General features: G+C 46.2%; 39 protein-coding genes (1 of these 39 running past the window's edge). 23 read left to right on the top strand and 16 right to left on the bottom strand.

The window, feature by feature from the left end:
- Positions 1-9, bottom strand: the 5' end (the start) of a protein-coding gene (locus Q0577_RS00655) for a SusC/RagA family TonB-linked outer membrane protein (protein WP_298731764.1). 3,471 nt of this gene lie to the left of the window's left edge; 9 of the gene's 3,480 nt are visible here — the first part of the coding sequence; its start codon is at positions 7-9; its stop codon lies off the left edge, out of view.
- Positions 10-228: 219 nt separating this feature from the next.
- On the opposite strand from Q0577_RS00655, the gene Q0577_RS00650 reads away from it, so the two are divergent.
- The 3 genes from Q0577_RS00650 to Q0577_RS00640 are packed head-to-tail and all read left to right on the top strand — an operon-like array spanning position 229 to position 3,480.
- A complete protein-coding gene (locus tag Q0577_RS00650; protein ID WP_298731761.1) occupies positions 229-780 on the top strand; it encodes a sigma-70 family RNA polymerase sigma factor in 552 nt (183 codons plus the stop codon).
- Positions 767-1,894 carry a FecR family protein gene (locus tag Q0577_RS00645; RefSeq protein ID WP_298731760.1) on the top strand — a complete coding sequence of 376 codons (1,128 nt, stop codon included), beginning with the start codon at positions 767-769 and terminating at the stop codon, positions 1,892-1,894. The genes Q0577_RS00650 and Q0577_RS00645 overlap by 14 nt, the downstream gene beginning before the upstream one ends.
- Before the next feature lie 44 nt (positions 1,895-1,938).
- Positions 1,939-3,480: a YifB family Mg chelatase-like AAA ATPase gene (locus tag Q0577_RS00640; protein ID WP_298731759.1), complete on the top strand. Its 1,542-nt coding sequence runs from the start codon at positions 1,939-1,941 to the stop codon at positions 3,478-3,480.
- Positions 3,481-3,492: 12 nt separating this feature from the next.
- On the opposite strand, the gene Q0577_RS00635 is transcribed toward Q0577_RS00640, so the two are convergent.
- From Q0577_RS00635 to Q0577_RS00615, 5 genes are all read right to left on the bottom strand, one after another.
- A complete protein-coding gene (locus Q0577_RS00635; RefSeq protein ID WP_298731757.1) occupies positions 3,493-4,743 on the bottom strand; it encodes an MFS transporter in 1,251 nt (416 codons plus the stop codon).
- A gap of 86 nt (positions 4,744-4,829) precedes the next feature.
- On the bottom strand, positions 4,830-5,774 hold the full coding sequence (locus Q0577_RS00630) for an AraC family transcriptional regulator (protein ID WP_298731755.1): 945 nt from the start codon (positions 5,772-5,774) through the stop codon (positions 4,830-4,832).
- A 562-nt stretch (positions 5,775-6,336) separates the two neighbouring features.
- Positions 6,337-10,740, bottom strand: a complete 4,404-nt coding sequence (locus Q0577_RS00625; protein ID WP_298731753.1) for a DUF6443 domain-containing protein — start codon at positions 10,738-10,740, stop codon at positions 6,337-6,339.
- Between the two features lie 109 nt (positions 10,741-10,849).
- On the bottom strand, positions 10,850-14,491 hold the full coding sequence (locus Q0577_RS00620; RefSeq protein WP_298731751.1) for an RHS repeat domain-containing protein: 3,642 nt from the start codon (positions 14,489-14,491) through the stop codon (positions 10,850-10,852).
- A gap of 508 nt (positions 14,492-14,999) precedes the next feature.
- Positions 15,000-17,129 (bottom strand): elongation factor G, encoded by a 2,130-nt coding sequence (locus Q0577_RS00615; RefSeq protein WP_298731749.1) that lies wholly within the window; start codon positions 17,127-17,129, stop codon positions 15,000-15,002.
- 321 nt (positions 17,130-17,450) lie between these two features.
- On the opposite strand from Q0577_RS00615, the gene Q0577_RS00610 reads away from it, so the two are divergent.
- Both Q0577_RS00610 and Q0577_RS00605 read left to right on the top strand, forming a co-directional pair.
- Entirely contained in the window at positions 17,451-19,196 is a 1,746-nt protein-coding gene (locus tag Q0577_RS00610; protein WP_366883629.1) for an ABC transporter ATP-binding protein, read from the top strand.
- Between the two features lie 173 nt (positions 19,197-19,369).
- Complete coding sequence (locus Q0577_RS00605) at positions 19,370-19,744, top strand: DUF983 domain-containing protein (protein WP_298731745.1); 375 nt, start codon at positions 19,370-19,372, stop codon at positions 19,742-19,744.
- A gap of 62 nt (positions 19,745-19,806) precedes the next feature.
- Here Q0577_RS00605 and Q0577_RS00600 read toward each other — a convergent pair whose 3' ends face one another.
- The 6 genes from Q0577_RS00600 to Q0577_RS27180 all read right to left on the bottom strand — a co-directional run bounded on the left by Q0577_RS00600 (position 19,807) and on the right by Q0577_RS27180 (position 29,001).
- Positions 19,807-21,696 carry a family 20 glycosylhydrolase gene (locus Q0577_RS00600; protein ID WP_298731743.1) on the bottom strand — a complete coding sequence of 630 codons (1,890 nt, stop codon included), beginning with the start codon at positions 21,694-21,696 and terminating at the stop codon, positions 19,807-19,809.
- A 267-nt stretch (positions 21,697-21,963) separates the two neighbouring features.
- Complete coding sequence (locus tag Q0577_RS00595; RefSeq protein WP_298731741.1) at positions 21,964-24,414, bottom strand: TonB-dependent receptor; 2,451 nt, start codon at positions 24,412-24,414, stop codon at positions 21,964-21,966.
- Between the two features lie 91 nt (positions 24,415-24,505).
- Complete coding sequence (locus tag Q0577_RS00590) at positions 24,506-24,844, bottom strand: hypothetical protein (RefSeq protein WP_298731739.1); 339 nt, start codon at positions 24,842-24,844, stop codon at positions 24,506-24,508.
- Positions 24,845-24,993: 149 nt separating this feature from the next.
- Positions 24,994-26,580 carry a DUF1501 domain-containing protein gene (locus Q0577_RS00585; RefSeq protein WP_298731737.1) on the bottom strand — a complete coding sequence of 529 codons (1,587 nt, stop codon included), beginning with the start codon at positions 26,578-26,580 and terminating at the stop codon, positions 24,994-24,996.
- 22 nt (positions 26,581-26,602) lie between these two features.
- Positions 26,603-28,264 carry a DUF1800 domain-containing protein gene (locus tag Q0577_RS00580; protein WP_298731735.1) on the bottom strand — a complete coding sequence of 554 codons (1,662 nt, stop codon included), beginning with the start codon at positions 28,262-28,264 and terminating at the stop codon, positions 26,603-26,605.
- Between the two features lie 452 nt (positions 28,265-28,716).
- Entirely contained in the window at positions 28,717-29,001 is a 285-nt protein-coding gene (locus Q0577_RS27180; RefSeq protein ID WP_366883625.1) for a helix-turn-helix domain-containing protein, read from the bottom strand.
- 627 nt (positions 29,002-29,628) lie between these two features.
- Here Q0577_RS27180 and Q0577_RS00575 point away from each other — a divergent pair.
- The 4 genes from Q0577_RS00575 to Q0577_RS00560 are packed head-to-tail and all read left to right on the top strand — an operon-like array spanning position 29,629 to position 39,375.
- Positions 29,629-30,495, top strand: a complete 867-nt coding sequence (locus tag Q0577_RS00575; RefSeq protein ID WP_298731733.1) for a hypothetical protein — start codon at positions 29,629-29,631, stop codon at positions 30,493-30,495.
- A gap of 8 nt (positions 30,496-30,503) precedes the next feature.
- Positions 30,504-34,280 carry a hypothetical protein gene (locus Q0577_RS00570; RefSeq protein ID WP_298731732.1) on the top strand — a complete coding sequence of 1,259 codons (3,777 nt, stop codon included), beginning with the start codon at positions 30,504-30,506 and terminating at the stop codon, positions 34,278-34,280.
- Between the two features lie 53 nt (positions 34,281-34,333).
- The gene (locus Q0577_RS00565; protein ID WP_298731730.1) at positions 34,334-38,731 is read left to right on the top strand and encodes a DUF6443 domain-containing protein; all 4,398 of its coding nucleotides are present in this window, start codon (positions 34,334-34,336) and stop codon (positions 38,729-38,731) included.
- Positions 38,728-39,375 (top strand): SMI1/KNR4 family protein, encoded by a 648-nt coding sequence (locus Q0577_RS00560; protein ID WP_298731728.1) that lies wholly within the window; start codon positions 38,728-38,730, stop codon positions 39,373-39,375. Before Q0577_RS00565 ends, Q0577_RS00560 begins: the two co-directional genes overlap by 4 nt.
- A 53-nt stretch (positions 39,376-39,428) precedes the next feature.
- On the opposite strand, the gene Q0577_RS00555 is transcribed toward Q0577_RS00560, so the two are convergent.
- Complete coding sequence (locus Q0577_RS00555; RefSeq protein WP_298731727.1) at positions 39,429-39,764, bottom strand: helix-turn-helix transcriptional regulator; 336 nt, start codon at positions 39,762-39,764, stop codon at positions 39,429-39,431.
- A 148-nt stretch (positions 39,765-39,912) separates the two neighbouring features.
- Here Q0577_RS00555 and Q0577_RS00550 point away from each other — a divergent pair, with 148 nt between their 5' ends.
- The 4 genes from Q0577_RS00550 to Q0577_RS00535 all read left to right on the top strand — a co-directional run bounded on the left by Q0577_RS00550 (position 39,913) and on the right by Q0577_RS00535 (position 44,666).
- The gene (locus Q0577_RS00550) at positions 39,913-40,125 is read left to right on the top strand and encodes a SymE family type I addiction module toxin (RefSeq protein WP_298731715.1); all 213 of its coding nucleotides are present in this window, start codon (positions 39,913-39,915) and stop codon (positions 40,123-40,125) included.
- Positions 40,106-42,787: a CHC2 zinc finger domain-containing protein gene (locus Q0577_RS00545; protein ID WP_298731725.1), complete on the top strand. Its 2,682-nt coding sequence runs from the start codon at positions 40,106-40,108 to the stop codon at positions 42,785-42,787. The genes Q0577_RS00550 and Q0577_RS00545 overlap by 20 nt, the downstream gene beginning before the upstream one ends.
- Before the next feature lie 125 nt (positions 42,788-42,912).
- Positions 42,913-43,812 (top strand): tyrosine-type recombinase/integrase, encoded by a 900-nt coding sequence (locus Q0577_RS00540; protein WP_298731723.1) that lies wholly within the window; start codon positions 42,913-42,915, stop codon positions 43,810-43,812.
- Positions 43,809-44,666 carry a site-specific integrase gene (locus tag Q0577_RS00535; RefSeq protein WP_298731721.1) on the top strand — a complete coding sequence of 286 codons (858 nt, stop codon included), beginning with the start codon at positions 43,809-43,811 and terminating at the stop codon, positions 44,664-44,666. The genes Q0577_RS00540 and Q0577_RS00535 overlap by 4 nt, the downstream gene beginning before the upstream one ends.
- Positions 44,667-45,560: 894 nt before the next feature.
- Here Q0577_RS00535 and Q0577_RS00530 read toward each other — a convergent pair.
- Entirely contained in the window at positions 45,561-45,746 is a 186-nt protein-coding gene (locus Q0577_RS00530) for a hypothetical protein (protein WP_298731707.1), read from the bottom strand.
- A 233-nt stretch (positions 45,747-45,979) separates the two neighbouring features.
- Here Q0577_RS00530 and Q0577_RS00525 point away from each other — a divergent pair, with 233 nt between their 5' ends.
- Entirely contained in the window at positions 45,980-46,831 is an 852-nt protein-coding gene (locus tag Q0577_RS00525; RefSeq protein ID WP_298732218.1) for an RHS repeat-associated core domain-containing protein, read from the top strand.
- 2 nt (positions 46,832-46,833) lie between these two features.
- Complete coding sequence (locus tag Q0577_RS00520) at positions 46,834-47,271, top strand: DUF4265 domain-containing protein (protein ID WP_298731719.1); 438 nt, start codon at positions 46,834-46,836, stop codon at positions 47,269-47,271.
- A gap of 47 nt (positions 47,272-47,318) precedes the next feature.
- Here Q0577_RS00520 and Q0577_RS00515 read toward each other — a convergent pair whose 3' ends face one another.
- Complete coding sequence (locus Q0577_RS00515; protein WP_298731727.1) at positions 47,319-47,654, bottom strand: helix-turn-helix transcriptional regulator; 336 nt, start codon at positions 47,652-47,654, stop codon at positions 47,319-47,321.
- 148 nt (positions 47,655-47,802) lie between these two features.
- Between Q0577_RS00515 and Q0577_RS00510 the strand changes: the two genes are divergently transcribed.
- The 4 genes from Q0577_RS00510 to Q0577_RS00495 all read left to right on the top strand — a co-directional run bounded on the left by Q0577_RS00510 (position 47,803) and on the right by Q0577_RS00495 (position 52,551).
- On the top strand, positions 47,803-48,015 hold the full coding sequence (locus Q0577_RS00510) for a SymE family type I addiction module toxin (protein ID WP_298731715.1): 213 nt from the start codon (positions 47,803-47,805) through the stop codon (positions 48,013-48,015).
- Complete coding sequence (locus Q0577_RS00505) at positions 47,996-50,665, top strand: CHC2 zinc finger domain-containing protein (protein ID WP_298731713.1); 2,670 nt, start codon at positions 47,996-47,998, stop codon at positions 50,663-50,665. Before Q0577_RS00510 ends, Q0577_RS00505 begins: the two co-directional genes overlap by 20 nt.
- Before the next feature lie 132 nt (positions 50,666-50,797).
- Entirely contained in the window at positions 50,798-51,697 is a 900-nt protein-coding gene (locus Q0577_RS00500; RefSeq protein WP_298731711.1) for a tyrosine-type recombinase/integrase, read from the top strand.
- Complete coding sequence (locus Q0577_RS00495; RefSeq protein WP_298731709.1) at positions 51,694-52,551, top strand: tyrosine-type recombinase/integrase; 858 nt, start codon at positions 51,694-51,696, stop codon at positions 52,549-52,551. Before Q0577_RS00500 ends, Q0577_RS00495 begins: the two co-directional genes overlap by 4 nt.
- Positions 52,552-53,184: 633 nt before the next feature.
- Here the strand turns inward: Q0577_RS00495 and Q0577_RS00490 are convergent.
- A complete protein-coding gene (locus Q0577_RS00490) occupies positions 53,185-53,370 on the bottom strand; it encodes a hypothetical protein (protein ID WP_298731707.1) in 186 nt (61 codons plus the stop codon).
- Between the two features lie 233 nt (positions 53,371-53,603).
- Between Q0577_RS00490 and Q0577_RS00485 the strand changes: the two genes are divergently transcribed.
- The 4 genes from Q0577_RS00485 (at position 53,604) to Q0577_RS00470 (ending at position 57,597) form a co-directional block, all read left to right on the top strand.
- On the top strand, positions 53,604-54,638 hold the full coding sequence (locus Q0577_RS00485) for an RHS repeat-associated core domain-containing protein (RefSeq protein WP_298732216.1): 1,035 nt from the start codon (positions 53,604-53,606) through the stop codon (positions 54,636-54,638).
- Between the two features lie 13 nt (positions 54,639-54,651).
- The gene (locus Q0577_RS00480; RefSeq protein WP_298731705.1) at positions 54,652-54,951 is read left to right on the top strand and encodes an immunity 53 family protein; all 300 of its coding nucleotides are present in this window, start codon (positions 54,652-54,654) and stop codon (positions 54,949-54,951) included.
- 827 nt (positions 54,952-55,778) lie between these two features.
- Positions 55,779-56,783: an RHS repeat-associated core domain-containing protein gene (locus Q0577_RS00475; protein ID WP_298731703.1), complete on the top strand. Its 1,005-nt coding sequence runs from the start codon at positions 55,779-55,781 to the stop codon at positions 56,781-56,783.
- Positions 56,784-56,811: 28 nt separating this feature from the next.
- Complete coding sequence (locus Q0577_RS00470; protein ID WP_298731702.1) at positions 56,812-57,597, top strand: hypothetical protein; 786 nt, start codon at positions 56,812-56,814, stop codon at positions 57,595-57,597.
- Positions 57,598-57,671: the final 74 nt, after the last annotated feature.

The following is a 57,671-nucleotide window of genomic DNA, read 5'->3' as shown; positions in this document are numbered from 1 at the left end:
TTTCTTCACAGGATATTTATGAGACGGTTGACTTCACAAAAAGGGTGTAAGGAACCCCGGACTTTTTTTCAATCAACCGGAAGATTATGTAAATATTTTACATTATAGTTAATTACTTGTTAATACTAGAAAATTACGGGATTTTTCAATCAGTTGGGCCTCTATATAAAACCACCGTGATCAAAAGCGCGTACATATTATCCGGAGAGAGGTTAAAATCATCTGATCATGGTAGCAGATAATGACCAGGTACTTTTTCAGCAAATGAAAAACAACCAGGAAGCAGGGTTCCGTGCGCTTTTCCTGAAGTACAGTATGCCGCTGCGGACGGCAGCCTATTTCCGGCTGAAAGACCTTCAGCTGGCGGAGGATGTGGTACAGGAGTTCTTCCTGGCGTTATGGGAAAAACGGCACCGGATCAATATTGACCGGTCTGTTAAATATTTCTTCTACCAGTCTGTCCGTAACCGTTGTAACGATGTGCTGGACAAACGGGAGGTGTATAGCCGCAAAACAAGGGAATATGCGGCCGCCGGGGAAGCATATATCCATCCGCTGCTGCCGGAGTACCTGCAGGCCCCTTTATATAAAAACGTCAGCTATTACATGAGCGCACTGCCGCCGCAGGCGTCCAGGGTGTTCCATATGATCGTTATAGAAAATAAAAAGAAAAGTGAAGTAGCCGCACAGATGGCCGTGAGTATAAATACCGTCAAATCGCAGCTAACCCGTGCGATCAGCATTTTAAGAAAACGTTTTGGTGGAGATGGAATACAATAGTGAAGACATACACATCCTCTTAATTGAAAAAATATCCGGCGATATCAACCCTGCTGACGAAGCACTGGTAGACAGGCTTATCAGGGATGACCCTTCCATTGCCGAAGCCTGGACTGCCCTGCAGGCCACCTTTTCCACACCGGAAGGCCGGGAGGCGCTTGATCCTGCGCGGCATGAAGCGTTTGCAGAAAAGGTGCTCACCACCCTGGAGCAACGGCAGCGAAAGCAGCGGCGCCGGTATTACGACATTGGATGGGCCGCCGCAATATTATTACTGTTGGTTGCCAGTTTGCAGTGGCCCGGTGCACAGCGGCCGCCATCTGCCCCTGCCCCGATGCCGGCGGCCAGGCAGGAAGTTTGCCTGCAGCTGGGCAATGGGCGGCTGATCAGCCTGGGTGATAACAGTCCGCAGCACATCCCCCTGAAAGATGCCTACCTGCGGCGATTTCATGATACGCTGACCTTTACCGCCGCGGGCAACAAAATGGTGAATACACTGATCGTTCCACCCGGGAAAGACTATACGCTCTTATTATCCGATGGTACCGAGATCAGGCTGAACGCCGGTACTACCTTGAGTTTCCCGTTCTCGTTCCCGGACAATAAAAGAGAGGTCAGCATAAATGGCGAAGCATACTTCAGGGTGGCAAAGAAAGCTGGCCAGCCGTTTATTGTGTACACGCCGCAATCAGTGATAGAAGTGCTGGGCACCAGCTTTAATGTAAATACCTACCAACGGCAACGTACCACCGTTTCCCTGCTGGAGGGCGTCGTAAAGATAAAAGCCGGTAATGATGTGCAGCTGCTGCAACCAGGCACCCAGGCGGTTTGTCTTTCACACCAGGGCATGGAAATACGGCCGTTCAATAAAACCGAAACGTTTTCCTGGCTGAAGGGGGAATATCTTTTTCACGATACGCCGCTACAGGAGATTGCTCGGGTAATACCCTGCTGGTACGGTGTGGATGTAGTGCTGGATCATCCCGGTATTGTTAACAAACGTTTCTCCGGCGTTATCCATAAAAACAAACCGCTGGCTGTTTTTATTGAGCATCTGCAACGCACATCCGGGCTGCGTTTCGAGTACAAAGGCAGCGTGCTGCACATAAAATAGCTTACTTAATTTAATTTCATTACCAACCAACCATATCATCATCCATGATTGTTAAGACCTTTGGCAGCGCGGTACAGGGCGTTGCCGCCATTACCATCACCATCGAAGTGAATGTTTTCCCGAGAGGCACGCGTTTCTTTATTGTAGGGCTGCCAGACAACGCTGTAAAAGAAAGCGAGAAACGGATTGAGTCTGCCATCGTCAGCCTGGGCTACCGCTTTCCGCGTTTCCGTACCGTAGTGAACATGGCCCCGGCAGATATCAGGAAGGCCGGATCTGCCTACGACCTGCCCATCACTCTTGGCATTATTGCCGCATCCGGACAGATGCCCGGCGAAATGTTATCGCAGTATACCATCATGGGAGAGCTGTCGCTTGACGGTACCATTCAGCCTGTCAAGGGCGCTTTGCCAATTGCCATACAGGCAAGGCGGGAAGGATTCAAAGGACTGATCGTTCCTTTGCAGAATGCCCGTGAGGCCGCTATGGTGAATGAACTGGAAGTATACGGCGTATCGCACATCCGTGAGGTGATCGGTTTTTTGCAGAACCCCGGCTCACTGCAACAAGTACACGTAGATACGCGGCAGGAGTTCATGATGGCGCAAAGAGATTTTGACGTAGACTTCAGCGATGTTAAAGGGCAGTACACGGTGAAACGGGCCATGGAAATAGCGGCCGCCGGCGGACATAATGCCCTCATGATCGGGCCGCCGGGTGCTGGTAAAACAATGCTGGCAAAGAGACTCGCCACTATCCTCCCACCCTTAAGCCTGCACGAAGCGCTGGAAACCACCAAGATCCATTCTGTTGCGGGCAAGCTGCCGGAGCATGCTTCGCTGATAGCCCGGCGCCCCTTCCGTGATCCGCATCATACCATCAGTGATACCGCGTTGGTGGGCGGAGGCTCCATTCCACAACCAGGGGAAATCTCACTGGCGCACAACGGCGTACTGTTCCTGGATGAACTGCCGGAGTTTAAACGAAAAGCGCTGGAAGTAATGCGGCAGCCTATTGAAGAACGGAAGGTGACCATCTCACGCGCGAGGATAGCGGTTGAATTCCCAGCAAGTTTTACCCTGATTGCTGCTATGAATCCATGTCCTTGTGGCTTCTACAATCATCCATCGAGGGAGTGCTCCTGTGCACCGGGCATGGTGCAGAAATACCTGAACCGGGTATCCGGCCCGCTGTTAGATCGTATAGACCTTCACGTTCAGGTAACGCCGGTATCTTTTACCGCCCTGCATTCACAGGAGCAGCCAGAATCCAGCGATGTGGTGAGACAGCGGGTGATGCGGGCCAGGGAAATACAGGCACAACGGTTTGCAGTATACGAAGGAATTTACTGTAATGCGCAGATGAACAGCAAGCTGCTAAAACAAATGTGCCGGCTGGACAACCAGTGCGGCACATTGCTGAAGAACGCCATCAGTAAGCTGAAACTGTCTGCCAGGGCTTATGACCGGATACTGAAGGTAAGCCGCACCATTGCAGACCTGGAAGGCAGTGAGCATATCCAGCAGGAGAATATCGCGGAGGCCATACAGTTCAGAAGCCTGGACCGCGAGAGCTGGGGAAGATGATATGAGGAGCTGTTAGCTGTTAGTTGTTGGCGATTTGTGATTAGTGTTTGTTTGAAGGGCAGGGTTAAAGGCGGGGCGTTCTGCACCTTTCCATTTTGTTTTTACCAGTAACAGTAATATCAGGATAGCTAATACGGTGTAAGCAATCCCCAGCATGGCCTGGTTGGTGATGTTCACGGTATTTACCAGCAGCGAGCTGAAAACAGATGTTATAATGCCAAATCCGCCGCCAACCAGTCCGCTGGCCTTTCCTGCATATTGCGGAAAGCGGATGAGGCAATAGGACATCAGGTTATTGAAAATAAATCCGCCTGCGCTGTGCAGCAGGAATACATACAACAGCAGTGTCCATAAGCTGTGATAATAGATTGTCAGCGGTATCAATACTGCCACGGTTACCAGCTGCAGACCGCAGGCCAGTAACAGTTTCCTGAGGAAAGGCCGTTGTATCATCATCCTTGACAGGGAGCTGCCAATCATCACTGACACACCCGAGAAGAGTGAACAATATCCTGTTACCGTTGCATCCAGGTGCAGCTGGTTTTCGATGAGGAAGGGGCTGCACATTCCATATAACAATACCATGGCATAAGTGAGTCCGAGTATGATCATGCCTGAAGTAAAATCCGGTGTTCTGACCATACTGCCATACGTGTTCAGGATCACACGTGCATTGAATGGCTGTGCTTCCTTCAGGGATTCTCCGCCTATCAGCAGCTCAATGAAGAAGAAGCACAGACCAAAACAACCCAGGAAGATAAAGTTGGAGGACCAGCCCCAGCTTGTTTGAAAAAATCCTCCCAGGAAAGGCGCCACAATAGGCGCAATGGCCCATATAACAGAAAACAGGCTGGTATATTTTTTCAATCGTTCTCCGGTGAACATGTCAATAAAAAAGGAGCGCTTACTCACTACGATGACGGCAACCGTCAAACCGTGCACGATCCTCATGGCATAAATAACCTGCAGATCAGACGAATAGGCAATCACGAAACTGGCCGCGCTGAATACCAGCAATGATACCAGGTTGGGCCAATAACGGCCAAAGGTATCGATCAATCCGCCCACGAGCAGTTGTGAGATGCCGTAACTGATAATGAATAGCGAAAGGGTGAGTTGGATAGCTGATGGCGCAGCCTGTAGTTTTTCCGCCATATCCGGTAATGATGGAATAAATATATCCATGGCAAACCCGGAAAGGGGGATCAAACCCAAAGCAACAATTGTGTTTGTTCCGATCATGGATGTCCTGATTCTTTTCATCTGTCAAACGCTTAGTTGGTGAAGCTGCAAAGATATCCAAGCCCGCGCCGGGAGAATTATACGGTTCAAAGGTATGCTTATACAAATCAAAGGCGGTAGGCCGGATCACCGGCCAGCCTGAATTCCATGGGTGCAAGCCCGGTAAATTGTTTAAAGAACTTGTTGAAGTGTGACGGGTATTCAAACCCAAGCGCATAGGCAATCTCCGCGATATTCCAGTCTGTGTTTCTCAGCAGGGCTTTTGCCTCTGAAATGATACGTTCCTGGATGATAGCGCGCGTTGTTTTACCGGTATACTTTTTTATTACGCTGTTAAGATGGTTTACATGCACATGCAGCTGGTCTGCAAAATGAGAAGGCATCAGTAGTTTCAGTGCATTGCGGGGAGAATCGACCGGGAATTGTTTGTTCAGCAAAGTGAAAAAGGAATTCACCAGGCGATCCTGGATGACAGGCGGCTTTGACAGCTGCTGTTGTTGCAGGCGGATGGCTTCATGGATCAGGAGCTGCAACATATTGCGGATCATATCCCATTTAAAAGGATAAGTTGAATCCTGCAGCGTCTGCATTTCCTTAAAGTATCTGCTCAGGCGTTCACTTTCTTCCGGAGATAAATTTATGACAGGATGCACGGCAGGATTAAACAGGGAGCAGGCATATTGTATGTCTGGAGAAATATGCCCTTCAATGAAGGGTTTATTGAAAAAGCAATAGTGACGGTACACCGGGCCGGCGGTAATCTCAATGGATGCCGGTACGTTGGGATGCGTTAACACCAGGCTGGGCCGATCTAAATGTATTTCGCGGTCATTGTATACCAGGATACCGCTGGTATTATCAATACCGGTACTGCTGAGGCAGATCCTGTAATAGTCCCTGCGGTTAAAGGGTGATTTAGGCAAGGGACACTGCGCCGTTTTGGCGTTAAAATGACCTTTGCCTTGCCCGCCCTGCAGCAGGTCCTGCGGGATGTGCATCCCTGTTCTTTCGTAGTACTGCAGCAGGCTTTCCGTGGGTATGCTCTTATTCATATGCACCTGGTTTACCGTTGAACTTCTCAGATAAGCTTATACAATTCAAAGGTAGTGCATTTTGGGATAAGCACGAGCCGCAAACTTAAAGGGCTTTCTCTAAATAAACCAAGCCCCGGCGATCGACGAGGCTTGCTTTACTTATAACCTTGTTGTCAGTTCTCTATTATTTATCGGCACTTTTCAAGAAGGTTCCGGGTATAAATAGGCCCCCAGAAAAGCCAGGAGATAATTGCTAACGAGCTTACCAGAACAATTGTCATACTAAGCCGATGACTCCCAAAAAAAAGAGGCTTCTCCGAAACAATTTTCCTCCCTTTACCATACTTGACACATAACAAATAACTCGTAATCAACGACAAAACTGCGATCCCTACCATTGGGTATAAACCTATTCCCTGACAGAATAATAAAATACTTATAACATCAACAATACCATTTACTAAAAATGATAGCAATACCCCAAAAACAAATACAGCTGTTGAATATGGCGTCAGATCAGGAATTACCCGGCTGTATAACAGATAGTAACAATAATAATAAACTTTAAATATCATTTTTATTAATCTTCAGTATGAACTCCAAAAAACTTTTGTAACGGAACACGAACGTTTTCATGATATCCGGGTATCTGCGTGATCACACGCCCGATTTCCCAGCCTACTCCCCAAGCAGCGCCTGGCACACCTCCAAAGGTCGAATAAGCATTGGAGGCCTGTTCGATCACATGCTGTGCTGTTGTGATCTCACCATTTTGTGCTTGCTGATAAATCATAAAAGCATTGTAAGCTCCTAATGTTCGGCCAAGCCAAGTAAGGCCAATATTAGCATATTTAGTATTGTATGTTTTGATCTGACCTGCGCTTCCTCCCTTCCATCCGCTTTTATAAAGTTTTGGGCTAAAGTTGGTGCCTTTCTTATTGAAAAGCCGGAAAGTGGCCCCTTTGAGATATTGATCAGTACTGGACACTAATAATCCTGCCGATGATAATGCCACCCCGGTAGGATCAATCGCTTTGGCCGCCCATGTCGGAACTTTGTCTCCTTCGTTAGCGCTCAGCTCTACACCATACTCTTGTATCCAATATTCATTAGTTGCCTGACTGTTTTGAGCATCCGTATTGTTATTAAGAGAATTAAACTCTTGAACAAACTTATCTTTATTCTCATTCGCAATTGTAACGGTAGCATCATTACCATCATTGGTTTCTCCCAACAAAACACCGTCTTCATCCTCGTATCTCGTATCTAACTCCCCGGTTGGATCAAGCCTGCTTATCGGGTCATTTTGTACGAAATTATATGGAGAAAGCCACGACCTTTTATCAGTCATAGGATCTTGCATATTCCATCGTCCTATTTGCCCATCATACATCCTCGCTCCATAATCATACCATTCCAGGCCTGAGCCATCTCCGAATTCCTTACTTTGTAGCTCCTTCCCATTATATTTGAACCTATTCTCGCGATAATTCGTCCCTTTCAGCACATTATTACTAATGCCCACCATTGTAAGGCCGTATGGATAATAATGTGTCTCCTCCAACAAAGGCCCACTTGCCGACAGTACCGTAACATTATCAAAGAGCACATCCTGTTCTGTTTCATTGCTGGTATACACATAGAGAAAACCACTCTTCTCCATCACCATCTTATCCACCGCCAATGTCTGCAACTCATCCGGTTCTCCTTTTACCTGTCTTACACCACTGTTCTCCTCCACTAAGTTAAACTGATCATCGAATAATACAAAATTCAGATATGCCTTCGGTTTATCCTGCTGATTCTGGTCTGCATCCCTTTCCTTTAAGCGCTGGTAATCATTAGAATTAAAGTTGCCAAAAGGTGATACGCGATCTGCTACCCGATTGGTATGTGAGCCACTGGATGCTGCTTCGCCGCCAAACGCCTGCAGCAAACCTGCCACCATATCCTCGGGAGTTACGGACTTACTATCTTTGGGACCGGCTGACTTATAAAAAGCCCGGGCGCCAATCTGTATGGTGTCACCCGCCATTACCTTCAACACCAGTGAAGGACCTATCTTCTTACCGCCGTCTTTGGCATTCAGTTTGGCCACATACTGGTTCTGCGGGTTTGTCTCATCCTGCGGATAGCCTACCGGTTTGACGGCCCTGGTTTCATCAATATTACTGAACAGCGCCGTTTCGGTAGCTGCCTGCTGCGTTTCCATCGTGGCGGTATAAATACTCAGATCCTGTTGATCCGTCAATACAACACGTACATTACCCAGGTGATCTTTAAGAAAATAGTCATATACATAGTCGGTCAGCTGACCATTGCTAATTACCGGGCGCATGCGGCCCTCCTCATGTCCCACCAGTTCCTGCACATTTTCACGGTATACAAAGCCTGACATATAATCTGTTACAGTGGTTTTAGATGGAGTGACGGTGTTATCAATTACCGTCTTCTTCACCTTATTGCCGATCGCGTCGTACAGGTATTGAATGCTACCTTTTCCGCTAATGGTGATGCTTTGCGGCAGGTTCAGATGGTTATAGGTTATAGCCGTGATGTTCTTATTCAGGTCTTTGATAAGATTGCCATTCAGATCATAGTCATAATCATCGCCGCTGTTCGTGCCGTTGATGAAATCACCCAGTTTGGCACTAGTGGTATTAATGGGATCCCCTACTGCTGCCAGTTGATTACTATTGGCACGGTAGGAATAGGTGAGCTGATCTATCGTGGTGGCGACGGTACCTACCATTCCTTTTTGTGTCATGGCACCGATGTTCCCGTTAGGATCATAAGAAATGCCACTCACCGAAAAGTCTTTTTGGTCTTTTGTCCAGTTGGTACTGCCGCCGTTCTGCTGCGTAAAGTCGGCAGCCGTTAAGCGGTTAGCATTATCATAGATGTAACCATAGGCCCGCGAGATCTTATCTCCGCCACTTTTCCATTTACTTCCGGCAATATTGCCATTGTATTGCTTCACATTAAAGCCATAGTCATAACTAAGCTCCTGGCCAAACCAGTTACTGCTATTGCCGGCGGCATTTACATAGCTTTTGTTTATAGATTTCTGCCAGCCGCGGATGTTGTACTCAAAATTCTGCGTTTCCAGGGGTGCGCCGGTTCCCTTTATACCAAGGCGTTTGCTCTGCAGCCGTCCTAACTCGTCATAGGTGTTGTCTGCAATAGTTCTTTCCCAGGCAGGATTGTCATTCAGCCGCTTCCTGACAGTCTTCACCCGGCCAGCAGCATCGTAGGATATCATAGTTAGCAGGGTAGTCTGAGGTGTAATCCCACTACGCGGATTCTTTTGCCTCAGGTAGGTACTAAGCAATTTCCCTTTAAAGTCATAGAGGCTAGTGGTGATGTCCTGTCCGCCGCTAATATTATCAGCAATAGCCTGTATCACCCTGCCTTTATCATTGTAATAGATAGTAGTAGTAAGCCATCGGTCTGTAGTCCCCAGCACTTTTGCTTTTGTACCTGTTATAAGGCCCTTGGTCATGCTGCTGATTCCAGATACCGTTTCCGCATAAGGGTTACTGTCTGCTTGAGGCTTAGTAAAGTCGGTTGTTTGCGCAGCTTGCACACCGGGAAAACTGTAATTGTCATAAAAAGCATAACTTAATGGCGTTAGGGCGCTTGAAGGTATGTTGGGCAAGGGATTAGTCGCTGTTATTGTGGCGGTTCCCTGGTTGGCGCTGGTATTGATCTCTACCTCAAATTCAGCGTTCGTAAACGAATCAAATCCATCTTCGAATGTTATAGAATTGGTGGCCTGGTAATTTTGTGTTACACCGTCATAATTTGCCACCACAAGGTCTGCGACTCCGGGGAAGGTATAGGCAATGTTCTGGGTATTGGATGTGGCGCTGTTCATACTGTTTTGCAGGGAAACCCGATCAGTAGTACTGTTATAAAGCGCTGTCATTACCGGACGATTGAAACCATCGTAAAAAGTCGTCAGCCACTGGTTTTTTGCCCTCAGATTGCCGTCCTGTGTAAACACAAGCCTGTCACGTACGTCATAAACCATATCTGTATAGCCAGCTCCCGGCAGCTGTTTCCGGATCATTCGTTTACGACCGTCATATTCATACAGATAACAGAGCCCTGCAGCTGTTGCAGCATCAATCACCCAAGTGTTTTTGATCAGGTCTACTGCTTTGGGAGGAATTACACAGCGCAGGTTGGCCAGATCATCATACACATAATAAGTGCATAGCCATCCACTATGCCCATCAGCTGCGCCGGTATTCAACTCGACCCTTCTGAGCACCGTCTGCTTATCTTTATTCTTGAATTCTACCAGCCGCATTCCGTGTTCATCTTTGGTTACATTCTTGAATAAAGTTCCATCTTCATATACGCGGCTGCTCGTGGGTATGTTGCTATTTGGAGGCAATTCCCATACACGCACGGCATCAGCAGCCACATTTATCAGGTATTGCTGCTCTACAGGTTTATTGCCGCCTCTTTCTACTCCGGCCGGATCATTCTTTGCCCATGTATTTCCAGGGGCATAGGTTTTTATTGAGCGGTCCAGGGGTGAAGCTTCGTACTCTGTTTGTGCATAGTAAACACTCTCTCCTGCTGCCCCTGGGTTCAACGTATTGTTTTCGTAAAAGGCTTTTTGATCGTTGAAGGGATTTGTTTTGAATTTGCCGTCATTTGTATTCCCCGTTTGCGATACATAGGGAAGGTACCTGAATTGTTCACGCCCAAGAGCATTAAATATTACGGGTTCTACCAGGTCTTTGCCCGATGGAGAAAACCCTTTGCTTACTTTTTGTAAAGGCCTCCCTAATCCGTCAACATATTCAGTAACCTGTTTAACTGCATTTATATCTGTTGAGGCGGCAACGACAGCAGGGTCTGATGTAGACATATTGGGCTCCCAGGTACGAATAAAGCTGACAGTAGTATTGGGATAAACGGAACGGGGAGGAGCGGCTATAGCAGCCGGGCGGGCACTTCCATCTGGCACATTTTGAGCATACAAAGCGGCGGAGCCGGGTATAAACATCAGACTGCAAATGATCCGTCTTATATATAAAGAAATGTTTCGCATTTGGCTTTATTTCAAAGAATTCTAACTATTGATTAATGGGCACCATGTATTTATAATCGTACTGTTTAAGGATCTTACCATCCTGGTCTTTAACCAGCTTCAGACGGCCGAGATTATCGTACTCGTAGTAGGTTGTTTTACCGGAAGGGTCGGTTTCTGACGTTATCCCGGCCAGAGGGGAGTAGGTGTATGTTGATACCTGCGCGTTTGGTAAATTGGTTCTCAACTTATTAAGCTCCGTTTTGATCTGCGATTCCGTGTACTGTCCACTTGCATTATCCAGAATGGCGGGATTAATGATACCTTTGGCTGTATTATAATCGCTTCCCTCTATCTTAGCCACAGGATATCTTGAGTTATACCCCCATAAATAGACGTTATTTATATCATTCACTTTCTTCTTCTCTACAATGTTTCCGTTAGCGAACAGGTAGGACAGCTGGTCATTGTACCTGGGATCTTTGGTAAGGGCAGTATTACCAGCTACAGCTGATGTTGCAAAATTGCCTAGCGGTGCAGCTATATCTATCCATTGTAATTTGCTCAAACTTGGAATGGTGGCCGGGGTACTCAAAAAATCAAATTTATAAAATTCTGCGGCAGTCAATTTACCACCCCTCCATTCCGTCTTTTCAATGATTGGATTAAAACGACGGATCTGTAATTCCAATATAGGCTTGAGATCGCCATTAGCATTGGCCTTACCGGCAGCCATGCAAGATTGAAATGCATTTGTGAGGCCAGTAAAATTGTTCTTTCGCAATAAAGCAAAATTTTTTCTTGCCTCAGCACGACATATCCTGTTATCTACACGGGCAATAAACCTGTAATCCCGCGTCAGGCTGGTATTGCTTAATGTTGCATTCATAGCTGCATCGCATGCGTTGCAGGCGCTGATATATTGCGCTATGCCATCAGATATGCCATCACAATCAGGTAGCCGGTAATCAAGTGCGTATTTCATTTTTGCCTCCACGCTTTCTCCCTTTGAACCAGTTGTAACAACTCGCGTAACCTGTCGGTGATAGGGGCTTTCAAAGTATTCTTTTTTTGTTATTTGAAGACAGGCACCACCGGGAATACATGTAGATTCAATCTTCTGAATTTCCTTTTTCCAATATCCTCTTATTTCGTATAAGGTGCCCAGCATAGACGCCCCGTTGCCGCTTTTCACAATATAGGAAGGAGTTGCCACCCTGCTACTGTCAAAAATATAATTGTACTGGATGTCTTTAATCCTTTGGCCACTCTCATTAAAATGTCCTTCATATTTCAATAATCCCCTCTTATATTCAAAGGGGACGGGCGCCGAGGGATAATTGGGTATCGAAAAATCACATTGATAAGGATCTATATCCCTGTAAGCGACGTCATCATGGTTTAAGTCCCATAAATTTGAGCCGTAATAACGGTATATACTGTAACCGTTACTATTCTGGCTCACCTTTACTTCATTGTATCCTATATGATTACCTTGTGTAGTAGCCATAGGTATTATTCCACAAGGAGATTTATAATAGCTCTGCCTGGCCCCTTCCACTGCAAGGCAGCCATGAGGAGCATAGTTGGTGTGGGTAATATTCCCCGGCCATCCCTCCTGGGCAAGTATATCGTTCCTTACCACTTGCACATATACCGGTCTGCTATATAGTATTCCTGAAGACTGTCCATTCACATCATATGTATAGTTGGTTACTTCGTTATTCAGGCCGGTTCCGTTATCCCTGGTAATGGATTTGATCCGCAGACCTCCTACTGTTACATTGTTCTGTATATGTGTGGGAACAATTTCATAAAAGGTCACCTGGGCACCACTCGTTCCACTTCTTGCATCTGACCTGGACATATTAAGGGTATAAGTTCCTGCAGGAATCTGTACGATCTGGGAGGAAGACTCACCCCCGCCTGCTCCTACCCCCAAAACAGTTGTTCCATTAGCCGCTATCAGCTGGGCCGAAGCACCACATGGCGAGGTACCCGGACACGAAGCATTGGACAATACCACCCTATAATAGTTACTGTTAAAAGAAAGATTACTCCAGGAGGCGAATCCATTACCATCATACCCAACAGTGTAAGCTGCTTTGTATTGCTCGTCATACCGGGTATCTGTTACCCAGGTAGTATTGGGTTCAAACTCAAAGATGTCGCTACCACCCGTAGGGTATGTTATTTTTGTGAGCGCCCCGCATTGCATCTGCGGCCATTTAGCATCGCGATCTGCACCGTGGACAAACGTAAAATTATTTTTGGAGTAGGTGGGAATTAACGTAACAGGATTATAGGCTCCATTGTAAAATCCCCAATGATCCTGCGAGAAAGACAGGAGCCGTGCTGCAAAATTATTATAGTAACTAAACAAAAAAGGCTTGACGATTAAAGCGCTATCACATGACTGTTCTGTTAAGCTATCAAGCTTCAGGCGCTTTTTATCGGATTGAATGTTGTAAAAGCTAAAAGCGGTCGCCAGCGGGCTCACATTATCCTCGAAATAACTATAAGCGAAGCGGAACTTCTTGCAAAAATTATTCCTGCCGGATATAGATATAGTTGCTAACGCTTTGCCTTGTGTATTGGATGTTTCGTTAAGGCCGCCAATCAATTCTCCACTCAAGTCCAGCCTTGGAGCATTTGCAGGTATAAAGTCAACATTTCCATTTGAAAAGCTGATCTGACTCAAACGTACGCCCGAAATAAGATTCTTGACCAGCTCATATTCCAATGGGCCTTGTATAGCTTCTGCATCCACCGGGTACATTGCGATTGAATAATAGCTATAATCTTCTGCATCATACTTGAAGGAGATAGTGAACATTCCATCGGCCGAAACTATTTTATTTAAATACCAACTTGAGATGACCGTTTCTGTTAAAAGCTGATGACTGGCAGAATACGGGAAGGTCGTCTCCACAGGATTTGCGCCAGAAACTGTACCTCCTTTGTTAATTCCAAAATAATATTTGTCGCCGCTGGGAACGCTGATAATAAAACCATAGATATTTGCACTGAATGACGTATGCGTATTGGCGGGGTCGTTAGGATCGTCACTCGGATAGTAATATTCAATCTTCAAATCCTCTCCACCAACAACCACTGGACGACGATCATCATCAAAGAAAAACTTACCAGAGTACCCTCCAAAATTGAAAAAGTACAGGTCAGCCTCACCATCGTAAAGATTGTGTAAAAACTGATAGTCATTTGGCGCAGCAGGGCCGCTGGATTGGGGATAACCGCCAGACTGCCCAATTGTAAGATAGCTGCTGTAACCGTAGTCACTGAAATGGCCTCTGATTGCGTTGCTGTTGCCGCTTTCATCCGGCGCCCCTCTCACTTTCCGGGTGATAACGCCACCTGCGTTCAAGGACCATCCCGCACCCACCCAACCAGCGGGCTCCATCACCCTTAAACCTGCCGCGTGGTACCTCAAGCTAATGGGCAGTGACAGCGAGCCTTCCTTTACTGTATAAAGCGGTATTTCAATTTGCGGAATGCCCGTATGATAATTTACAGGGATATCTGCATATTTACCAAGGGACGCCGCTGTTGGCGATGAGATAGATACGTCCGCATATTTCCCACGCTGATCCTGGGATGATGCAGAGAGATGCAATATACTGATCGCAACAACAACTAAAAGAGCATGAACAATAAATCTCAGTTTCATATAACAGGGTATTCTATAATGCTGTGTAAATGGATACAAATCAATGTGAGGAGTAACCTGCAGCAGTTTGTAAAGAATTAAGGCGATGGTGTTTTCTGGGCTGGCCTAGCAAGCTGCATGTTTCCGGAAAAGTAACTTGGAAGCTCCCGAAGATACCGGTTAACGACAATAGTAGGGAAAGGGATCTGGACATAACACCAACGTTTTACATCGAATTATGGTTGAATAATATTTTACAAAAATGGCACTCATCTACGCACAGTACATGCGTTCACACGATCAGGAGCATTAGCATTAACGAGTGCTGAGAAAGTCCGGTTTCATACAAATGGGTAACAACAGTACTTTCCAGGTATAGCTTCGATAGCACAAAACAAATTCTTTTTCCTGAATACCCCAAACACAATTGAATATATCGCGTCTAAATATTTCATAGCATCGCAAATATATCCCCAGTCCCCTACCAGGGTGCTCAGTATAAACGTGTTTTCGTAATGTTTACCTGCGGCTAACTACTCACCGCCACCTTATTATACTCCTCCGACAGCTTCCTTTGCAATTCCATTGGTACCGGTGCATATTCCGCAAAACTGGCCTTTACCTTGGCCTTTCCCTGGGTAATATTGCGCAGGGCGGCGTATAATTTATCCAGCTCAGCCTGGGGGGTGCGTGCCTTGATCACCTGGTTGCTGTTCACGGAATCCATACCGGTGATAATACTGCGGCGGCTTTGCAGCTCGCTCATGATGTCGCCGCTCATATAGTCGGGGGCAGTGGCTTCAATATCGTATACAGGTTCCAACAGTTGGGGAGCCGCCTGGTGGAAAGCGTCGCGGAAGGCCATCATGCCGGCGATCTTGAAGGAGATATCGTTGCTGTCTACCGGGTGCATTTTACCATCGTATACACTCACCCTTACATCGCGCACATAAGAGCCGGTGAGGGGGCCTTCCTGCATCTTTTCCATCACGCCTTTGAGGATGGAAGGCAGGAAACGGGCATCAATAGCGCCGCCTACAATACAGTTGTTGAACACCAGCTTGCCGCCCCAGTTGAGCGCAATTTCTTCCGAATCGCGTACGGGAAATTCTTTCAAGGGGGGCATGCCTTCATAGTAGGGCTCTATCTTCATATACACCTCGCCAAACTGCCCGGCGCCCCCGGATTGTTTCTTATGACGGTAAGAGGCGAGAGCGGGTTTCTGGATGGTTTCGCGATAGGGTATTTTGGCGGGGAGGTAATCTACCTGCATCTTATAAATGTTTTCCAGGCGCCATTTGGTAACGGCCAGGTGCAATTCTCCCTGTCCGTGGAGGATGACCTGCTTCAGTTCGCGGTTATACTCTATTTCCAGGGTAGGATCTTCCATATGGATCTCCGACAGCACCTCGCCCAGCTTTTCATCGTCTGATTTGTTGCGGGCTTCGATGGCGGCGCGTACTTTGGGCGGGGGGAAATGAATGGGATCTACCTGCCCGGTGAAAGATTTATCGTTCAGGGTATGATTAGTGAGGGTGTTCTTCAGTTTAAGGCTGCAGCCAATATCACCGGTGCGGAGCCGGTCTACCGGGTTGCGGTTCTTCCCGTCCGTTATGAACAACTGGTTGAGTCGCTCCGTGGTATTGCCCTTTTCGTTGACCAGCTCCATCCCGGCTTTCACCTCGCCGGACAATACCTTAAAGAAAGACAGGCGCCCGATATGCGGTTCCAGGAGGGTTTTGAATACAAACAGGCAGGCCGGACCAGCGGGATCGCAGGGAATGGGTTGCCCCTCTTCGGTCACTTCGGGGGGCATTTCTATGGCTGAAGGGGCTACGTTGTCTATAAATCCCATCAAACGGCCGCTACCCATGTTCCTCTTGGCCGATAAACAGAATACGGGGAACACCTGGTGTTTCAGCATGCCTATTTTGAGCCCTTCCCGCATTTCGTCTTCATCCAGGCTGCCTTTGTCAAAGTAGTGTTCCATAAGGGTATCATCGTTCTCGGCTGCTTTTTCCACCAGCTCGTTGTGCAGCTGGTCTGCCCGTTCCTTTTCGCTGTCGGGTATGGGCAGCTTCTCCGGCTTACCGCCATCGGCAGGGAACTTGTACATCGTCATTTTCAGCAAATCGATCACGCAATTAAAACCAATACCCTGATTAACAGGGTATTGCATAATGGTAACGGCGGTCCCCAATATACGGCGGGCATCCTCCACAACTTTGTTGAAGTTGGCCTCCTCGTTGTCTAAGTGATTCACTGCCAGTATCGTAGGCTTCCGGTACTTATCCACATAATCCCAGATCAGCTCAGTGCCTACTTCCACCCCATACTGGGCGTGTAAAAGCAGCAGGGCGGTATCGCATACGCGGATGGAAGAGATCACCTCGCCGATAAAGTCTTCCAGGCCCGGGGTGTCTATGATATTGATCTTATAATCTCTCCATTCGGTGTGCAGGCTGGTAGCATATACGGAGCTTCCCCTTTCATACTCTATTTCGTGATAGTCGGATACTGTGTTGGCTTCTTCTACCGAGCCGCGCTTATTGATAATGCCGGCTTCAAATAACATGGTTTCGCTGAGGGTAGTTTTTCCGCTTTTGGCGGCGCCTAGCAGTACGATGTTTTTAATGTGTTTTTCATCATACGTTTTCATCCGTTATTGTTTTAAGCGTGAAGATCGGATGGAACCTCAGGGGCTCATCCGGGAAGTGCTGCATGGCCAGACGGAGCCTCGGGGTTTCATAAGTGGAACTAGTTACTATTAAGTTAACATATTTTACGTAAACTTGGCAGCAATTATAAAAAGATGTTGCAACATCGAATGAGGGTTTTCCCGTATCTTTGCGTTTCACACTAAACGCTGAACGCAGAAAGCAAAAACAGACGCTTTTCTGCATTCAGCGTTTAGCATTAAGCATTCTTTACCACCATGAAATTATTCCTCTATTATCTTAAAGCTTATAAGTGGCTTATAATGCTGGCTTTACTGCTGGCTTCGATCAACCAGGTATTCTCCCTGCTGGATCCATATATCTTCGGTCTGATCATTGACCGCTTTGCTTCCCATCCGCAGGTGGAAACCATTGATGGCAGCAAAATTGCCCGCTCCATGCCCAAATACCTCAACGGGGTATTGATGCTGATACTGGCGTCTATCGGCGTGGCGATGGTATCGCGTATTGCGAAGGCTTTCCAGGACTACTTTGTGAATGTGATCATCCAGAAGTTCGGGGCCCGGGTGTATACTGATGGCTTGCGGCATTCACTGCGCCTGCCTTACCAGCAGTTTGAAGATCAGCGCAGCGGTGAAACACTGGCCGTACTGCAAAAAGTCCGCACCGACTCAGAAAAATTCATCACCTCTTTTATCAACGTGCTGTTCACCTCACTGGTAGGCGTTGTGTTTGTGATGATCTATGCTTTTAAAGTGCACTGGTCACTGGTGTTTGTATATTTTGGCGGCTGTATCCTGCTGGGCGTACTGATGAACGTACTGAGCAGGAAGATTAAAACCGTACAGAAGACCATCGTGAAAGAAACCACCATGCTCGCAGGATCTACTACGGAATCACTGCGTAACATAGAGCTGGTAAAAAGCCTTGGGCTCACCAACCAGGAGATACGGCGGCTGAACTCTACCACCATCAAAATACTGATGCTGGAACTGAAGAAAGTACGCACTATCCGCAGTATCAGTTTTGTACAGGGCACCTTTGTGAACCTGCTGCGTTCCAGCATCCTGTTCCTGCTGCTGTACCTGCTGTATCCCGGTACCGTGTCAATAGGCCAGCTGTTTACCCTGCAGCTGTACTCCTTCTTTATTTTCGGACCGCTGCAAGAACTGGGTAACATCATCCTGGCCTACCGCGAAGCGCAGGTTTCCCTGCTCAACTTCCAGAACATACTGAACACACCGGTGGAAGTGATGCCGGATAAACCCGTACCTGTTAACAAAATAGATGAGCTCACCTTTGATCATGTGGGTTTTAAACACCTGACAGCCGCCAATAAAGCGCTGGACGATATCAATTTCTCGGTGAACCTTGGCGAAACCATCGCTTTTGTAGGGCCTTCCGGATCCGGTAAGACCACCCTGGTGAAATTACTGGTGGGACTTTACAAACCGGATGAAGGAACTATCCTGTATAACGGCGTGGACAGTACGAAAATTGATATTGAAGAGCTGCGCGCCCAGATAGGTTTTGTAACGCAGGATACCCAGCTGTTCTCCGGCAGTATCAAAGAGAACCTGTTATTTGTAAACCCGCGCGCTACAGATGAAGAGATCATGGAAGTACTGCAGAAGGCTTCCTGCCAGAGTCTCCTGCTCCGGGCCGACAAAGGCATTGATACCGTGATCGGTGAAGGCGGTATCAAGATCTCCGGCGGTGAAAAACAACGGCTCTCCATTGCACGCGCGCTGCTGCGCCATCCCCGCCTGCTGGTATTTGATGAGGCTACTTCTGCGCTGGACTCCATCACAGAAGAAGAGATCAGCCAGACAGTAAGACAGGTGACCGCCACCCGCGAGCATATTACCGTGATGATCGCTCACCGTTTGTCTACCATTATGCATGCAGATCGTATATACGTGCTGGAGAAGGGACGCATCATTGAAACCGGTACCCATAGCAGCCTGCTGGCGGAGAAAGGATTGTACTATGCGATGTGGAGACAGCAGATTGGAGAAAAGCGTGAAATGTCTGGGGTGAAAGTTTAAATGTTTGAGAGTTTGAGGGTGGTCCCAAAGGGGTAAGCCTGAGGGCGTTAAACCTGCAAACTATCAACTTTTGAAAATCAAGTTTATTGTACCTTCGCCATATGGAAAGAAAGCGTCCGAATTATTTTCTTAGCATGCTGAAAATGAAATGCCCTCATTGCAGAAGGGGTGACATGTACAGGAATAAGAATCCTTTTCACTGGCGGTTCTCAAGGATATTCAACATGCATGAGCAGTGCCCGGTATGTGGACAGCAATTTGAGCTGGAAACCGGGTTCTGGTTTGGAACAGGCTATGTGAGTTATGCATTGGGTGTAGCTTTTTCTGTGTTTAACCTTATCTGGTTCTGGTTGTTTTTCGGCCTGTCATGGAGAGATAACAGCGTCTTCATCTGGCTGGGCGTGAATGGTGTGATACTGCTGGTGTTCCAGCCATGGCTGATGCGTATCAGCCGGGTGATCTACCTCTACTTTTTTGTGTACTACGATGAAAGTACGGAGCAGTTGCCCGATCCGGTGAACGGACATGCAACCAAAACAATTCAATAAATAAATAAAAAAAGAAAAGCGCCCGGGTTATGATAGCCCGGGCGCTTCTCTTTTATAGCTGCTTAGTAAATATGCCTGCCTTGTAAGAGGCGCTTTTCCAGTTCTTCTTTTTTGATCGCAAACTGCTCTCCTACCTGCTTACCGTTGCGGTAAGTGACCACTGTTATCTGGGCGGCTCCCTTGGGAAAAGTTAAGGGCTGTCCGTTGTAACGGGGATAGAAAGGATCCGGATCAGAGTTATCGAAGGTGTAGTAAATGTCGAGCCCTTTGATCTCGGTAGTCAGGCTGACTTTAAGCTCACCCTTTTTATCTCTTGCAGGGGTAGCAATCGCGTTGTAAGCGCTGCGGGCGTATTTGACACCGGCGGCATCCAGGCGTGGGAACTGTGCTTCCAGCCTGTTGATGAAATCATCCCAGTTACGCTTGGATTTAGGGCTCCAGTACACTTCTGCGAGGGCCAGTGAACGGGGCCAGGTCATGTATTGTACATGGCGGAAGGTGTTCACGGATTCTGTCCACAGGTTGCCTTGTCCGCCGAGGATATATTTTTCATCCACGTTATCCGGTACGGGGTCATAGTTATAGGAATCGCTGAGGCGGCACATACCATAGGTGGGTGGTTCTGCAGCGGCCTCTCCCTGGTAAAGGTCCAGGTAAACGAAGTCCCAGGGCGTCATTACCACATGATGGTTCATCCGTGCAGCCGTAATGCCGCCCTGCATGCCGCGCCAGCTCATTACCGTAGCTTCGGGCGCCAGTCCGCCTTCCAGTATTTCATCCCAGCCTATCAGCTTTTTGTTCTTGGACAATAACATTTTCTCCATCCGTTTTACGAACCAGCTTTGCAGTTCGTGCACATCTTTGAGATGTTCGGTCTGCATGCGGCGTTTGCATTTGGGGCATTTCTCCCAGAAGCCTTTGTAGGCTTCATCGCCGCCAATGTGAATGTATTTATTGGGAAAGAGGGCTGCCACTTCGGTGAATACTTTATCCAGTACGGTAAAGATGGAATCGTTGCCAATGCAAAGCACATTATCGTTCTTTTTACGGAGGCTGTCGCCAGGACCTACCATGTATTGCAATTGTGTGCAGGACAGGTTAGGGTATGCTACGATCATGGATAAGCTATGGCCCGGCACATCAATCTCGGGCAGGATGGTTACATAACGTTCCTGTGCATATTGGATCACCTCCTTAATATCTTCCTGGGTGTAGAAACCGCCATAGGGAACAGCTTCGCCGGGTTGCGGCGGTGCAAAGGTGCCCCAGCGCCCTACCCTTTCCACACGCCAGGCGCCTTTCTGCGTGAGCTCGGGCAGGCTTTTTATTTCGATACGCCAGCCGTTGTCGTCTGTAAGGTGCCAGTGAAAGGTGTTGTATTTATAATTAACCATTTCGTCTATATAGCGCTTTACTTCTTCTTTGGTGAAGAAATGACGGCTGACATCCAGCATGAGGCCGCGCCAACCAAAGCGGGGGTAGTCCGTGATCTCCGCACAGGGAATGTTAAACCGGGTGGCGGTAGATTTTACGGTGTCCCGTAAGGGAACCATCTGCAGCAGGGTTTGCATGCCGTAGAAGATACCCGCGGGCGTGTTGGCCTGGAGGTGGATGCCGGAAGTTGTGACGCTCAGGGTATAGCCTTCCTCGCCTATTGATTTGTTGTGAGTGGTTAAGAGTTCGAGGGTAATGTTATTGGGTGCGCCAAGGTCTCCGGCTTTTATATCGATGCCTGTCATGGCGTTGAGCTGGTTGGTAAACCACTGGGCCGTGCCTTTCAGTTGTTTGTCTTCACCGCGTATGACAAGATTTACTTGCTTGTTCAGATTAAAATTGCCCTGCAGTTCTTTGAGCATGACGGGTTCCGGAATGAGTTTGATCCTGCTTGAATCTGTGGCGAATGAGCAGAGCTGCGCGAGGAGGGCGCAGGTGAAGAGCATTATTTTTTGCATGAAATAAGATTTGCGATAGGGGTAAATATAGGGGGATGGGGATAGGAATGCAAGTTTTATTGATGTATGGGGGATGGAAGACCTGTTTGACGTTTAAAGAAGATTGCTTCGTCGCGCTCCGCACATTCCCGCGCGGCTTCTCGCAATGACGGCGGAGGGTCTTCAACGCCGTCATTGCGGAGGACCAACCCGCAGGGCGGGCCTCGCGTTCGTTATTGCGAGACCCTTCGGGCCTGCGGGGAGCCCGGCCGAAGCAATCTTTTCTTTCTATTTAAAATCTATCGGCACCGCTACTTTCACGCTAAAAGTGCGGCCCATGTTAAACACCCCTGAACGGCCGGTGAGCTCATTAACAGGAGCATACTTAAGGCGGCTCAGGTGGCTCTGGTAGGCCACATCGCCTATATTGTTCACTGCAAAATGTAATGAGAACAAAGTTTTATTGTTCTTGTTTACCACGTCTGTACCCAGATTTGCATTCAATAAGGTATAACTATCAGTAGGTGTTTCTGTCTCATATGCACTGAACACGTTGTTCTGTTTGAAGTTCATGTCCATCTGCAGGCCGATATAGGCGTTGCGCAGGCAGCCGCTTACCTTCTTAAAATTGCCTCTTAATTCGCTCAGCCAGCGGGCTGCGGGAATGTTGGGCAGGTATTTGGTAGAGTCTGTAGCATTGCCGGCGGTAGCGCGCACATAAGAGAAGGTATTCTCAAAGTGCAGCCAGTCAATCGGGTGCGGGTGTATATCCAGCAACAGTTCACCGCCATACAGGTTAGCATTGGTTTGCTGGTACCTGAAAGCGGAGTAACCATCATCATTATCTTCCGTGGGAATAGAATCTGTACCTGCGGCGCTCAGCAGCTTGCGGGAGAAGATAAAGTCACTGATGTGATTATAGAATACATTGGCGCCGAGCGACACGTGCTGTGTATTAAACTCCACTCCGCCATCCACCTGCGTACTTACTTCCGGTTTCAGGTTGTTGTTGCCGTATTCATATTTGATGGTGCCTTCGTGCACCCCATTCGCTGCCAGTTCGGCGATGTTGGGAGCGCGGAAACCACGGGCAGCATTCAGTTTCAGTATCACCCTGTCGCTTGCTTCATAGCTGATGCCCACGCTGCCGGATACATTGGAGAAGTTGCGGTCAAAGGCGGCGAACTTGGTAGTACCCTCGTCTTTAGGCTGCTGAATGGGAGCGCCTTCTTCGTCCAGGTATAAAGCTTTTCCTTTCATTGAGCGGGTATCGAAACGGAAGCCACCGCTCAGGGTCAGTTTATTAAAGGTTTTGCGGGTGATGGCAAAAGCCCCGAAATCAAAGAGGTCGTAATTGGGAATGAGAAACTCATCGCCGGAGATGCGGTTGGTTTGCTGCATACCGTTTACGCCGACGGTAGTTTGCCATCCTGCCATCTCGGGGAGGAAGTATTTCAGGCTGTAGTTAAAGGTTTTCAGCTGCAGGCGGAGGCCTGGTTCATCGGGCAGGAGCACATCTTCATACTCACGGCGCTGGTTATACTGATAGCCCAGGGTAATGCCCAGTCGGCCGCCGTTGTGCAGGTAAAGATTATTATCCCACACAATCTTCTGGTGGTTGATCTTTTGCTGCGGCATGTTGATGGTGTACGACTTAAAATTATCCGCCACCTTTTCCACTTCCCCGCCGTCCACATTCGCTACCTGTATAAAGCGTCCGAGGCTGTCGCGCTCCCCTTCTACCAGGCCCAGGTTCTGGTTAAAGGAGGTAAAGCTCAGGCGGGAGTATCCCCAGTGTTTATTCAGCCCGATGCTGGCGCCGTAGTTGGTGTTCTTAAAGCGGGAGTTGAATACGTAACCATCGTATTTATTCTTGTAATCGTGCGCCCATTTCTGGGTGCCGTATACACTCCAGCTAAAGCCGTTCTGGTTGCCGCCCAGGTCTGCATGGTAGGAAACCTGGCCGTTGTTGTTAAGATAGTTGGCGGCAAAATTGCCTTTCACGCTTCCTTCGGGCAGGATGGAAGGCGGTACAATGTTCACCACCCCTGCCAGTGCATCAGAGCCGTATACCAGGGAGGCAGGGCCTTTCAGCACTTCTATCTTTCCTACGTTGTAGTCATCTATTTCAATACCGTGTTCATCGCCCCATTGCTGGCCTTCCTGGCGTACCCCATCTCCTATTACCACAACGCGGTTATAACCCAGGCCGCGGATAAAGGGTTTGGAGATCGCCGGTCCGGTGGAGAGCTGGTTCACGCCCGGTATTTTAGCAATGGCATCGATGATGTTGGTAGAGATATGCTGATCAAGATAATCCCTGCGGATGACGCTGATGGGTGCAGGGTTCTGTTTTACGTTGGTGGCCAGGTTCACGCCTGTTACCACTACCTCGTTCTTTTCGATCAGTGTTTCAGACAGTTCAAAATCCTGGCTGGTAGCGCCTTTAATATTGATGGAGGCCGTATAGGCGGCATAACCTATATAGTGGATCTCCACTACAAATCTTCCGGCTGGCAGGTTTTTGATGGTATAGTTGCCTTGTGCATCGGCGGAAGCGCCTACATGCAGATCGGGCAAATATATAGTAGCGCCAGGCAGCGGGCCATGGCTGTTCTTATCGGTGATCTTCCCTTTTAAAGTATTGTCATAACCTTCATCGGCAGGAAGGGCAAAAGATGAAAGGCCAGGTAACAATAAGCATAGTGCTCCGGCAATAAGTATACGCAGCGTTTGCATAAATTTTTTAAGAATAGAGTAACGAATAAACAGATGCTAATGACGGGTAGTTGGTCATTAGTTGTTAGTTGCTAATAATTGAGAGTGGGTATCAGATAAAAAGAGACGGGGGCGCACGGAGGGAAGCGTCTGCATGGCTGATCTTTACGACCTCAGGGATATAGGGCTGTGCATATATCCAGCGTACGGACCGGGCCACCGGGGCGTGATAAACATTTGCCTGCTCATAGGGCTCTATCGCTATTTGCAGGAATTCGCAGTGCTGGTGTTTAACGGAAAAAGCGAGACCGTCAGATGAAGTGCAGGAATGCGGGTCTACCGTATCCTGGTGCGGAGCAAAAAGGTGCAGGAACTCCCGGGGGGTGGTATGCAGTGCAAACACTCCCAGCAGTATGATAGCCAATACCTTATGTATCCAGTGCTTTTTCACCTAACGGTTTAGTGAACACAAAGATAGGAAAAAACGCCGATTTGCAACTTTGTATCATTTAAGGACGCTGAAGGGATAAAAGCAAAACGCTGAACGCAGCCTGCATTTTTGCATTAAGCGTTCAGCGTAGCGTATTCAGTATGTCGCGTTTACCTTACTTTCAGCATGGTGCGCACCTGTTGTACGGTACCGTTCTGGAAACGGGCGTAGTACACGCCAGTGGGCAGCCGTTCGCCATCGAAAGTGATGGTGTATTCGCCGGCTGTATGTATTTTGTTCACAGGCACCAGGATCAGGCGGCCGGTGGTATCGAATATCTGGATCATGGTATGACCGCCCCTGGTTTTGTACTTCAGGTAGGTTTTGTCCACGAAAGGATTCGGATAGTTGGTAATATAGTTTTTCCCCGCGTTCTGGTTGATGTCGTCCGTTCCGGTGATCACGCCGCAGGCGAGGCCGGATACAATGGGCAGCCGCTGATAATCTTCGAAGAGGATCTGTTTAAGATCCGCTTCTTTTACGCAGAACCACTGTTCGAGGATGGAGGCGTATACAGAACGGAAATCGTACTGCATCGGGATATTATCGGCTACGCTGGAAGCATCCGGAATGTTGGGAGAGTTACCCAGTACGCCCTGCAGCACATAATCGCCGAAAACGATCATGGGAGCGGCGGCGCCGTGGTCAGTACCCATACTGCTGTTGGATTTGATACGGCGGCCAAATTCGGAGAAGGTCATACCTACAACGCGGCGGGAGGCTTTCAGCTCGGTGAGATCGTCCATGAAGGCTTTGATGGCGCTGCTCACATCACCCAGCAGTTCAGCGTGGTACCCTTTGGAGGTATCCCCGGCCTGAGCCTGGCTTGCGTGCGTATCAAAGAAGCCGTAGCTCACCATGTACATGCGGGTTTTCAGTCCGCCCGCTATCAGCCTTGCCACGATCTTGAGCTGGGCGGCCAGCCTGTTATCAGGATAGGCGCCCTGGCGTGTTACTTTGCTGGCAGCCAGTTTGATGCTGTCTGCATATTTATCTGACTGTTTGGCGATGAGGCGAATGTATTTGAGCTCATCACCCCAGTGTGTGTTGGGCACGGGATCCTGTTGGGGGTTATCCAGCAGGTCATAGAAGTCTGTAGCGCTGGTGATGGCTACCGCCATATTTGCATTGGGCCCCTGGAAGGTAGGCGAAATGATGGAGCCTATCTGGATGGCCAGCGGATCGGGCGCTTCTGCGTTGGGGAAGCCTTCGGGGAAGTTGGGATACTCATAGTTGAGGTACCTTCCTCCCCAGCCGGTGTTCAGCACCTGGTTGGAGTTGGAGCCGGTGAGCCAGATATCCATGGCGCGGAAGTGGGAATAATCTGGCGAGGGGTATCCAACGCTTTGTATGATACAAGCCTTCCCGTCGTCATACAGTTGCTGTATACCTGTCATAGCCGGGTGAAGGCCGGTTTTAATATTATTGGCAAGGGGCAGTACCTGGCCCTGCTGAATAGCGATGTTGGTACGAGCCGCCCGGTATTTATCGTAAATATCCAGGGGGATCACCATGTTCAGACCGTCGTTACCACCGGTGAGCTGGATCATAACCAATACGTGGTCGGTATCCGTAGCGGCGCCTTGCAGCGCTGCCAGCATGGGGGATGCGGCAAATGCTTTTACAGAGAACCCATCAATGATGGATGGCAGTACGGCTGCCGATGCTGTATGTTTGAGAAAATCTCTTCTACGCATATTAGGAGGTCTTTCAGTAAGGTCAGGATAATTGGTATTCGGATAGGTTCATAATGTATCTGTACAGGGAGCGGAGCCTTGTTTCCACTACAGCCCTGGCGTTGGCATCTCCCGGGTTGGATTTGTAGGTAGTCCAGGCATCAGTCCAGTAGTAATCACTATCCGGGTTCTGGCCGCTCAACAGGATATTGTTCTTCAACCAGCTGCGCAGGTTAGCGGAAACGTCTATACGATATAATAAGTCTAATGAATCGTTCACCAGTGTAACCGGGTTAGCCGGATCTGACAGCTGATCGGCGAAGGCCAGTACGTCGATAGTAAGGCCCATGGCCCCGCCCTGACCGCTTACCAGGGCATCTGAAAAACGGTTGCGTTTAGGGAAGGTGTCTGTGTTGATCCAGAGCTCGTGACCCTGTGGCTGCTGGTAGTAGGCATCCCATCCGGCCACCAGCGGCGGATCGCCAATGTCCTGCAGCATAGAGGCTGCGTATTGCCGTACAAAATCCCATTTATCGTATGCCATGCTGTAATCTGAAGCAGGCGGGAACTCTACGCTGTATTCGCGGCAAAGGCCTACACAGAATTCGATAGGGCTTTTAATGAGGCAGGACATGTTCAGCGGATCGTAGAAATGCTCGCTTCTGAACAGGGCGCTGAGCACGGGCAGAATATCAAAATTAGCTGCACGGAATATTTCTGCCAGCGGCGTGATCACGTTTTCTTCAACCGCATCATCTATCTTATAGTAAATGAAATAGCGGTATAATTTACGTACAATGAATTTGGATACTTCGGGTTGTTTGAAGATGATATTATCTATCAGGTCATTCAGTTCCAGCATACCGCCGTTAGGGCCTGTTTGTCCGGATACCCTTTTCTTGCCATAGAAATCAGAGAATTCCTTGTTGCTGAAATCGTGCTGTGTAGCATCAAAATAGCTGGTAAGGGTATTAGGATCAACACGCCACCCGGTAAGCACACGGGCGGTAGCGCGCACATCTTCTTCTGTATAATGAGAATCAGGGCCTTTACCTACGGTAAACAGCTCGTGCAGTTCCCTGGCGTAGTTCTCATCTGCGGCTTCCTTGCTGTTAAGGTAACCGTTGAGGTAGATGAGCATAGCGGGATCGAGGGTAATGGCTTTGGTGAGCGCATTAAAATTGCCCAGCGCGTGTTGGCGGAGGGTGGTGTTGTATTTATACACATAACGGAGGTCTGTTACCGTTTGTGTTTCTGTTACAAAGTGGTTATGCCAGAAGAGCACCATTTTTTCGTGTATGCTTCTGGTTTGGTTGAGCATTACGCCGAGCCACCATGCTTTGTAGGAGCTGCGGCGTGCGCGATCCAGGTCGTCATTATCTGTGTAGGGCGTAGAATTTACCCAGGTGGCGCCGGGGGCGATACCGGTGGCATCGTCGCCGTAGTTATTTACCGGTGGCTGGGGGTAGTTGGCTGCTGCGAGGGGGGTGAGCAGGGCGTCTACCGCCTGATCCAGGGTAAGCCCTTTTATCCAGGCCAGATCTGCGGGAGAGGCGCCGAATAATGCACGTTTCAGCAGGTGTACCTGTTGAGCGGTTCCCCATGGGCCTGTGTATGCATCGATACCTGACAGTGTACGGCCATAGGAAGCTTTCACCGTTTTGCGGCGTGCAGGGGATAAGGTGAGGAATTGTCTGCGATCCATATTGTATAGGATATGGTTATAGGCGGATTGGTTAAAATCGAAAAGATAACGGAGCCAAATTAGTAAATTTTTTAATTTATAGAGGGAAAATTATTTGTTCCAGGTGGTTTATTGCGTATAGGCGGGGGTTTGGATTCATATAAGCATATTACCGGGAGCAGGATGGCAAATATAATATTGGGAATATCAACAAATTATATAAACAATTCTTTTATTAAACCTCGGGGAGTAGTTTATTTTTGATTGTAATTTTTATTACAAATAAAAAGGAACCGGCACGGCGGCATTAAGAAAGGTTCTGCGAAACAAAGTGGTAAAGGAATTACTTCAGTGCAGGTAAAACCGGGGCTAAACCGGAAATGAAGCCGCAAAGCACTGAAAGAGGCTTATATAAATTATTGGCTGTTCCACCCCGCATAAAATCGGCTGAGATGATTAATGCAGTGGATGCTTTAATTACTTTGTTTTAGTGTTAATGGTTTTGATGATGAATTTTGTTGCAGAATATTAAGTACATCCTGATACTCGTAGCGATAGCAGGAGGCTATTCTTTTTGCAGGCAGCACACCGGAAGCCCTTAGCCGGTACAACATTCTCTGGGAGATATTCAGTATCTGGATGACCTGTGAAGACTTTAACAGATATACGCCCTTAGGGTTATTGTCTGCCAGCAAACGGGTTACTTTCTTTAGTACAGCCTGTTTAATAAGTTCCTGTTCTGGAGTTAAGAATATCATAACTTATAATAATGGTTAAAAAAATTGTGGACAGGCTGCATAATAGAATAGTCTGGGAGGGAATTTTTTGGGAAAAGGCGAAGGTTATGTGGGAGAATTTAGTACAATTGGTTGGATTTATTCTTATTGGAAATAAGGGAAGATGCAGGGTTGAGGGGTTTTGCTTTGTTGTGATCTCCCGGGTAAAAAAAATTTTCCATTTATTTCAAAAAAAATTATTTCTTTGTTCCCATATGTTTGAATGCGATAAAACCATTCTCCCGTACCTAATCAAGTAAGTGATGAATAGAAAGTTTTAAAGACGAATAATTGAGTTGGCCCAAGACAGTGACCGGTTTTCGAATTACATGATGGAAATCCCAGGAATGCAGGCGAAAAAACTGCAGATGTATGTTTCATGCTTCGCATGGTATACCATTCTATGTTAACTGTCTCCGACAATAAATATTGATAAGATTAAGTATACATATGGCATAGATACCTGGCCTACATTGGTATTGCAATTAAGTACCTATCGATGTGCAGGCAGGATAAACATTATTTCTCCCCGTATGGTTTATGCAATTGACGACGCAGCCGACGGGCCTGGCAAACTTTAGACACAGATACAATATTAAAACCCTATATATGAACAAGATGTCTTTGCAGTTCAAATTTACTTTTATCCTCTTGCTTGTCGTAACACGCCTCTCAATGGCACAAGGTGTCCGGACATATCACACCAATCTCACTATTTCAGGTCAAACGGAAGATAGCCAGGGACCTAACTATCTATTGCTACATAAAATATATACTAACACGCCAATAGCAGATAATCACGTTTTCGGGAAGATAACAGCTATCAGAGGTGGTACAGGTGCGTCCAATCGTAAGTGGACAGTTGAAGTAAATACTTCAAGTGCATATACTTCGAACCGGGGTAGTATCATTTCGTACAACGAGCCAGCATCACTGGTTACACTTACTTATAACGGCGAAAGTTATCTGGCAGTTTCCATTGCAAACAGTTCAACGCTGTTTAACTTCTCCTTTACGGGGTATGCCCAAAGTGCAACATTTCTTCTGGCGAAGGATGATGTGGTAAGTAATGTACAGAATTTCTCTACAACAGATATTATCAGCATACAGGGGGGTGTAGGCATAGGCACAACATCTACAGGGATCCATAAGCTGGCTGTGGAAGGTTCTATTGGAGCGCGTAAGATAAAGGTAAATCCAACGGGATGGGCTGATTTTGTGTTTGACCCTGAATACGAATTATCTGCTCTGGAGGACGTTGAGGAATATATAAAAGCCAATAAACATCTGCCAGATGTGCCATCAGCAGAGGAGGTAGATAAAGATGGATTAGACCTGGGAGAAATGAATAAGAAGTTATTGCAGAAGGTAGAGGAGTTGACATTGTATATGATTGAACTGAAAAAAGAAATTAATGAATTAAAGAAGCATAGTACTTTTTCCAAGCAACCTGATTGTAAACACACTGGCAATTAATGTACAAAATGCCCTATACAGCCCCTGATATGTTTGCAAAATTTTCAATAACAGACCCGATGACCCGAATAGTAAAATCTCCGGTTACAGCAGCAATAGATCGTTTTACTAACAAAGCCAAATTACATCGTTGGCTATTGGTCTATAGCTTTACACTCTCACATTTAGTATCATTCGCTCAATCTGAAAACATCAACCAAATCACGCTTAAAAATTTCACACCACCCTCTCCGGAAGTAGCCGCTTTAGGTCGATACGGGGAAATACCGGTAAGCCTATCCACCGGTATCCCTGAAATAAACATTCCGATATATGAAATAAAATCCAGAAAACTTTCACTTCCCATCTCGTTATCTTACCATGCATCAGGTATTAAGGTAGAAGATATTGCAACTCCAGCCGGATTAGGATGGGTAATTAATTGTGGAGGGAGTATTTCAAGAACGGTTGCCGGTATAGCGGATGAACGGGATAGAGGACTGCTAAAGATCACTAACCCAAATGATGTATATAAAAGTAAATCTTTACTTCAAGGGAAAGTATACGACGGAGATGATCTATTTTATTTGACAAGTCTGGCAACCGGTGCTTTTGATTCTCAATCCGATAATTATAACATTAACATTCCGGGTCTTGCTGGCAAGTTTGTATATGACATCAACAAGCAGATGCATATAACACCTGTTGACAGGCAACTGAAAATAAACAGAAACGCAGACAATACATTTACAGTAATTGATGATGCGGGAGTTCGATACTTTTTTAATGAAACAGAAATAACGGAAAACCTGCAAGCGTCGAATGACATTACCAGCTGGCATTTAACCATGATGATATCAGCCGACCTAACAGACACAATTACGTTTAAATATAAAGCAGCTGAGACTTATGAAGACTTCTTCGATAGTTATTCCTTCTATATAAATGTGCTCGGAATGTCAGGAGCTCAACTTTGTGAACTGGAGATCCCAAATTTCAACTGGTCTACTCAAATGACAGTATACAAGTATCATAGAAAATTAATAGATACCATTAAGTTCGCTAATGGATATGTAAAGTTTGAATACGCTAACGATCGTCAAGATCCCATCAAAGAACGCCTTTCAGGGATAAAGGTATACAATGAGGCTGGATTGATTAAAGCAATGCAATTGGTACATTCCTATTTTACTACCGGGAAATCGCTTCCGGCAGGTAAGGAGAAGTATGACAAAAGGCTCAGGCTGGATAAAGTCAATTTTAACGACAAAACTTCCGCTGTGGTAAGTTCGTATACTTTTGAATATGAAACGGCCCTACCTCCATACAGAACCTATAACGGAGGGAGTGAGAGAAAATCTACCGCGATGGATTTCTGGGGCTATTGCAATGGTCTTGAAGGGGCAACGCTACTTCCAAAAAATTACTCAAAATATATTGACGGGTTTTTGCTAAGCTTCTACCCCGTAGCCAACACCAGCGTGAGAGAAGCATATGAGTTATGGGCTGTTGACAGATATACTTCACCCTCTTCTGCACAGGCTTGTATGCTTAAGAAGATTATCTATCCTACCGGAGCATATTCCATATTTCAATATGAAAGCAACAGAACAACCTATACCACCGATCGATCTTTGCTACAAGGCGGATTGAGAATAGCCCGCATTATTAACATTGACACTATCGCAAATAAAACACTCGTAAAATCCTATAAATATGATGAGGGAATAGCAATTTCAAGACTCTACCCTGATGACTTCACATACACGGTTCCTTGCAAATGGAGACATCCGACCTTTTCGAGTTTTTGCACCGGTGGCTCCTTTTATATCTTTGCCAACCCGATAACCCCATTTAATTACTTCGGTGGGTCATCCGTGTTTTACACAAAAGTTACGGAATATGACGGCTTTCCTGGTGACAACAACGGAAAAACTGAATACCGGTATGAATACGAACAGGATAGTGTGTTTGGATATGATTTAATCAAATATTGGAATTTCAGTACTGACAAGTCCTGGGCCAGGGGCCAGCTGCTAAATAAAAAAATATACAAAAGAGATAATGCCGACTACATATTGCAGAAAGAAATAAAGCACAGCTATACTTCCCTGGGAAGAAAATCTGTAAGGATCGGACAAATATGTGAACAAACAATAAACGTATATGGTATACCACTGGCAACTTATCTGACAGATCAATGGGTGCTGGATAAGGTCATGTTAAATTACTTTGACTATGCAGACATTTCATTGTCTTTTGGAAGTAAGATGCTCACAAAAACTGAAGAGATTGATTATCAGAATGACACGATAATACGCAAACAGGAAATTTTCTACGATGGTCCCAACCACCTGTATCCTACAAAAATTGTCAACACTGCAAGCAAGACAGGTGAAACAACTACCGAAATAAGAAAATACCCACAGAACAAATCCAGCATACTAAACCTTACCACCACGGCCTCGGCAGCTATTGATGGTATGGTTAATAGCAATATTCTATCCGTGCCAATAGAAGTTGATCTTCTGCGTAACACTGATCTTACATACAGGAAAAGAACCGACTTCAGAAATTGGAATAATTCGAATAGGTTCTACGAGGATATTATATATCAACAGGTAGGTGGCGGCGCTCTTGAACCAAGGATAAAGTACATATCTTATGACGATAAAGGGAACCCCACCTCTCTACAATATGTAAACGGCCGTCCTGTATCATATATATGGGATTATAATGCATCCTTGGTTGCGGCATCTGTTACAAACGCGGCAAGTAATGAAATAGCCTATACAAGTTTTGAGACGGTTCAGGGGGGGAATTGGGTTATTAATCCAGCTGCAATTACAATAGGAGGATACACTGGTGCTAAAGCATATAACCTTGCGGTAGGCAATATTACAAAGGCAAGTTTAAATATCAACAAAGAATATATTGTTTCATACTGGACAAAGAGCGGTACAGCACAAGTCAATGGAATAGCAGGCCAGGCCGTCAGCACAAGAAATGGATGGACATTGTATGAACACTACATCGCGAATCCTAATACAATAACAGTTTCTGGAAATGCTCTCCTCGATGAGCTCCGTCTGTTCCCAAAAGATGCTCAAATGAACAGCTATACACATCTTCCTCTAATTGGAACTTTGTCTATGGCCACCGCTAATAATTTACCGATCTTCTACGAGTATGACAATTATGGCAGGCTTAACCGGCTGCTAGACGCAGACAGAAAAATAATTAAGCAACTAGAATACAAGTATAATGCCGTTAACAATAATTCAACAACTGCTAATTGGGCCGCAACAGGTAACAACAGATGTGTAACAGGACTTGAGGGAAGGGCTACGGGCATAAGCGAACGCGAAGTGAGAGACATTAACACGACGAGTCCCACATATAATCAAACAGTCTGGTCGCCAACTGCTAATATTTGTCCGATCTATCCTGCTTGGATAGAAACCGGGCAGCAGAGATGTCAAAAAGATTCCAGAGGAAGAAATAACGGGTATGTAGAAAAGGAATATATAGATAAAAATCAGTACAGCTATACTTACAACGAAAAATCCTGGATGGTGGCCACTTTCTCCATGAGCGACTGCCCTCCGCCCTGTGATCAGGAGGGACAAAAGAAAATTAATGGGGTATGCGAAATGGGCAACAGGATTTACACATTGAGAACCGAAACGGTACTGGTTGACGGACAAAAAATATGCTACGGCGTATATCACTATGAGTGGTCTGATGGAAGCGTCAGTGACACCTATGAAGAACGGTTAAACGGTGAATGCCCGGCAGAATCGTAGTACGAACCAAAATTAGATCTTCACCTGAATATTGACCCAATATGAACGTAAGTATGCAATATATAATGAAAATATATTTTCTTTCCCTGCTAAGTATATTTACACTGGATGCCTATTCACAAAACAGACCGGAATCAAACAGTGTTCGCCCAACAGCGAATGCGGTTACACCACCTAATACCTATACCAGCGCCACGATCAACTACATACGCACCTGGGAACCCAGCATGCCTAGTGCAGATCCTGTGACTGTAGCTAATGATCCAGATGTAAATCACGTCAGGCAGACGACACAATACTTCGATGGGTTAGGACGACCACTGCAGACGGTTAGCAAGGGTATTACACCAGGCGGAAAAGACCTGATAACTCCCTTTACTTATGATTTCTATGGTCGGGAGCAGTTCAAATATCTCCCATACGCTGGAAATGTAAGCGATGGTAAGTTCAAGGCAGATCCTTTTAATGCGCAAAAAGCATTTTATCAAGATGCAAACTTAACGCCCGGTGTTTCAGGAGAGGCAATTTTTTACAGTCAGACTGAGTATGAAACATCTCCCTTAAACCGCGTATTGAAGTCGTACGCACCAGGTAATACCTGGGCAAAGAATGATCCGGCGGGTGTTGAAAGAGGAGGTAATAAATTTGTTGAGCAACAATACCTGGTTAATACAATTGCAGACAGTGTGCATATCTGGGATATGCCTGCTAACGGGACCATCATCCCAACTACCGGTGGCAGCCGCATCTACGGCCGCGGTCAACTGTATAAAAATATAACCAAAGACGAGCGGGGAAAGCTAACAATAGAATACAAAGATAAGGAAGACCGGGTAGTTCTGAAGAAAATACAATTAACTGATAGCCCTTCTGAAGGTCATGTAGGTTGGCTTTGCACCTACTATGTTTATGACGATCTGGGCAACCTTCGTTGCGTGATCCCTCCCAAAGCCGTAGAGCTGATCAGGCCCAGCTGGACTATAGACGCCACAATTGCCCGTGAGCTTTGCTTCTTTTACCGCTATGACAGCCGTAACCGGATGATCATGAAAAAGGTACCGGGAGCAGATTCAACGGAAATGGTTTATGATGTTAGGGACAGGCTCGTTTTTACCCGTGACGGAAACATGAGAAATGCTACCAACAAGAAATGGTTGGTTACCTTTTATGATGGACTGGACAGACCTACCATGACAGCATTGTATAGTTCCGCTGCTACGCGAGACGCCCTGCAACTCAGCATGAACCAGGCAACTTCCAATACGCAGGTCATCACAAATCCCATTCCCGAACAGGCAGACCTGGAATTCGCTTATCATGATGGCCGTGCAAAATACACCGCCCGGAAAAGCATTACGTTTAATGCTGGTTTTGATACTGGTGCCGGCGGCGCGATGGAGGCACTCATAGATGGTACTGCCAACCAGGATAACCTAAGCATTGTCGCTGTAAACCCGCTGCCCAATATTGCTGCAAGTGCGCTCACACCGCTGACCTATACTTTTTATGATGATTATAACTATGCGGGAAAACATAATGCTGTAACGGGTGATCTTACCACACCGGCTTTTTCCGGCAGTCCGTATGCAGAAATCATAAGCAGCACCAGCAATATGACACGGGGGCTGGTGACTGGCACCAAAGTAAGGGTATTAGGTACGGATCAGTGGCTGACAACCACGACTTATTATACTGACAAAGGCAGGGTATTGCAAGTAATAGCCGATAATGTCAGTGGAGGTAAGGATGTAGTAAGCAGTATATACGACTTCAGCGGGAAGCTGCTGCGAACACTGCAGCGACATACTAATGTGCGTAGTGGTACCACGCCTCAGACCATTCTGATGACGCAGATGCTGTATGATGCAGCAGGAAGGGTTACAGATGTGATCAAAAAACTGAATGACAGTACGCAGTTAACAATAGCTAAAAATACATACGATGAGCTGGGTCAGCTTAAAAGCAAACGACTACATGTGAAAGGCAGCACCCAGCTTGAAACGCTGAATTATGAGTATAATATCCGCGGCTGGTTAAAAAGCATTAATAAAGGCTTTGTAAAAACACCTACTGGTTATAACAGCTGGTTTGGACAGGAGTTAAGCTATGACTATGGCTTTACCACCAACCAGGTGAATGGCAATATCGCCGGCATTAAATGGAAAAGTGGTAGTGATGGGAAAGGCCGGGCCTATGGATATAACTATGACAACGCCAACCGGCTTACAACGGCGGATTTTACCCAGAATAACACAGCCAGCAGCAACACCTGGGATAAAACACAGGCAGATTTTTCTGTTGATCAGCTGGTATATGATCCCAATGGCAATATTCTGTCCATGCGGCAAAAAGGCATGAACGGGACCAGCATTCAAACAATAGACAGCTTAAAGTATGGTTATCAGCTAAACAGCAATAAACTGTCGTTTGTAACCGACAAGAAGAATAACACTGCCAGTCAGCTGGGGGACTTCAAAGAGATCAACAACAATGAGACAGGGGATTATGCCTATGATACCAGCGGCAACCTGATCAAAGATCTGAATAAAAATATTGCCGTCATCCGCTATAATCATCTGAATCTGCCGGATAGTATAGCTATTACAAGTAAAGGCACCATCCGGTATTTATATGACGCCACCGGAGTCAAACTACGGAAGATTGTTACAGATAATACTGTTACACCGGCTAAGATCACTACCACTGACTACATCGGCGGAATTGTTTACCGGAATGATACCATGGAATTGATAGGCCACGAGGAGGGACGTATACGGCCCGTATATGTAGCCGGTCAGCCTGTTAAGTATTACTATGACTACTTCCTGAAAGATCACCTGGGGAACGTGAGGACGGTGTTAACAGAGCAGACCGATCTGTCGGTGTATACGGCAACAATGGAGCCAGCAAACGCACCTGCGGAAGCCGCGTTGTTTAGCAATGTGGAAGAAACCAGGGCCGGGAAGCCGGCGGGTTATCCTGAAGATCAGGCAGCCGGAAGTAACCAGTATGTTGCAAAGCTGAATGCTAAAAGTGGCAAAAAAATAGGTCCTTCGCTGGTCCTCAAAGTAATGGCAGGAGATACGATTCAGATAGGTGCCAGGGCGTTCTATAAGTCAGCCGGTCCCAAAGATAGTAAGTCCGTAACTCCCGAGGATATGGTGGCAGGTTTGCTGCAGGCGTTTGGCGGCGAAGCAGCATCCAGTGGCTCACATACCAATCGGGTAGCAGATCGCGTATCACCTTTTGGCAACTTTAATTCTAATGATTACCAGCGCTTAAAGGAAAGGGATGCAGACCAGAATCAGCAGGATAAACCGAAGGCATATCTGAATTTTGTATTATTCGATGATCAGTTTAACTTAGTGGAGGAGAACAGTGGTGTAAGACAGGTAAAAGGAGAACCGGATGAGTTGCAGACATTGGCGGTGGATAAGATGGTGATGGAGAAGAGTGGTTTTCTCTATGTGTATACCAGCAATGAAACAGAACAGGATGTGCTCTTTGATAATGTTACGGTACTGTCGGCAAGTGGGCCTTTGTTGGAGGAGACACATTATTATCCGTATGGACTTACAATGGCGGGGATTAGTTCGAATGCGTTGAAGGGCGTGAATTACCCGGAGAATAGGAAGAAGTATAATGGTAATGAGTTGCAGAGTAAAGAGTTCGGTGATGGTAGTGGATTGGAGTGGTACGACTTTAATGCGAGGACGTATGACCAACAAATAGGAAGATTCCTGCAGATAGATCCATTATTGGAAGACGGCCAAGAAAGTTTAACACCGTATCATTTTGCGTATAATAATCCTCCAAGTTTTTCCGACCCTGATGGTAAGTTACCTATAGTTCCGTTTATCATCTTTGCTGTAGGCTTGCTATTGGCTTCAAAACCGGCAGTTGCTCCAAGTGGAAGCCCCTCCGATGCGCAAGCCGTAAAACAAGCCTACAGAAATTATAATACAGAGGTTGTAACAAGCATTCTCCCAGGGGGCAAAGCAGAAAAAGTATCCGTATCACTCTTTACACGTGAAGGTGCTAAAGAGGCAGCAAAGACAAAGCTGACACAGGAAGCTGCAAAGAAATTGGCAAATGAAGTAAAAGATGAGGTTAAGGAAGTTGTAATAGATGGCAAACGGCACCCTGAATCGGCTAGGCATGCTCAAGATGCTATGGATAGTGGAGTTCCTGGAGAAGGAACAATAGATCGTTCTGGAGCCAGTAGCCGAAGACGAGAGAATACAAAAAATGTCAAAACAGAGCAAGGCAAAGATAGAGATGAATTCCCTCCGGCCGTTTTAAGGCCTAGTGGGGGGACTAGTGTAAGGACCATAACTTCAGGCGATAATAGAGGAGCGGGAGCATCAATAGGGCAACAGATTAAAAATCTGCCCGATAATACAAGGGTTCAGATCAAAGTTATTAATTTAGACAAGCCGATAAAGCAATGATTACACAGCTTAACCATTTTATTGATAATAAATTAGAAGAAGGGACTTCCTTTGAAATTGACAATAAAATAGTAGCAATAATTAAACAATTTATTCGAGATGAAGATTATTTTGAGTTTATTGCTTCTGTTGGTAACGGAGGTTTCTTCTTTGGCCAATCTCTGCAATTTTATAGTTTAGTAAAAGAAGATGAAAAATTTAGGAGTATTTTATCTGTAAATAACACACTTAAAGAGGAGTTTAGTTTTTTATTTGAGGAACTATATTCTTTTGCCCAGGACATCTTTGGAAATCAGTTTGCATTTAATCTGGATAATGGGACAGTAATATTTTTCAACATAGAGACAGGAAGCAGAGAGGTGTTAGCACAAGGGTTTAAAGAATGGTTAAACGTTCTAATAGCAGATCTCGAATATTTTACAGGCATGAGTTATGAAAAGGAATGGAAGGACAGATATCCAATATCTTTAGATCAAAGACTTCAACCTAAAATACCTTTTGTCATAGGGGGAGATTATGCGATTGGAAATTTTTATGTTAATGACTATCCCGGTTATCTTTTATATAATGCCGACATAGCAAAACAGGTATATAACCTAAAAGATGGAGAGAAGGTGAAGCTGAAGATAAAGGGACTAGAATAATATGTTAGTTCAAATAGCAGTACAAAATCCGCAGGTGATTGCCTGCGGATTTTTCATTTATGGCTGTATGTCTTTTTGTTTTTAAAGTCCCGGATCATTATATCAATATGGTTAAGGATATAGTCCTTAGCCTCACCCGGTAAGGCGTTAATATCTTCCAGGCGTTTTAAAGTATCCTGATCCAACACTAGGTTTGTTTTACCAACCAGGTAATCAATAGACACCGCCAGTGCATCCGCAATTTTAATAATCACCTCAATGGATGGGGTCATGATGTTACGCTCATAGCGGCCGATAATATCACCGGAAGTACCAATCTGTTTACCAAGATCGGCCTGGGATAAGCCTTTTTGCTTGCGCAGCAGCATTATATGTTCGCCTATTGTCATACTGAAACGTATTGAAACAGACCCGTTTTAACGGGCTCTTGCAAAAATACTCTACCTATAAGTATTAATCAAAACCTATAAAACTTGGTTTGTAAAGATGGATATGTTACATTTGCGACCAATAGGTAGTGATTAAATATTTTTCCACATGGCAAAGCAAACCAGACTTATCAAACTACATGGTAAATACCAACAGGTAAAGAATCATTGGAACGGTGGCCGTGATGTGCCCTGGTTGAATGTAAGCGGCCTATGGTTAGAGCAGGCCGGTTTTAAAGTAGGCGACCAGTTAGAGATCCTGGTAGGCCGCCGGGTGCTGAAGATCAAAAAGAAAGCTGCTCATGGAGATACGGGACATTAAGCAGCAGTTATCTATCCTGGAAGTGGTGGCGCATTATGGGTTAAAGCCTGATAAGTATAACCGGCTGCTCTGCCCCTTCCATGCGGATAAAACACCCAGCCTGCAGCTGTACCCCAAGACCGATACGTTCTGCTGCTTCTCTACAGCCTGCAGCGCTGGTAGTGGGGATCAGCTGCAGTTTATACAGCTGATGGAAAAAGGTGGCAAGCATGAAGCTATTATGAAAGCTAAATCCATGCTGGGAGCGGCAGGTGCTATACCTGCGATTTTGCCTTCAGTACAGTTACCAGCGGGCAGTGATGCCGATATACTTGAACAGGAAGCCTTAATGGTAAAAGTGTTCAGCTACTTTAAACGGTCCTTACCGCTTGCAAAGAAAGCAGTCAGCTACCTGGAGAGCCGGAGTATAAACTACCAACTCCATGAAATCGGTTATAACAGTGGTGGGCTGCATGTGGAGAGCAAGAACCACCACATGGTCAGCAGCATGGTAAAATACGGATTGCTGAAACTCCGTTCCACTGGCGGTTACAATGTATGGGCAAAAGACTGTGTGGTCTTCCCCTTAAAGAACCGGGAGCATAAAATTATATCATTATACGGCCGCAGTATCAGTAACAATGAGGATCAGCGGCATTTTTACTTAACCGGAAGATCCGGTCTTTATCCCTGTTATCCTGAGGGTGCTACTACGAGGTTAATACTTACGGAAAGTGTGATCGATGCGGCCAGCTTATTGCAGCAGGCGGAGATCACTACAGAGTACGGGGTATTAGCCTTGTATGGTACCAATGGCTTAACAGATGAGCATCAGCAGGCCATCATCAACTGTAGCGGCTTGGAAGAGATCATCTTTATGTTAGATGGAGATAGCGCCGGCCAGACAGCCATCACCAAACACGCAGGCACGCTGGCCAGGCTGCTGCCACAGGTGAAGATCACAGCTGTAAGGCTTCCTGATGGAGAAGATATAAATAGCTTGCTGCAAACACATGATGACAACCGTATCTTAATAGATATGATCAGTCAGCGTCAGCCTGTAATATTTTATTCTTCAATTGAAAAAGAAGCTCCACCGGTTGAAAGTGCTGTTACCCCTGCAACAGCAGTAGATACCAGGTTGAACACTGCTACCCCCGAGCTGTTAACCTATGATGGTGGCCTATTACAGATCACTATCCTGGGCGGTATTAAGCTCACAGGGTTAGACCGCTTGCGGGTTACGCTGAAGGTAGAGCATACGCAAAAGCAGTTGTTACCAGTACGCCACAATCTTGATCTGTACAATAACAGCCACTCGGAGCAGCTGATCAGCAAACTATCAGAGGCTTTTGAAATGAGCCTGCAGGTAGTGACAGGAATTATATCCCAGCTTACCGGCGCGCTGGAAGCCTACCGGGCATCACGGCTGGAGAGCATGCAAGCCCGTCCGGCAGTAAAGCCGGAGTTAACAGTTGCGCAAAGGGAGGCCGCTATTAATTACTTAAAACAACCGGGGTTGCTGCGGCGTACCAGTGATGATATAGGACGGTCTGGTATTGTAGGGGAAACTATTAACCGGCTCATTGCTTACCTGGTGTACAGCAGCCGTAAGCGGGAGGCGCCTTTACATATTATGTTCCTGGGCGCCAGTGGTAGCGGTAAGACCTATCTGCAGGAGCGGGTAAGCGAGCTGATACCAGTGGAAGATAAAATAGAGATCACCCAGGTGACCGAGAACGCCTTTTATTATTTTAAGCAGGAGGAGTTAAAACATAAGCTGCTGTTAATAGAAGACCTGGACGGCGCAGAATCTTCCCTGTATCCGCTACGCGAGCTGCAGAGCAAGCGGCGGATATCCAAAACCGTTACCCTGAAGGATAGTAAAGGGAACCTGAAAACCGTTACTGTTACGGTAGAAGGTCCGGTGAGTGTGAGTGGGTGTACCACTCGTGAAAAGCTGTATGAGGACAATGCTAACCGTTGCCTACTGCTGTATGTGGATGGGACGAGCGATCAGGATCGGCGCATTATGGAGTACCAGACACGGTTAAGCGCTGGGCTCGTAGATCACAGCCAGGAGCAGACAGTAAAGGAACTGTTTAGGAGTATCCAACAGGTACTGCAACCGGTGCGGGTGGTCAATCCTTATGCCGCTTATATCCAGTTGCCGCAGCAGATCTTTAAGCCCCGCAGAACCATGACGCTGTTATTATCGTTTATAGAAACAGTTACCTTTTATCATCAGTACCAGCGGGAGATCAAAAGGGATGGCAGCGGTCAGCCTTATATAGAAAGCACGCCGGAGGATATATCGGCCGCGTTCGGGTTGCTAAAGGAGGTACTCTTCAGTAAAGGCGACGAGCTGGCAAAGGCTACCCGTAACTTTTTGGAACAGTTGAAAGAGTACCTGTCAGCCAGCGGCCAGGATAGCTTTACGCCTCAGCAGATAAGAAAGGATTTTAGATTGCATCCCCGCTCACTGCAGCGTTACATCCGGGAACTGTTCCAGTATGGCTACATCCGCCAGGTAAGTGGTTATAAGCACCGTAAAGGTTTTGAATACACCATAGCAGACAAAGATGAATATAGCCAGCTCACCAAGCTCATAGACGAACAATTACAGGGTATACTCACCAAAATATCAGCAACTGCGTCTACTACGACAGTACTGCGACAGTAAATTACTGTCGCAGTAAGAGCCGCCACAGATAAGGGATTAAGCTACTGCGACAACTGCGACAGTGAAAAAGACTATAGTAGTAAAAAAAATACCTCTCCTCCATTTTACCAGAAAACCTATTGTTTATGGAAGCAGTTTACTTGTTACACAGTAATGAGCATGTGCTATTACAGCAAGGCTTTAGGAACTGGCTGCAGCTGTTGGGCTATGCTGACAGTTCTGTTTATAACCTGCCCAGGCATGTGCAGGAGTTTTTACATTACCAGGAGCAGCAAGGCAAGAGCAGCCTGCAGCAGTTGGCTGCCAGTGATGCTACAGCTTTTATAGATCTGCTGAAGATAAGAACCGGCATCCGTACGGGGCAGGGCTATAGTAGTGGGCATATTAATAAGTACATCCAGGCTTTACAGCTGTTTAGCCGTTATGTGAGGGAGACGGGTAAAACAGGGATAGGCTTCCAGCTGGAACGGCTGGAAGATAGCCGCAGTAAGCCTGCCTGGTTAACCATCGCAGAAGTTCATAGGCTGTACCGGGCAACGGATGACAGTGCGTTAGGGATGCGTGACCGTGCCATGCTGGCGGTGTTCTACGGCTGCGGGTTGCGGTTAAATGAAGGGGCGAGCCTGGAAGTAAGCGATGTGCTTACTAACCGGGGCTTACTGCATGTACGTAAAGGTAAAGGTTATAAAGAACGGTATGTGCCTATCAGTGGACAGGCTTATGAGCTATTGCAGCTTTACATAGACAACGGTCGTCCTCAGTTGTTACAAAGCACCACAGCAATGCTGTTTATAGGCGCAAATAAGGGCGTAAGAATGCACAAGCAGAGTTTATATATCCGCATTAAGCAACTAACAAAAAAGGCGGGCATAATAAAGAATATCGGTACTCATACCTTACGGCACAGTATTGCTACCCATCTACTGCAAAGCGGTATGGAACTGGAACAGATACAGGAGTTTTTAGGTCATAGTCAGTTAGATAGTACTCAGATTTACACTCACCTGTTAAATGAAGCTTTATGACGTTCACTACTTATTTACAACAGCAGCAGTTCAGTACAGCTACTGTTGGGGCTTATAATAAACAGCTGGAGTACTTTATCCAGTGGCTGGACCAGGAGCAGTTAAGCCCGGCGGATATGACTTACACTGAACTGCTGGACTTTATACGCTGGCTGCAAACGCAGGGTAAAAGCAAAGGTATGGTAAGAAACCAGCTTTGCATCCTGCGGCATTACTTTAATTACCTGCTGGCGGCAGGTAAAAGAACCGATAATCCTGCAGCTGGTGTTTTTATCAGAGGCCTTAGCAGAAAGCTACCCTCCGACTTGTTAAGCGCTGGGCAGATGCAGCAGCTCTATGATCAGTACAATATCCAGCTGTATGTAGACCTGGGTAAAAAGATCATGTTAGGGCTGCTCGTCTACCAGGGGCTGACCACTGATGAAATAGAACGGTTGGAAGCACCGCATATCCGGCTAAAGGAAGGGAAGATCTTTATCCAGGGAACCAGCCGCAGTAACGAAAGATGGTTGAAGCTGGAAGCCGTGCAGATAATAGATCTGCAGCGTTATCTGGCTGTTAACCGGCTCAAGGCAGGCGCTTTACTGGCCGGACAGAAAAAGGGCTTTATCAGTGCCAATAACATTATTAACCAGGTTAACAGCATCATGAGGCAGTTACGCCGGCTTAACCCTAAAGTGCAGAACGCTCAGCAACTACGCAGTAGTGTTATAGCCGGCTGGATAAAGCAATATAACCTACGACAGGTACAGTATATGGCCGGGCATAAGTACGTGAGCAGTACCCAGCGTTACCACACCAGCGACCTGGAAGATCTGCAACGTTCTTTACGCAGGCATCACCCTATGGGATAAACTCCTGGCCGCATAGCAGGCAAATGTTTTACCATTGTTTTAGGGGTAGCCATAGGTTATCACATAAGGGATTAATTACTATCTTGTTATAAGAACCGGTTCGAATCTTCTATGGACCTGAGGGTGTTCGACTCCCGTTCCCTATAGGTAAAGGGAGCACAATCGAACACCTATAGGCAATAGGGCTGCTGCCTTCTAAGCAGCAGCCCATCGGGTTAGAACCCCGTTCTCCGCTCGACTTGTAATCTTTATTTTTTGGCGGATATCGGGCGAACAGGCTACCTAAACAAGTGTAAATCAAAAAAATAGGGTTCCAGTCCCAGGAACCGAGCACGCACAGGATAAGTAGCACCAGATTGTGGTTCTGGGGACCCATAGGCAGCAGCTGACTCTTAATCAGCTGCACGGAAGGGAACGAGAGTTCGAATCTCTTCCTCCGCACAGATAGGACATGCAGGTTCAAATCCTGTTCCAAGACAAACAGAGTCAGAGTCTGTCGTACTACCGTAATGTATATGAAAGGAACCCTCATTGATAATCGAACCGGGGGTTCGAATCCCTTACCCCATGAAGAACATTAAGAGCATCTGACTACGGATCAGAAGGTCCTCGCACACATATCCTCAGTAAATCAAGTAAATCAGGCCAAGCAGTCTCCCTGCGCACAGCCTCCCCAAAAAACCGCGCCAGGCAGGCTACGCCGTGCCTGATCACGGTTTTGCTCGGCTTCGTGCTCTGGTCGGGGCAGCTCCTGGTCTGGCTGTATCCTGTTATGCCAGGTGCTTGCTATGACCGCCATCCCTTCGCTACCCGTTATGCGTCCGCCACCTGCCAACCGCCCTGGCCTTATCTGTTTTATCTGCCGTCCGCTGCGCTCCCGGCTATTAACAAGGTCTAGCGGCGGCCTGCTATGGCTCCGTGCTTCGCTGCGCTACGCACTCCCGCCATAGCGGCCAGGGCGGAATGGCGGTCGGTGGCGGCGGGAATGCTATTAAGCGATGGATTATAGCTGCCAGGCAATCCCCCTTGATCAATGGGCGATAGAACATAACCTGCCGCGAACAGCGGCGACAGTAACACTGATCAACGTTAGTACTGTCTTGGCGCGTCCGTGGTCATAGACGAGGTGCCCAGCTTCAGCACATCACCCAACGACCGGCCGTAGGATCAGCAGTGTAATATACCTGAGCGACAGTCCACCACCTCATCTATGCCCCCGTACGTTCCCCCCTTATCTTCACCCATGCTATTTTTTTGTTCAATTGAAAAAGGAAGCCTTATTTTAGGGACTATTAGCAGTTCTTTGAAGATTACTGGCCGGAGACGGTAATTATTATCCTTTCGGACTTACAATGGCCGGGATTAGTAGTAACGCTCTTAAAGGCGTGAACTACCCGGAGAATCGCAGGAAGTATAACGGAAATGAGCTACAGAGTAAGGAGTTCGGAGATGGTACAGGTCTTGAGTGGACCGACTTTAATGCAAGGACTTATGATCAACAAATAGGAAGGTTCCAACAGATAGATCCATTATTGGAAGATGGACAAGAAAACTTAACACCATATCATTTTGCATATAACAATCCTGTTCGCTATAGTGACCCTGATGGTAAATTCCCTATATTTCTAGCCTGGGGGCTTCCTGCTATTGGAGAGGCGATTGTTTATCTAGGTGCGGCAACCGGTATTACTGCAGCTGCAGTGAAAGTATATAACCAAGTAATAGATCCTGCCCTCAAAAGCGGAGCTGTGGGGAGTATCGATCATATGCCGAACTTTGTGGTTCAGCGGCCATCAACGGTTAAGTCAGAGGAAGCTAAAGCGCCTCCGTCAAATGAAAAGTCTTCACCATCTTCTAATAATAAGTCCAAGGCACAAGAGAGAGCCGATAAACTTAGTCAAAAACAGCGTCCAGGTCAAGATTTTACTAAAGCAGGTAAGGAGGCTACTAAGGATGTTAATAAAGAGAAGAATGGAGGGCAGATGAAATGTGAGAATTGCGATACGGATGTACAACCGGGTAAAAAGCATCAAAGAGGAGAAACACCACCATCTAATGAGGCGCATGTAGATCATGTAGTGCCTAAATCTAAGGGAGGTAGCGGCACTCCTGATAATGGACAAATTTTATGTAGAGGTTGTAACTTAGAAAAAAGCAATCACTAATTATGGAGAATAGGAAAAAAGTATTGTTTGTACAAAAAGTGGCCGAAGACGAGTTTGAGACAGAGAGTCTTTGGTGTATAGAGGATGGAAACTCTTACATAATAGATAATATCCCTTTTATTGCAAAGAGAATTGCATTAGGGGACACTATCAAGGTTGAATATGATGAAGACGAAGGGGCATATTATTTTGATGATTTTCTGGCTACATCGGGGAATAGCACAATACGGCTGTATTTTGAAGATGGAGAGCTAATAGAGGCAACGAGAGAAGCTTTAGAAAAGTTGGGCTGTGAATCAGAGGCCTTTTTAGCAAGAAAAATAGTTGCAGTAAATGTACCGAAGCAGGTTAATTATAGACTTGTAAAAAAATATTTAGATGATGGAGAAGGCCAAAATAAGTGGCAATATGAGGAGTCATGCCTATCACATGAGTATTAGAAAGTATAATTAAATGAAAAAACCGCAGGCATCAGCTTGCGGTTTTTTCATTTATGGCTATACGTCTTTTTGTTTTTAAAGTCCCTTATCATAATATCTATGTGGTTAAGGATATAGTCCTTAGCCTCACCCGGTAAGGCATTAATATCTTCCAGTCGTTTTAAGGTATCCTGATCCAGCACAAGGTTAGTTTTACCAACCAGGTAATCAATGGACACCGCCAGTGCATCCGCAATTTTAATAATCACCTCAATGGATGGGGTCATGATGTTACGCTCATAGCGGCCGATAATATCACCGGAAGTACCAATCTGTTTACCAAGATCGGCCTGGGATAAGCCTTTTTGCTTGCGCAGCAGCATTATATGTTCGCCTATTGTCATACTGAAACGTATTGAAACAGACCCGTTTTAACGGGCTCTTGCAAAAATACTCTACCTATAAGTATTAATCAAAACCTATAAAACTTGGTTTGTAAAGATGGATATGTTACATTTGCGACCAATAGGTAGTGATTAAATATTTTTCCACATGGCAAAGCAAACCAGACTTATCAAACTACATGGTAAATACCAACAGGTAAAGAATCATTGGAACGGTGGCCGTGATGTGCCCTGGTTGAATGTAAGCGGCCTATGGTTAGAGCAGGCCGGTTTTAAAGTAGGCGACCAGTTAGAGATCCTGGTAGGCCGCCGGGTGCTGAAGATCAAAAAGAAAGCTGCTCATGGAGATACGGGACATTAAGCAGCAGTTATCTATCCTGGAAGTGGTGGCGCATTATGGGTTAAAGCCTGATAAGTATAACCGGCTGCTCTGCCCCTTCCATGCGGATAAAACACCCAGCCTGCAGCTGTACCCCAAGACCGATACGTTCTGCTGCTTCTCTACAGCCTGCAGCGCTGGTAGTGGGGATCAGCTGCAGTTTATACAGCTGATGGAAAAAGGTGGCAAGCATGAAGCTATTATGAAAGCTAAATCCATGCTGGGAGCGGCAGGTGCTATACCTGCGATTTTGCCTTCAGTACAGTTACCAGCGGGCAGTGATGCCGATATACTTGAACAGGAAGCCTTAATGGTAAAAGTGTTCAGCTACTTTAAACGGTCCTTACCGCTTGCAAAGAAAGCAGTCAGCTACCTGGAGAGCCGGAGTATAAACTACCAACTCCATGAAATCGGTTATAACAGTGGTGGGCTGCATGTGGAGAGCAAGAACCACCACATGGTCAGCAGCATGGTAAAATACGGATTGCTGAAACTCCGTTCCACTGGCGGTTACAATGTATGGGCAAAAGACTGTGTGGTCTTCCCCTTAAAGAACCGGGAGCATAAAATTATATCATTATACGGCCGCAGTATCAGTAACAATGAGGATCAGCGGCATTTTTACTTAACCGGAAGATCCGGTCTTTATCCCTGTTATCCTGAGGGTGCTACTACGAGGTTAATACTTACGGAAAGTGTGATCGATGCGGCCAGCTTATTGCAGCAGCCGGAGATCACTGCGGAGTACGGAGTATTAGCCTTGTATGGTACCAATGGGCTGACGGATGAACATCAGCAGGCTATTATCAGCTGTAGCGGACTGGCAGAGATCATCTTCATGTTAGATGGAGATAGTGCAGGCCAGGCAGCTACTATGAAGCACGCCGGCACGCTGGCCGGGCTGCTGCCACAGATGAAGCTTACAGCTGTAAGGCTTCCTAATGGAGAGGACGTTAATAGCCTGCTGCAAACACATGATGACAGCCGTATCTTAATAGATATGATCAGTCAGCGTCAGCCGGTTGATTTTTATTCTTCAATTGAAAAAGAAGCTCCACTGGTTGAAAGTGCTGTTACACCTGTAACAGCAGTAGATACCAGGTTAAACACTGCTACACCGGAGCTGTTAACCTATGATGGTGGTCTGCTACAGATCACTATCCTGGGCGGTATTAAGCTCACAGGGTTAGACCGCTTGCGGGTTACGCTGAAGGTTGAGCATAAGCAAAAGCAGCTGTTACCAGTACGTCACAATCTTGACCTGTACAATAACAGCCATACCGAGCAGCTTACGAGCAAACTATCAGAGGCTTTTGAAATGAGCCTGCAGGTGGTGACAGGGATTATATCCCAGCTTACGGGCGCGTTAGAAAGCTACCGTGCCTCACGGTTGGAGAGTATGCAAGCCCGTCCGGCAGAGAAACGGGAGCTGACAGCTGCGCAAAGGGAGGCAGCTATTAATTACCTAAAGCAGCCAGGCCTGCTGCGCCGTACCAGTGAGGACATAGGACGGTCGGGCATTGTAGGAGAAACCGTTAACCGGCTGATCGCCTACCTGGTGTACAGCAGCCGAAAGCGGGAGGCGCCTTTGCATATTATGTTCCTGGGCGCCAGTGGCAGCGGTAAGACCTATCTGCAGGAACGGGTAAGTGAGCTGATACCAGCGGAGGATAAAATAGAAATCACCCAGGTGACGGAAAATGCCTTTTATTATTTTAAGCAGGAGGAGTTAAAACATAAGCTGCTGCTGATAGAAGATCTGGACGGCGCAGAATCTTCCCTGTATCCGCTCAGGGAGCTGCAGAGTAAGCGGCGCATATCCAAAACCGTTACCCTGAAGGACAGTAAAGGAAACTTGAAAACCGTTACCGTTATGGTGGAAGGTCCGGTAAGCGTGAGCGGGTGTACCACGCGGGAGAAACTGTATGAGGATAACGCGAACCGTTGTCTGCTGCTGTATGTAGATGGGACGAGCGATCAGGATCGGCGCATTATGGAGTACCAGACAAGGTTAAGCGCCGGGCTCGTAGATCATGGCCAGGAGCAGGCAGTAAAGGAACTGTTTAAAAGTATCCAACAGGTATTACAACCGGTGCGGGTGGTCAATCCTTATGCAGCTTATATCCAGTTGCCGCAGCAGATCTTTAAGCCCCGCAGAACCATGACCTTATTATTATCGTTTATAGAAACGGTCACCTTCTATCATCAGTACCAGCGGGAGATAAAAAGGGATGGCAGCGGTCAGCCTTATATAGAAAGCACGCCGGAAGATATATCAGCCGCGTTCGGGCTTTTAAAAGAGGTGCTGTTCAGTAAAAGCGATGAGCTGGCAAAGGCTACCCGTAACTTTTTAGAGTTATTAAAAGCCCTGCTGAAAGCTGAGAGTAAAGACAGCTTTACCGCCAAAGAGATCCGGGAGCGGCTACGTATTAATCCCGGCAACCTGAAACGCTACCTGTCAGAGTTGGAACGTTACGGATACCTACAGGGCAGCGGGAACCGCTATCGTCATTATGAATACCGTATTATCAACTTTGACGAGTATGAAACCCTGAAAGGCAGTATAGATCAACACTTGCAGGGTATTTTAAACACCATTAATCAGCAGGCCAGTAGTTCAGTGGTTCAGTAGTGGTTCAGTAAAGTTAGTGAACCACTCAAAGGCGCTACAGTACTACGTTTATCTTCAGTGGTTCAGTAGTTCAGTAAAAAGACTATAGTAGCAAAATCTTTTACCCCTCCTCCTTATTAAAATCTATTGTTTATGGAAGCAGTTCACTTATTACATAGTAATGAGCATGTGCTATTACAGCAAGGCTTTAAGAACTGGCTGCAGCTGTTGGGCTATGCTGATATTAGTGTCTATAATCTTCCACGGCACCTGCAGGAGTTTTTACATTACCAGGAGCAGCAGGGCAAAAGCAGCCTGCAGCAGTTGGTGGCCAATGATGCTACTGCTTTTATAGATCTGCTTAAAATGAGAACAGGCATCCGTACGGGACAGGGCCATAGCAGCGGGCATATTAATAAGTACATCCAGGCTTTACATCTTTTTAGCCGCTATGTGCGGGAGACGGGCAAAACAGGGATAGGCTTCAGGTTGGAACGGCTGGAAGATAGCCGTAGTAAACCAACCTGGTTAACGGTCGCAGAAGTGCATGCGCTGTACAGGACAACAGATGACACAGCGTTAGGCGTCCGTGACCGTGCAATGCTCGCGGTGTTCTACGGCTGTGGCTTGCGCTTAAATGAAGGGGCAAGCCTGGAAGTAAGTGATGTGCTTAGGGATCGGGCCTTATTATATGTACGTAAAGGGAAAGGCTATAAAGAACGGTATGTTCCTATCAGTGGACGGGCTTATGAGCTGTTACAACTTTATATAGACCAGAGCCGTCCCCGGTTGTTACAAAGCGCTACAGCAATGCTGTTTATAGGCGTAAATAAGGGAATCCCCTTGACAAAGCAGAGTTTATATATCCGTATTAAACAACTGGCAAAAAAGGCTGGTATAATAAAGAATATAGGCACTCATACCTTACGGCACAGTATCGCCACCCATCTATTGCAGAGCGGTATGGAGCTGGAACAGATACAGGAGTTCTTAGGCCATAGCCAGTTAGACAGTACACAGATTTACACTCACCTGGTAAATGATGTTTTATGACGTTCTCTACTTATTTACAACAGCAGCAGTTCAGTACAGCCACTGTTGGGGCTTATAATAAACAGCTGGAGTACTTTACCCAGTGGCTGGATCAGGAGCAGTTAAGTCCGGTAGATATGACTTACACTGAACTGCTGGACTTTATACGCTGGCTGCAAGCGCAGGGTAAAAGCAAAGGCATGGTAAGAAGCCAGCTTTGCATCCTGCGGCATTACTTTAATTACCTGGTAGCAACAGGTAAAAGAACAGATAACCCTGCAGCCGGTGTTTTTATCAGAGGCCTTAGCAGAAAGCTGCCCTCCAACTTGTTAAGTGTTCAGCAGCTGCAGCAGCTCTATGATCAGTACAACATCCAGCTATATGTAGACCTGGGTAAAAAGATCATGTTAGGGCTGCTCGTCTACCAGGGGCTGACCACTGATGAAATAGAACGGTTGGAAGCACCGCATATCCGGCTAAAGGAAGGGAAGATCTTTATCCAGGGAACCAGCCGCAGTAACGAAAGATGGTTGAAGCTGGAAGCCGTGCAGATAATAGATCTGCAGCGTTATCTGGCTGTTAACCGGCTCAAGGCAGGCGCTTTACTGGCCGGACAGAAAAAGGGCTTTATCAGTGCCAATAACATTATTAACCAGGTTAACAGCATCATGAGGCAGTTACGCCGGCTTAACCCTAAAGTGCAGAACGCTCAGCAACTACGCAGTAGTGTTATAGCCGGCTGGATAAAGCAATATAACCTACGACAGGTACAGTATATGGCTGGCCATAAATATGTGAGCAGTACCCAGCGGTACCAGACGAGCGACCTGGAAGATCTGCAACGCTCTTTACGCAGGCATCATCCTATGGGATAAGGCTGTACAATAACGCATACCGGGCAAATGTTTTACCATAGTTTTACCATTAGCTCATAGTGAATCGTAAACGACTGGTTATTAATTAGCTGAATTAATAAGTTCGAATCCTATAGGGATCCCTAGAGTACATTTTTTTTAAAAAAGTGGAGAGGCTAATCAATGCAAAGCCACCGAGCATCCAAATAGCGTCGGAGAGAAGGTTTATAATAATATCTCTGATGGCATCCATTACTAGCAAATATACGAAACGATAGCTATATAGTATCGAATCTCTTCCTCCGCACAAACGGGCCATAATGCGTTCCAAGACAAACAGAATCAAAATCTGTCGTACTTGTCTAACACCTGTCCTCGGCCTCTACAAGTGAAATCAGGCCAAGCAGTCTCCCTGCGCACAGCCTCCCCAAAAAACCGCGCCAGGCATCCCGCTGACGCGGGCGTGCCTGTCACGGTTTTGCTCTGCTTCGTGCTCCGGTCGGGGCAGCTCCCGGTCTGGCTGTATCCTGTTATGCTAGGTGCTTGTAATGACCGCCATCCCTGCGCTGCCCGTTATGCGTCCGCCACCTGCCAACCGCCCTGGCCTTATCTGTTTTATCTGCCGTCCGCTGCGCTCCCGGCTATTAACAAGGTCTAGCGGCGGCCTGCTATGGCTCCGTGCTTCGCTGCGCTACGCACTCCCGCCATAGCGGCCAGGGCGGAATGGCGGTCGGTGGCGGCGGGAATGCTATTAAGCGATGGATTATAGCTGCCAGGCAATCCCCCTTGATCAATGGGCGATAGAACATAACCTGCCGCGAACAGCGGCGACAGTAACACTGATCAACGTTAGTACTGTCTTGGCGCGTCCGTGGTCATAGACGAGGTGCCCAGCTTCAGCACATCACCCAACGACCGGCCGTAGGATCAGCAGTGTAATATACCTGAGCGACAGTCCACCACCTCATCTATGCCCCCGTACGTTCCCCCCTTATCTTCACCCATGCTATTTTTTTGTTCAATTGAAAAAGGAAGCCTTATTTTAGGGACTATTAGCAGTTCTTTGAAGATTACTGGTCGGAGGCGGTAATTATTATCCGTTTGGGTTGACGATGGCGGGGATTAGTTCGAATGCGCTGAAAGGCGTGAATTACCCGGAGAACCGATTGAAGTACAACGGGAAAGAACTACAGAGTAAAGAGTTCGGAGATGGAAGTGGGTTGGAATGGTATGACTACGGAGCAAGGTTGCAAGATCCACAAATAGGAAGATGGCACACACTAGATCCCTTGACTGAAAAAGGCAGAAGATGGAGTCCATATGTTTATGCGTTTGATAATCCGGCAAGGTTTATAGATCCGGATGGTATGTGGCCGGATTGGCCTACATGGAACGATGTTAAGAACGCAGGGAAAGCTCTTGCAGGAGGTGTTGGTGGAACGGTTATAGGTACGGTTGATAATATTAGCGGAGCAAGTTTTAGAAGTGCTGTTGCCACTAATATCTCTGATCCGTCAATCGCATCTGGATGGAACACAGGACTAAATGTAGCCGATGTTGGCGCAGTGGTAGTTGGTAAAACAGGGCAAATAGTAGGAGGAGCTATAGCAGCTACAGCAGCGACCGTGACTGTAGCTAGTGGAGGTCTCGCAGGAGTAGTATCTGTCCCTGTTGCGATCAAAGGTTTAAGCATCTCAATAATTGGTACTATATTGAATAAAAATGGAGCTGCTAATTTAGCTTCACAGAATGGTAGGGTTTATGCAAAAGGTGATAATAAATTAGAAGCTTATAAAGCAGATCCTAACACAAATGAGAGCCAACCAGGCAGTCATACATCTTTTAAGAGAGATGGTAATGGTGATGTCTACAAATATCAAGAATTTACCGAAAACCCTCGGAATCCAAATGGATTTGATGCAGGGAGAAGATTTGATGGAGGGGCGGGCAATGGCCAACCTGGAGCACCACATTATAATAACAAAACCGGCCAAACTGTATCAACTCCTCACGTGAATGATCCCAAAATTCCAGGAGGTGTGAGGGCACCGGAGCCTTGGGAAATACCACAGAATAACAGATTTATAAACCCGGGAGGCACTCCCTAATTTACTAATTAAAATGGAACAAATTATTGACTGGATATCAAATTGGTTATTGTCTCAATGTGATGGAGACTGGGAACATGAATATGGGGTAAGGATTGAGACTTTAGATAATCCTGGTTGGTCCGTTAAAATAGATTTGGCAGACACAGAATTAGACCATTTAGATTTTGAGACAGATATTGTTGAGACTAGTGATAATGATTGGTATGTTTATAAGGTAAAAAACAAGCAATATTTTGGAGCTGGGGATTTAAATAAATTGGGATTCATACTGGAGAAATTTAAAGAGTTGGTTGAATCAAATAAAAAATAAAATACATTTACCCGTAAGCCAGCGACTAAGTACACCTTTTTATCACAGAACCCAGCTTTTAACTTAGCGAGGTAAAATATCAATGATGTCGATAACCCCATTTCAAAAACGTAAAACTACATCAGAAAAGAAGGCCTTAGTCGAGATGTGGAATGCATCAAAATTGACGATGAAGGAATTTTGTAGTACTCACCAAAGGAACTTTTGAATGACCACTTTTCGAGCAGAACGACAGCCATACAATGATCTCTTACTCGCAGTTGCTATTGATATTACAGGGTATTAGTCTGGGTAAAGTACAGTATAGACTCCGCTGTCTTGAATGAGTCAAGTACGAAGGTCTATATTTCGAGTCAAAGATTAAATTCTTCAGAAAGATATGAGAAATCATATAGTGGGAACATTACAAAAGGAGCGATATCGCCAACCTGGAGTTTGGGACAATTTCATGTAATAAGACAGAATGATGAAGGCGGCAACCCAATAGGAGGAGAAATAAGAGGACGATATTATGGCGCTGAACGGGAAGAAAGGGATAAGCAAGGAATAGACAAAAAATCAGAACGGACTTATACAATGGAAGAGGCAAGCCAATGGATAACTATGGATCAAATAAATATTTGAATTGACGAAACCGTTGCGGATTTTAAGGAGTTTACAATTGTATTGGGCCACGAATTTGGCCATGCAAAACATGCAGTGGAGAATCCTGTTGAAGCTTGGGTGTGGTCTGAAATGGATAATGGAAGAAACTCTCTGAACGCAATGAGAGCGGGCAGGATGTGTTCTTTGATAATATAGTGGTAGTGCATAATAGTGGGCCGCTGGTGGAGGAGACGCATTATTATCCATTTGGATTGACGATGGCCGGGATTAATTCGAATGCGTTGAAGGGCATGAACTACCCGGAGAATAGATCTAAATATAATGGGAAGGAGCTACAAAGTAAAGAGTTTAGAAAAAGTGGCGGTCAAGAGCGGTATGATTACGGAGCGAGAATGCAGGACCCACAAATTGGAAGATGGCATGTTTTGGACCCCATGTCCTCTAAATACACAAGTTACTCTCCATATAATTATGCTCTGAATAATCCCATAAGCCTACTTGATCCAAATGGAATGGATGTAGAGGAGTTTAGCTGGGGAACGAGGTATACAGGAACAGATGCACAGGAAGCTTTTAGACAGCTCCAAGGCAGTAATAGTGGTAGCCGGGACAATAATGGAGATAAAGACAAGGAAAAGAATAAAGGAAATAGTAAGACGGCTTTTGCACCAGTATTATTTCCATTACTGGGTGAAGGTGCAGGATTAGCCGGCGCTACCGCAACAACAGGGCTTTATCGTTTCCCTAGCTTAGGTGATTGGAGCACTGCCGGAAATGATCTAAAAGATAAACTGAAAGCAGATGTAGAAGGAGCAAAATATTTATGGCAGGTTGTATCTGGTGAACTCAATGATCTGTTGATAAGACGGGGGTTAAAAGCTAGTCATCGTTACCCATTGCCGGCTCTTCCTCTTTCAATTCCTTTTACGAAACATGGCAACCGAAAGGATAACACTAATCCTCAACTATTGTACGAATTCTTCTTTACACCAACGGACGGTTTTACACCTATTATTAAATATGGAGTTGCAGATATGTATTCAACTGGCTATGATAGACCAGAAAAACAATTGCCGGTATTTCAAACATTATTTGGCGCTTCAGTAAATTGGCGACCTGTATTGTCTGCGCCAAACAGAGCCTTGGTATTAGAGGTTGAGGATGCTGCGGTTAAAGCACATATAGCAATTTACGGCTACAAACACCGGCTCCAAATTAAACCTTAGAATTTATAAATGCGTAAAACATTAAAACATGATTAGACTAGGATCAGTCGTTGAAAGGGAAATAAGTGCAAACACGGAAGCACTAACGTTTATATACTCACATCTCCTAAAAAGTACAGGAGTAACTTCCAATAAATACATACATGTCAATCACATAGGAAACGATTTAGAAGAAGCAATCCTTTATTACGGAAAAGAAGTCTTTATTAATATCAAATATCCATTGCCCGAAAATTTCCATTCCAAATCAGATATTGAAAAACAAGAGGTGTTTTTAGACATTCTACAGGCTGCGCTATGTAGGCTAGCAAACGAAGACAAAAGAATAACCACCGAAAAGTTAGAAGCTGTAAAAAAGCAAATATTGCAGCAACAGTTTGCATTTGAGATAGTACATAGAACCTATGTCAACAAAAAAAGACAAGATCTTGTTGCAAAGGTGATTGTAGTACCGCAACCATATAATTTTGATTTTTATATTTTAATAGAAGATGGTGACGTACAAAAATGCAAATTGGCAATTTATAGAGGCAAACCTACGGACTACTATATTGATGATTTGTTTTCTACTGGAAAGTGGAAGGGTGAAGATGAATTTATTCTGAAAGGTAAGAAATCAGAAATTGAATTTCACCTCCAGTTAAGTACTTGCAACTTGAAATTTGTTAATGTTACGGACAATAAGGATAAGGCACCACTGTTTGAATTAATGAAATCCAGCGCTGATAAGAATAAAACGTTAAAGGACTATATCGAATCTTTGAATCCAGCAATTGCGGCAATGTTAACTAATACATTAAACAAATGGCAATAATCATTGAAAATGCGGCAGATGGGGAGTGTAAAATAAACTGTGTCAAATTCTATTTCAATGTTTGGAACCCCACG

Source organism: uncultured Chitinophaga sp. (assembly GCF_937898475.1).
In the GTDB taxonomy this organism is placed as follows: Bacteria; Bacteroidota; Bacteroidia; order Chitinophagales; family Chitinophagaceae; genus Chitinophaga.
The sequence above is the reverse complement of the archived record's forward strand: the minus strand, read 5'-3'. Positions and strand labels throughout refer to the sequence as shown.

What these genes read in the sequence shown, in the direction of transcription:
- Q0577_RS00560 (WP_298731728.1), top strand. Translation starts at nt 38,728, where the DNA reads ATGATTACACAGCTTAACCATTTTATTGATAATAAATTAGAAGAAGGG.
- Q0577_RS00565 (WP_298731730.1), top strand. Translation starts at nt 34,334, where the DNA reads ATGCAATATATAATGAAAATATATTTTCTTTCCCTGCTAAGTATATTT.
- Q0577_RS00535 (WP_298731721.1), top strand. Translation starts at nt 43,809, where the DNA reads ATGACGTTCACTACTTATTTACAACAGCAGCAGTTCAGTACAGCTACT.
- Q0577_RS00555 (WP_298731727.1), bottom strand. Translation starts at nt 39,764, where the DNA reads ATGACAATAGGCGAACATATAATGCTGCTGCGCAAGCAAAAAGGCTTA.
- Q0577_RS00640 (WP_298731759.1), top strand. Translation starts at nt 1,939, where the DNA reads ATGATTGTTAAGACCTTTGGCAGCGCGGTACAGGGCGTTGCCGCCATT.
- Q0577_RS00515 (WP_298731727.1), bottom strand. Translation starts at nt 47,654, where the DNA reads ATGACAATAGGCGAACATATAATGCTGCTGCGCAAGCAAAAAGGCTTA.
- Q0577_RS00645 (WP_298731760.1), top strand. Translation starts at nt 767, where the DNA reads ATGGAATACAATAGTGAAGACATACACATCCTCTTAATTGAAAAAATA.
- Q0577_RS00520 (WP_298731719.1), top strand. Translation starts at nt 46,834, where the DNA reads ATGGAGAATAGGAAAAAAGTATTGTTTGTACAAAAAGTGGCCGAAGAC.
- Q0577_RS00580 (WP_298731735.1), bottom strand. Translation starts at nt 28,264, where the DNA reads ATGGATCGCAGACAATTCCTCACCTTATCCCCTGCACGCCGCAAAACG.
- Q0577_RS00595 (WP_298731741.1), bottom strand. Translation starts at nt 24,414, where the DNA reads ATGCAAACGCTGCGTATACTTATTGCCGGAGCACTATGCTTATTGTTA.
- Q0577_RS00540 (WP_298731723.1), top strand. Translation starts at nt 42,913, where the DNA reads ATGGAAGCAGTTTACTTGTTACACAGTAATGAGCATGTGCTATTACAG.
- Q0577_RS00630 (WP_298731755.1), bottom strand. Translation starts at nt 5,774, where the DNA reads ATGAATAAGAGCATACCCACGGAAAGCCTGCTGCAGTACTACGAAAGA.
- Q0577_RS00570 (WP_298731732.1), top strand. Translation starts at nt 30,504, where the DNA reads ATGCCCTATACAGCCCCTGATATGTTTGCAAAATTTTCAATAACAGAC.
- Q0577_RS00650 (WP_298731761.1), top strand. Translation starts at nt 229, where the DNA reads ATGGTAGCAGATAATGACCAGGTACTTTTTCAGCAAATGAAAAACAAC.
- Q0577_RS00585 (WP_298731737.1), bottom strand. Translation starts at nt 26,580, where the DNA reads ATGCGTAGAAGAGATTTTCTCAAACATACAGCATCGGCAGCCGTACTG.
- Q0577_RS00505 (WP_298731713.1), top strand. Translation starts at nt 47,996, where the DNA reads ATGGAGATACGGGACATTAAGCAGCAGTTATCTATCCTGGAAGTGGTG.
- Q0577_RS00605 (WP_298731745.1), top strand. Translation starts at nt 19,370, where the DNA reads ATGTACAGGAATAAGAATCCTTTTCACTGGCGGTTCTCAAGGATATTC.
- Q0577_RS00495 (WP_298731709.1), top strand. Translation starts at nt 51,694, where the DNA reads ATGACGTTCTCTACTTATTTACAACAGCAGCAGTTCAGTACAGCCACT.
- Q0577_RS00610 (WP_366883629.1), top strand. Translation starts at nt 17,451, where the DNA reads ATGCTGGCTTTACTGCTGGCTTCGATCAACCAGGTATTCTCCCTGCTG.
- Q0577_RS27180 (WP_366883625.1), bottom strand. Translation starts at nt 29,001, where the DNA reads ATGATATTCTTAACTCCAGAACAGGAACTTATTAAACAGGCTGTACTA.
- Q0577_RS00480 (WP_298731705.1), top strand. Translation starts at nt 54,652, where the DNA reads ATGGAACAAATTATTGACTGGATATCAAATTGGTTATTGTCTCAATGT.
- Q0577_RS00635 (WP_298731757.1), bottom strand. Translation starts at nt 4,743, where the DNA reads ATGAAAAGAATCAGGACATCCATGATCGGAACAAACACAATTGTTGCT.
- Q0577_RS00510 (WP_298731715.1), top strand. Translation starts at nt 47,803, where the DNA reads ATGGCAAAGCAAACCAGACTTATCAAACTACATGGTAAATACCAACAG.
- Q0577_RS00600 (WP_298731743.1), bottom strand. Translation starts at nt 21,696, where the DNA reads ATGCAAAAAATAATGCTCTTCACCTGCGCCCTCCTCGCGCAGCTCTGC.
- Q0577_RS00620 (WP_298731751.1), bottom strand. Translation starts at nt 14,491, where the DNA reads ATGAAACTGAGATTTATTGTTCATGCTCTTTTAGTTGTTGTTGCGATC.
- Q0577_RS00575 (WP_298731733.1), top strand. Translation starts at nt 29,629, where the DNA reads ATGAACAAGATGTCTTTGCAGTTCAAATTTACTTTTATCCTCTTGCTT.
- Q0577_RS00545 (WP_298731725.1), top strand. Translation starts at nt 40,106, where the DNA reads ATGGAGATACGGGACATTAAGCAGCAGTTATCTATCCTGGAAGTGGTG.
- Q0577_RS00470 (WP_298731702.1), top strand. Translation starts at nt 56,812, where the DNA reads ATGATTAGACTAGGATCAGTCGTTGAAAGGGAAATAAGTGCAAACACG.
- Q0577_RS00550 (WP_298731715.1), top strand. Translation starts at nt 39,913, where the DNA reads ATGGCAAAGCAAACCAGACTTATCAAACTACATGGTAAATACCAACAG.
- Q0577_RS00500 (WP_298731711.1), top strand. Translation starts at nt 50,798, where the DNA reads ATGGAAGCAGTTCACTTATTACATAGTAATGAGCATGTGCTATTACAG.
- Q0577_RS00615 (WP_298731749.1), bottom strand. Translation starts at nt 17,129, where the DNA reads ATGAAAACGTATGATGAAAAACACATTAAAAACATCGTACTGCTAGGC.